37 protein-coding genes, 3 tRNA genes, 2 pseudogenes and 1 riboswitch are annotated in these 43,523 nt (G+C 31.4%); of the genes and pseudogenes, 5 read left to right on the forward strand and 37 right to left on the reverse strand.

What is annotated here, in order from left to right:
• Positions 1-323 precede the first annotated feature (323 nt).
• The 20 genes and pseudogenes from BN350_RS16820 to BN350_RS16915 form a co-directional block, all read right to left on the reverse strand.
• On the reverse strand, positions 324-1,082 hold the full coding sequence (locus tag BN350_RS16820) for a ChbG/HpnK family deacetylase (RefSeq protein WP_028044637.1): 759 nt from the start codon (positions 1,080-1,082) through the stop codon (positions 324-326).
• A gap of 22 nt (positions 1,083-1,104) precedes the next feature.
• Positions 1,105-1,584, reverse strand: a complete 480-nt coding sequence (locus BN350_RS16825; protein WP_028044638.1) for a hypothetical protein — start codon at positions 1,582-1,584, stop codon at positions 1,105-1,107.
• A gap of 39 nt (positions 1,585-1,623) precedes the next feature.
• The gene (locus BN350_RS16830; protein ID WP_231385318.1) at positions 1,624-1,986 is read right to left on the reverse strand and encodes a DUF1667 domain-containing protein; all 363 of its coding nucleotides are present in this window, start codon (positions 1,984-1,986) and stop codon (positions 1,624-1,626) included.
• Positions 1,980-3,230: an NAD(P)/FAD-dependent oxidoreductase gene (locus BN350_RS16835; RefSeq protein WP_028044640.1), complete on the reverse strand. Its 1,251-nt coding sequence runs from the start codon at positions 3,228-3,230 to the stop codon at positions 1,980-1,982. Before BN350_RS16835 ends, BN350_RS16830 begins: the two co-directional genes overlap by 7 nt.
• Positions 3,230-4,660 carry an NAD(P)/FAD-dependent oxidoreductase gene (locus tag BN350_RS16840; protein ID WP_028044641.1) on the reverse strand — a complete coding sequence of 477 codons (1,431 nt, stop codon included), beginning with the start codon at positions 4,658-4,660 and terminating at the stop codon, positions 3,230-3,232. The genes BN350_RS16835 and BN350_RS16840 overlap by 1 nt, the downstream gene beginning before the upstream one ends.
• A 1-nt stretch (position 4,661) precedes the next feature.
• Positions 4,662-6,149 carry a glycerol kinase GlpK gene (glpK, locus tag BN350_RS16845; protein WP_028044642.1) on the reverse strand — a complete coding sequence of 496 codons (1,488 nt, stop codon included), beginning with the start codon at positions 6,147-6,149 and terminating at the stop codon, positions 4,662-4,664.
• Between the two features lie 106 nt (positions 6,150-6,255).
• Complete coding sequence (locus BN350_RS21100; RefSeq protein ID WP_187117156.1) at positions 6,256-6,402, reverse strand: hypothetical protein; 147 nt, start codon at positions 6,400-6,402, stop codon at positions 6,256-6,258.
• Positions 6,403-6,561: 159 nt separating this feature from the next.
• Positions 6,562-7,236, reverse strand: a pseudogene (locus BN350_RS21745) (ORF6N domain-containing protein).
• A gap of 76 nt (positions 7,237-7,312) precedes the next feature.
• Positions 7,313-8,212 carry an ATP-binding protein gene (locus BN350_RS19680; RefSeq protein ID WP_231385319.1) on the reverse strand — a complete coding sequence of 300 codons (900 nt, stop codon included), beginning with the start codon at positions 8,210-8,212 and terminating at the stop codon, positions 7,313-7,315.
• Between the two features lie 9 nt (positions 8,213-8,221).
• Positions 8,222-8,536: an AAA family ATPase gene (locus BN350_RS21535; protein ID WP_028044643.1), complete on the reverse strand. Its 315-nt coding sequence runs from the start codon at positions 8,534-8,536 to the stop codon at positions 8,222-8,224.
• Between the two features lie 167 nt (positions 8,537-8,703).
• Positions 8,704-10,086: an adenylosuccinate lyase gene (purB, locus tag BN350_RS16870; protein ID WP_028044644.1), complete on the reverse strand. Its 1,383-nt coding sequence runs from the start codon at positions 10,084-10,086 to the stop codon at positions 8,704-8,706.
• The gene (locus BN350_RS16875; protein ID WP_028044645.1) at positions 10,087-13,842 is read right to left on the reverse strand and encodes a phosphoribosylformylglycinamidine synthase; all 3,756 of its coding nucleotides are present in this window, start codon (positions 13,840-13,842) and stop codon (positions 10,087-10,089) included.
• A 12-nt stretch (positions 13,843-13,854) separates the two neighbouring features.
• Positions 13,855-15,111 carry a phosphoribosylamine--glycine ligase gene (gene purD / locus BN350_RS16880; protein WP_028044646.1) on the reverse strand — a complete coding sequence of 419 codons (1,257 nt, stop codon included), beginning with the start codon at positions 15,109-15,111 and terminating at the stop codon, positions 13,855-13,857.
• 10 nt (positions 15,112-15,121) lie between these two features.
• Positions 15,122-16,645, reverse strand: a complete 1,524-nt coding sequence (gene purH / locus BN350_RS16885; protein ID WP_044600436.1) for a bifunctional phosphoribosylaminoimidazolecarboxamide formyltransferase/IMP cyclohydrolase — start codon at positions 16,643-16,645, stop codon at positions 15,122-15,124.
• A complete protein-coding gene (gene purN, locus BN350_RS16890; protein ID WP_028044648.1) occupies positions 16,642-17,232 on the reverse strand; it encodes a phosphoribosylglycinamide formyltransferase in 591 nt (196 codons plus the stop codon). Before purN ends, purH begins: the two co-directional genes overlap by 4 nt.
• Positions 17,226-18,251, reverse strand: coding sequence for a phosphoribosylformylglycinamidine cyclo-ligase (gene purM, locus BN350_RS16895; protein ID WP_028044649.1), 1,026 nt, complete (start codon positions 18,249-18,251; stop codon positions 17,226-17,228). Before purM ends, purN begins: the two co-directional genes overlap by 7 nt.
• 13 nt (positions 18,252-18,264) lie before the next feature.
• Positions 18,265-18,969 carry a phosphoribosylaminoimidazolesuccinocarboxamide synthase gene (gene purC, locus BN350_RS16900; protein ID WP_028044650.1) on the reverse strand — a complete coding sequence of 235 codons (705 nt, stop codon included), beginning with the start codon at positions 18,967-18,969 and terminating at the stop codon, positions 18,265-18,267.
• 17 nt (positions 18,970-18,986) lie between these two features.
• A complete protein-coding gene (purE, locus tag BN350_RS16905) occupies positions 18,987-19,475 on the reverse strand; it encodes a 5-(carboxyamino)imidazole ribonucleotide mutase (RefSeq protein WP_028044651.1) in 489 nt (162 codons plus the stop codon).
• A 49-nt stretch (positions 19,476-19,524) separates the two neighbouring features.
• Positions 19,525-21,195 (reverse strand): formate--tetrahydrofolate ligase, encoded by a 1,671-nt coding sequence (locus BN350_RS16910; RefSeq protein ID WP_028044652.1) that lies wholly within the window; start codon positions 21,193-21,195, stop codon positions 19,525-19,527.
• A gap of 128 nt (positions 21,196-21,323) precedes the next feature.
• Positions 21,324-21,402: riboswitch (ZMP/ZTP riboswitch) on the reverse strand.
• Between the two features lie 60 nt (positions 21,403-21,462).
• On the reverse strand, positions 21,463-22,164 hold the full coding sequence (locus BN350_RS16915) for a LytR/AlgR family response regulator transcription factor (protein ID WP_028044653.1): 702 nt from the start codon (positions 22,162-22,164) through the stop codon (positions 21,463-21,465).
• A gap of 154 nt (positions 22,165-22,318) precedes the next feature.
• Between BN350_RS16915 and BN350_RS16920 the strand changes: the two genes are divergently transcribed.
• The 4 genes from BN350_RS16920 (at position 22,319) to BN350_RS16935 (ending at position 24,925) form a co-directional block, all read left to right on the forward strand.
• Positions 22,319-23,161 (forward strand): hypothetical protein, encoded by an 843-nt coding sequence (locus BN350_RS16920; protein ID WP_028044654.1) that lies wholly within the window; start codon positions 22,319-22,321, stop codon positions 23,159-23,161.
• Complete coding sequence (locus BN350_RS16925) at positions 23,154-23,651, forward strand: hypothetical protein (RefSeq protein ID WP_028044655.1); 498 nt, start codon at positions 23,154-23,156, stop codon at positions 23,649-23,651. Before BN350_RS16920 ends, BN350_RS16925 begins: the two co-directional genes overlap by 8 nt.
• Before the next feature lie 11 nt (positions 23,652-23,662).
• The gene (locus BN350_RS16930; RefSeq protein WP_028044656.1) at positions 23,663-24,280 is read left to right on the forward strand and encodes an ATP-binding cassette domain-containing protein; all 618 of its coding nucleotides are present in this window, start codon (positions 23,663-23,665) and stop codon (positions 24,278-24,280) included.
• 456 nt (positions 24,281-24,736) lie between these two features.
• Entirely contained in the window at positions 24,737-24,925 is a 189-nt protein-coding gene (locus BN350_RS16935; RefSeq protein WP_028044657.1) for a hypothetical protein, read from the forward strand.
• A 521-nt stretch (positions 24,926-25,446) separates the two neighbouring features.
• Here the strand turns inward: BN350_RS16935 and BN350_RS16945 are convergent.
• Entirely contained in the window at positions 25,447-26,355 is a 909-nt protein-coding gene (locus BN350_RS16945; protein ID WP_231385320.1) for an alpha/beta hydrolase, read from the reverse strand.
• A gap of 84 nt (positions 26,356-26,439) precedes the next feature.
• Here BN350_RS16945 and BN350_RS16950 point away from each other — a divergent pair, with 84 nt between their 5' ends.
• On the forward strand, positions 26,440-26,943 hold the full coding sequence (locus BN350_RS16950; RefSeq protein WP_028044660.1) for a flavin reductase: 504 nt from the start codon (positions 26,440-26,442) through the stop codon (positions 26,941-26,943).
• A 74-nt stretch (positions 26,944-27,017) separates the two neighbouring features.
• Here BN350_RS16950 and BN350_RS16955 read toward each other — a convergent pair whose 3' ends face one another.
• The 16 genes and pseudogenes from BN350_RS16955 to BN350_RS17030 all read right to left on the reverse strand — a co-directional run bounded on the left by BN350_RS16955 (position 27,018) and on the right by BN350_RS17030 (position 43,420).
• Entirely contained in the window at positions 27,018-28,619 is a 1,602-nt protein-coding gene (locus tag BN350_RS16955) for an ABC-F family ATP-binding cassette domain-containing protein (protein WP_028044661.1), read from the reverse strand.
• 106 nt (positions 28,620-28,725) lie between these two features.
• Entirely contained in the window at positions 28,726-30,120 is a 1,395-nt protein-coding gene (locus tag BN350_RS16960) for a polysaccharide deacetylase family protein (protein ID WP_044600437.1), read from the reverse strand.
• Between the two features lie 47 nt (positions 30,121-30,167).
• Positions 30,168-31,619, reverse strand: coding sequence for a UDP-N-acetylmuramoyl-L-alanyl-D-glutamate--2,6-diaminopimelate ligase (locus BN350_RS16965; protein ID WP_028044663.1), 1,452 nt, complete (start codon positions 31,617-31,619; stop codon positions 30,168-30,170).
• A 67-nt stretch (positions 31,620-31,686) separates the two neighbouring features.
• The gene (locus BN350_RS16970; RefSeq protein WP_028044664.1) at positions 31,687-32,706 is read right to left on the reverse strand and encodes a PTS sugar transporter subunit IIC; all 1,020 of its coding nucleotides are present in this window, start codon (positions 32,704-32,706) and stop codon (positions 31,687-31,689) included.
• A gap of 16 nt (positions 32,707-32,722) precedes the next feature.
• Positions 32,723-34,093: an MATE family efflux transporter gene (locus BN350_RS16975; RefSeq protein WP_028044665.1), complete on the reverse strand. Its 1,371-nt coding sequence runs from the start codon at positions 34,091-34,093 to the stop codon at positions 32,723-32,725.
• 10 nt (positions 34,094-34,103) lie between these two features.
• Positions 34,104-34,826: a putative ABC transporter permease gene (locus tag BN350_RS16980; protein ID WP_028044666.1), complete on the reverse strand. Its 723-nt coding sequence runs from the start codon at positions 34,824-34,826 to the stop codon at positions 34,104-34,106.
• 54 nt (positions 34,827-34,880) lie between these two features.
• Positions 34,881-34,956: transfer RNA gene (locus BN350_RS16985), tRNA-Ala, on the reverse strand.
• An 18-nt stretch (positions 34,957-34,974) separates the two neighbouring features.
• Positions 34,975-35,051 (reverse strand) — tRNA-Ile (locus BN350_RS16990).
• An 18-nt stretch (positions 35,052-35,069) separates the two neighbouring features.
• Positions 35,070-35,146 (reverse strand) — tRNA-Ile (locus tag BN350_RS16995).
• An 89-nt stretch (positions 35,147-35,235) separates the two neighbouring features.
• Complete coding sequence (locus BN350_RS17000; protein WP_028044667.1) at positions 35,236-38,214, reverse strand: EAL domain-containing protein; 2,979 nt, start codon at positions 38,212-38,214, stop codon at positions 35,236-35,238.
• Positions 38,215-38,218: 4 nt separating this feature from the next.
• On the reverse strand, positions 38,219-39,640 hold the full coding sequence (locus BN350_RS17005) for an extracellular solute-binding protein (RefSeq protein ID WP_028044668.1): 1,422 nt from the start codon (positions 39,638-39,640) through the stop codon (positions 38,219-38,221).
• Between the two features lie 66 nt (positions 39,641-39,706).
• A pseudogene (locus BN350_RS19685) lies at positions 39,707-40,249 on the reverse strand (N-acetylmuramoyl-L-alanine amidase family protein); the annotation flags it as partial.
• A 52-nt stretch (positions 40,250-40,301) separates the two neighbouring features.
• Positions 40,302-41,921 carry a recombinase family protein gene (locus BN350_RS17015; RefSeq protein WP_028044669.1) on the reverse strand — a complete coding sequence of 540 codons (1,620 nt, stop codon included), beginning with the start codon at positions 41,919-41,921 and terminating at the stop codon, positions 40,302-40,304.
• 78 nt (positions 41,922-41,999) lie between these two features.
• A complete protein-coding gene (locus BN350_RS21750) occupies positions 42,000-42,128 on the reverse strand; it encodes a hypothetical protein (protein ID WP_261797240.1) in 129 nt (42 codons plus the stop codon).
• A 63-nt stretch (positions 42,129-42,191) separates the two neighbouring features.
• Positions 42,192-42,542 carry a type II toxin-antitoxin system PemK/MazF family toxin gene (locus BN350_RS17025; protein WP_028044670.1) on the reverse strand — a complete coding sequence of 117 codons (351 nt, stop codon included), beginning with the start codon at positions 42,540-42,542 and terminating at the stop codon, positions 42,192-42,194.
• Positions 42,543-42,964: 422 nt separating this feature from the next.
• Positions 42,965-43,420 (reverse strand): sigma factor-like helix-turn-helix DNA-binding protein, encoded by a 456-nt coding sequence (locus BN350_RS17030; protein WP_028044671.1) that lies wholly within the window; start codon positions 43,418-43,420, stop codon positions 42,965-42,967.
• Positions 43,421-43,523: the final 103 nt, after the last annotated feature.

The raw sequence follows: 43,523 nt of genomic DNA on the forward strand, positions 1-43,523 counted from the left end.
GCGTTGTTTTTCCAGATCCAGGTGCTGCAACAATATGCACCTTCCCATCACTTTTATATTCTACAAAACGGTCCAATACTCTTCTTTGATAAGAACGCCACTCACCTTGAAAACGCAATATATGATCATATAGCATAATATCATCCTCCATGACTAACTTCATCATATCATAACAAGAAACATTAATAAAGAATTCAAAAACTCATCCATTAAAACTTATTCCAATCAGTTTCATTTGCTGATAAAAAAAGCAACTCAATATACATAATCAATGTAAGATTGAGTTAACTTTCGTAATGTCTTTTCACAATCATTGTTTTCAATTATATGAAATCTCTAAAAGAAATAATTTGAATATCTTGTTGCTGTAACCATTGTTTTAAGGATGGGCTTGTGACTAATGCATAATCTTTTAAGCGTTCATCAATCATTGATGATGTCATATAAAGATCATAATCAATAAACCCAGGATGTGTCACAAGAAGATTGAAACCATCTTTCATTTCATATTCCCCATTGATAAACATATTTTCAAAATGATCATCGTGATGCTGATAATATTCATACTGTTTCATTGATTGCTCATGAATGGAGTGGTCAAAGCATTTATCATATATGCATACTGGAACATGATATTCTTTATAAATTCGTAAGATTGGATGAATGAGTTCAGGTACTTCTAAGACATGAAAATCAATATATTCAGGTATGTCTCCAACCCATTCAATGTATCTTTCGATTTGATATTTAGCTTCTAAGTATGCTTCATCTTCATTAAATAATGTTTCTCCTTTAGCAAGTTGTTCTCTTCTTAAACGACTTGAAATAAAAATACCATTTTCATCAACTAATGTTGGAATTTGATCAATTGGTGCTAAAGCTTTACCATTGGTCACATTCACGTGCAACCCTAAACAAAGTCCTTTATGTTTTTTGGCAAGCAATATCGCTTCTTTAGCATAAGGCATATTAATCATAACTGCCATACTATTCACTATTCCTTTTTCATAAGCCGATATCATTCCTAATGTGACACCTTCACTATATCCTAAATCATCACCACGTATTAATAACTTTTTCATATCATACCTCAATTCTTTCTTATCATTGACTTTGGCTATCCATTTTGATGACCATATTTTTATTGAATTGAACAAGATAGAGATTACGATTTTGATCTTCAAATGTTATATAATCTCCTGTATCATAACCACTCATATCAGTTGTTGTTTTGAGAATAACATCTTGTTCCAGAAATGTTTTTGCAAATAATTTGACAAGAGATTTGGCTTCATCTTCATTAATATGTTTTTCATTCATACTCTCTACAAAACCATATTCTTTGCTGACATATTGAATAAGCTGATCTCCTTTATACGTAAAATCTAATCTTAAAGTTGGATTCTGAGCATCATTACCGAGGAGAAGCGTATCATCAATTTGAGTACAAACACCCTTATCTTCAAGTTCCTCATAAATAGAATAAGGCATTGTCATTTTTATTTTTTGTATGAGCTTAGCTGGTAGTATTTGTGTGTTTTCTATTTGATTGATATTTTTTTGTTGAGTACATCCCCATAACATATCATCATTAATATAAAAATAATCTTTTTCATAATTTCTTTAATCTACTTTCTTCATGCTACGACTCGCAATGATATCAATACCTAATCCAAAAATATCTTTCATAATGATATCTTTTTCATAAATAGGAGCAGTCACAGCAACTTCTTTAAGTAATTTCATAGTTTCTTCTATTTTATCTAATGGTATCGGAGCAGAAGATATAACTGGTAACTGATGATAAAGAGCATTTTTAATAACAACTGTTGTTGTAAGCATTCTCGTTGGATTGGTTAATTCCGCAATAGCATATTGTTTTCCTCTTGGACAAGTATTACCAGTCACTTCTATGTCATCACCATCTTGTCGTATAGTTAAATGACACCCTATAGGACAAGTGATACATATCATTTCTTTCAACATTCTCTCACTTCCCATTCTATATCCTGATGAATTTGTTTTAAATCAGCAACTCTTAAAATAACCTTTTCCATTTCAGCTGGTGCAACACTACGTTTTTTAACAATCTTTTGAAAATCACCACTTTTTATGATAATTTGACAATCTTTATGAGGAGCTTGCACTCTCAATGAACATTCAATATCAGCTTGCGCGTTTTCATGAATAACTTGGGGAAGAACATAAGAAATACCATTGTTTGCGATTTGATTGATAAGATGACCATCTCCCGTTTGACCTTGAATATATTTCACTGCCCAATAACCTGCCTTATTGGCCTCAGAAGTGACAAAATCAACAAGATCATGAACGTGTAAAACATTACCACAAGCAAAAATACCAGGTATTGAGGTCATATAACATTCATCAACAATGGCTCCCTTCGTTTGAGAATGAAGTTTAATACCAGCATCTTCACTTAATTTATTTTCAGGAATCAAACCAACTGATAGCAATAAAGTATCAACCTCAAATTCCATTTCTGTATCTGGTATGACTTGACGATTTTCATCCACTTGAGAAATAACAATCTTTTCAAGATTATCTTTTCCAATTATTTTTGTAATTGTATGACTCAAATAAAGAGGAATATCAAAATCTTCAAGACATTGTTTAATATTACGTGCGAGTCCATTTGAATATGGCATTAATTCAGCAACTCCTAAGACTTTCGCTCCCTCAAGCGTCATTCTTCTAGCCATTATTAAGCCAATATCACCACTGCCTAAAATAAAGACTCTCTTTCCAACCAAATAACCATCAAGATTTAAAAATTTCTGTGCTTGTCCTGCATTATAAATCCCATTGGGACGTGTTCCTTTAATATCAATAGCCCCTCTTGTTCTTTCCCGACAGCCCATAGCTAAAATAATAGCCTTTGCGTGAATCTCAAGATAGCCTTTTTTTGGTGAAACAACAGTAAGCGTTTTATCATTTCTCATTTCAATGACTGTACTTTCTAACCAAATATCAATATCAGGATTATTTTCAACACGATCAATAAAACGTTGAGCATATCCTGGACCACTCAATTCTTCTTTAAAAGTATGAAGCCCAAATCCATTATGAATACATTGCTGTAAAATACCTCCACATTCAACACCCTGCTCAATAATTAATATATCATGACAGCCGTTTTGACTGGCTTGATAAGCAGCTGCAAGGCCTGCACTTCCTCCACCTATAATAACGATATCATGTGTTTCCATCAAAGTGCCTCCTTTGCCTTGGCAGGTAATATTTCTGTATGCTTCCCTTTGTATTCAATGCTTTGTTTATCTTTATGAAGTTCCCTTGCTAGAATTGCTAAAACTTCTGGTGAACAGAATCCTCCTTGACATCCACCCATGCCTGGACGACAACGTTTTTTCACACCATCAATTGTTGTCGCTCCGGCGTAACGATGAATCACATCTATGATTTCTCCTTCACTAATTTGTTCACAACGACAAATGATTTTTCCAAAACGGGAATCTTTTTGAATCAGTTGATTTCGTTCTTTATGAGAAAGATGTGCGCAGACAATATCTGGTCGACGTTTCTGATAAGACTCCTTTTTAATAAGTTGGAATTTCTGAGCAACAAACGTATCCTTTATATATTTGGCAATCGCTGGAGAAGCCGTTAATCCTGGTGATTCAATGCAAGAAACATGTATAAAGTTTGAATGATTTTCATCTTCTTCAATCACAAAATCTCCTGTATTACCAGTTGGACGTAAGCCTGAAAATGTTCTAATGATTTTTTGAAACGGAATATCTTTGACAGTCTTGATAACATTCTTTTTCACTTCATTTAATGCATCTGTTGTTGATACATCTTCTTTATCAGATATCGGTTCACTATTTGGTCCTAACAAAACATTTCCATGAATAGTCGGAACAACCAAAACCCCTTTTCCTCGAGATGAAGGAACAGGATAAATAATATGATTCACTATTGGTTCTGTCAGTTTCCCTAAAATATAATATTCTCCACGCCGAGGTGTTATCTGATAAGCAACATCTTCTAAATAACCTGCAATGGTATCGGCATATACACCTGCTGCATTGATGACCATTTTCGCATCAAAGGATTCATAAATTGTAAAAATACGATATCCATCTTTAATATGCTTAATTCCTTTAACTTCATGATTCAAATAAAGTGCTACACCATTTTCCATTGCTTCTTCCATTGCTGCAATCGTGACTTTCCATGGTGTAATAATTCCTGTTGTTGGAAGTGATAATGCTTCTGTAACTCCATCACCAATATGTGGTTCCTCAGCTAAAATATCTTCACGATTTAATCTTGCATAAGGAATTCGTCGCTCTTTTGCCTGCTGTTCAAGACGATCTAATGTGAGTGATTCTTCTTGACTAGTCGAGACAACAAAAGCACCAATTTGTTGATAATCAACTTGTAACTCTTTACATAAATCTGGGAACATACGATTTCCTTCTAAATTAAAACGAGCCTTTAATGTATTAGGTTTTGGATCATGTCCAGAATGGACAATAGCACTATTCGCACCCGTTGATTCCAAAGCAACATCATTATTTTTTTCTAAAACAGCAACATCTAATTGATATTTTGATAACTCATAAGCCATTAAACTTCCTGTTATACCGCATCCAATAATAACAATATCTTTCACATTAGTCCTCCTCAAAAGCCTGACAGCTCTTTACTGCTTTTTGCCAGCGACGATACATATCATGAGATTGTTCTTCGTCTATAACGGGTTCATACGTAGCGAGTACTTCTGCTTGAAAATCATTCATCGTCCAATATCCAACTGCTAAACCAGCCAAACGGGCTGCTCCTAAAGCTGTTGTTTCATTCACCTTTAAACGAGTCACAGGAATTTGTAAGATATCACTTTGACATTGTAGTAGAAATTTATTCTCAGTTGCTCCACCATCAACATATAACTCTTCTATATTTAAGTTAGTATCCTGCTGCATGGCTAGAACCAAATCTTTACTTTGATAACACATGGCTTCTAAAGCTGCTCTTGCTATATGTTCCTTTGTCGTTCCACGTGTAATCCCAACAATTGATCCTCTCGCTTGATTATCCCAGTATGGTGCACCTAAACCTGTAAATGCAGGCACAATCACAACACCATTTGTATCTTGAACAGAAAAAGCCATAGTTTCTGTTTCATTCGCATTATGAATAATCTGTAAACCATCTCGTAACCATTGTATTAAACTCCCTGAAACAAAGATACTCCCTTCAATTGCATATGATGTTTTTCCATTTAATTTCCATGCTATTGTTGTTAATAAGCCATGCTCTGATAAAACTGCCTGTTCCCCAGTATTCATTAATAGAAAGCCACCTGTTCCATAAGTGTTTTTCATCTTCCCTTCTTCAAAACAATTTTGACCAAATAGTGCCGCTTGCTGATCACCAATCATAGCAGCAATTGGGACTTCCTGATTATAGAAATGATATGGTGCACTATGACAATAAATTTCACTTGAAGAAACAACTTCTGGCAACATACTTTCTGGAATGCCAAATAATTCTAATAATTCCTGGTCCCAGCATTGTTCATAAATATTATAAAGTAACGTCCTTGAAGCATTTGTCACATCTGTAATATGTCTTTTCCCACCACTAAGTTTATAAACCAGCCATGAGTCAATCGTTCCAAACATTAATTCTCCGTTTAATGCCTTCTCTTTAATTCCTGCTACATTTTCAAACAACCAAACAAGTTTTGTTGCTGAAAAATACGGATCTAATAGCAAACCTGTTTTCCGACGAATCATCTCTTCATAACCAGCATCTTTGAAGCGTTGACAAATTTCATCACTTTGGCGAGATTGCCATACAATAGCGTGATAAACAGGAATCCCAGTATTTCTGTCCCAAACAACAGTTGTTTCTCTTTGATTAGTAATTCCAATTCCTGCGACTTGTTCTGGCTTGATTCCAGACATCTGAACTGTTTCTGTCATGACTGCTAATGTAGACAACCAAATTTCATTCGCATCATGTTCTACCCAGCCTGGGTGCGGAAAATATTGTTTGAATTCCTTTTGAGCTGACATCACAACCTTGGAATCATGATTATATAAAATTGTTCTTGTGCTTGTTGTTCCCTGATCAATTGCAAGGATATATTTTTTCATATACTTCACCTACCTTAATTTAATTAAATCATAAATAACAACCTTAAACAATCAAAAGACATACTCTATCTCAAGAAAAAAGTTAAATAACAATCGTTATTTAACCTTATTCTACAATCAATTCTTCAATAATAGGATGAAAACAATCTCTATCACTTATTTGATTGATACCACATAATTGTCTACCAGCATCTTTACCAGAAGCATCACAATGATATATTTTTTCATTTTCTGTTTTATAATCTATAATCATATATCTATCATGTGACACTCCATTATGTTTTAATTTTAATGATGGGTATTCATTTTGAAAATCCCTAGTTTCTTTTTTCCTAAATTTTCACTAAATAAAACCACCTCAATATCCTTTCTTTTACACTTCAAGTAACTTAATGTATCAATATTCATATAATTAATTATCAATCATATATATACTTTGATTTGCATGTCTATAAATACAGCAATACACTTCATCCGCTTCAAGTTTTTGTCCATTTAAGATTATAATTTCTTTAATTTTGTTTTCATCAACAAAAGAATTCATGACCTTTTCAAAATCTTCTTTTGTAGCCATTTGATTCTTTAATTCTAAAATATCGTTATCATGTTTATAGAGTTTCTTATAGATTGTTAATACCTCACCATCAGTTAAACATAATTGATTATTAATAAGATAATGCCTCATTTCTTTAAATGCTCTTATAATATTAATATTCTGTTGAATAGCAATTTCTCCTCTTAGTACAGATGAAAGCATGTATATTCCTTGTTCAGTAAATGCATATGGAAGGTATCTTCTTCCACCAATTTCGCTTGAGGTGTCATTTTGGTGCCTCAAAACATTCGTATATTCCTCATTAGTAATCTAAAACATAAAATCTTCAGGAAATCTTTCTATGTGTCTTTTAACTTGTCTATTAAATTGTTTAACTTCATATCCATATAACATTGCTAAATCAGAGTCTAACATCACTTGTTGTCTTTGTATTTCATATATTAAATCCTTAACTTCTGCTTGTATTAAATTCTTTATAAGAGTTTTGTCCATATTTTCATCCTTTCCATATAACGCTTTGTCAATTTTCATGAATCAACTCAACCGTCTTTAAAACATATAATGTACTGAGCAATTTATTTTATTAATAAAATAAGAGATTTACTTCTCAATTGCACAAAACAATAGAAAAAGAAATCTCCTTAAATCTATAGAAAGAACTTTTAAATACATTTAAAAAAAACAACTTGACATCTGGACTTAATGGATAATTCTCTAAGGTATTACAAACAATAATCTGATTCATAATTGGATACATAGAATTTTCTAATTGATGAAATGATTTCACATCTGAAAGATGAAAAGAAACTCCTTGCTTAATGTCAATAAGTGATAATTGTCCATCATATAATAGGACAAGATCTATTTCATTTTGATTTACATCTCGATAATAATATGCATGAAATGCTAGCTTATTGTTAATGAATGATTTTCTAATTTCATTCATGATAAAGTTCTCATTGAAAGCACCAGAAAAGTTTGAGATAAGAAGTATCTCACTTTGATTCAATCTTGCTAAATAAGCAGCCAATCCAGTATCAGAAAAATATATTTTAGGTGATTTAATCACTCCCTTAACAATAGAAAGATCATTGTATGGTTGGAGAAAATAAATAATGCCTGTTGCCACTAAAATATATAACCAGTGATTTATTGTTTTATAAGTCACACCTATCTTTCGTCCTAATTCACTTGCATTAATCTGTTGTGATGTAGGAGCTGCAAGATATTGTAAAAAACTATGAAATTTCAATTTGTCTTTTATATTAATAAGTTCACTTATATCTCTATCTATATAAGTATTCATATAGTTTTCATAATAATCACTAGTTACCTTATTCTTTTCTTTGTATAACTCTGGATACATGCCTTTCACAATATATTGAAATAATTCCTTAGCTTCTATTCCTTCTCTATTATTAAATTTCTTGATTCGTTGAGAATTTAGAATAAAAGGTTGACTTTCATATCCCAAAATCTCAGCAAGACTCAGTGGTAACATCTCCATAACACTCACTCAACCTACCAGTGATTGAGTGACATTATTCATGAGATGAAAAGCATGTGACCCAGTGAGAATAAACATTCCATTTGCTGATCCCTCTTTAAGTCTTTTCATATTTACAATTTCTTCTATGACTTCAAACAATATGGGTGCATATTGTACCACATCAATAATAAGTGGTTTATGAAATTGTTGAAGAAAATACTTAGGATCACGGATTGCGATTTGTCTTTGTTCTATATTATCTAATGAGACATAATCAAAACCTCTTTCCTTAACATACCCATAAGCCAATGTTGATTTTCCAACTTGTCTTGCTTTATACATAGAAAAAATATTTATTATTTAATTTATTGCTTATATTTGACTATTTAAATATGTAATAATAATGCAAAATACTACACAATATAAGTTAAAATAATAAATCACTGAATAATATTAAAGACAAAATGATAAGAAAAACATCCCCATTTAGTTTTGGAGATGTTCTTTCATTATTTCAATTTTAAATCAGCTAGAATATCAGCTAAACCAATATAAGATGCTGGTGTCATATTCACAAGTGTTGCACGATCCTCATCAGATAAAATATCTAATCCTTCTGCAAACTTAATAATATCTTCTTTGGAAATACTCTTTCCTCTTGTTAAGGCTTTTAAAGTATCATAAGCATCTGGTACACCATATTTTCTTAACATTGTTTGAATAGGTTCTGCTAAAACTTCCCACTTTTCATTTAAGTCAGCAGCAAGTTTATCTTTGTTCACAACACATTTTGCTAAACCATTCATCGTTTCATTAATAGCCTGTAAAGAATATCCAACTGCTAATCCTAAGTTTCTTTGTGATGAAGAGTCAGATAAGTCTCTTTGCATACGAGATTTAGGAAGCTTATTAGATAAAGCGACACAGATATTATTTGACATATCAATATTTGCTTCACTATTCTCAAAACGAATTGGATTGACTTTATGAGGCATTGTACTACTTCCAACTTCACCCTTCACAGGAATTTGTTTGAAGTATTCCATAGAAATGTATAACCACATATCTACATCAAAATCAACCAATACATTATTGAAATGACGAATACCATCAAGAATATGACATGTATAATCATGACTTTCAATTTGAGTTGTGAGTGGATTAAAAGTTAATCCTAGATAGTCTTCAACAAATTTTTTAGCCATAACTTGCCAGTCAACATTAGGAAAAGCAGTTAAAATAGCACTATAGTTTCCAGTTGCTCCATTGAATTTTGCTTTAATTTGAATATTTTCAATATTTTCAATACTAGATAAGAAACGATAAGCATAAACTTTAAATTCCTTACCAATTGTTGTTGGAGTTGCTGGTTGTCCATGTGTATGAGCTAACATGGCATCATCTTTATGTTCAACAGCCCATTGATTAATGATATTAGCAAATTCTTTGGCTTTTGGTAACCATACATCTTTTAAGCCATATTTTAACATACAAGCATAAGATGTATTATTGATATCCTCTGAAGTACATCCAATATGAACAAAACTGATTAAATAATCATAACCCATATCTTTTAATGTATTTCCAATGAAATATTCTACAGCTTTGACATCATGTCTTGTTGTTGCTTCAATCTCTTTAATTTTAGCAAATGAATCAGCATTGAAATCATTAGAAATAGATTCAATTTTATTCATATCTGCTTTATTAAACTTTGCTAAAATATCATTTTTAACATTCTCAATTAAGAACTTTAACCATTGAATTTCAACAAACACTCTATATTTCACTAAAGCATATTCTGAAAAATATTCACCTAATGCATCTTTAATTCCAGAATAGCGTCCATCTAATGGACAAAGTGTCATACTTTCAAACTCTTGTCTTTCCATCTATTTACCACCTTTAAAATAATTTACACCAGCTTCAAATAACTTCTGATCCATTTCACCATAGATATTTTTATTTCTATTTTCACCTTGACGTTCACTATGTGCCATTTTCCCAAGTACGCGTCCATCAGCAGATAAAATACCTTCAATAGCCATCATTGATCCATTTGGATTGTATGGTGATTGCATTGTTGGCTGTCCTTGTGAATCAACATATTGCGTAAAGACTTGTCCATTTTCAAATAATTTTTCAATCACTTCTACAGGTGCAACAAAACGTCCTTCACCATGACTAATAGGTACTGTATGAATATCTCCTACATTGACATTTGCTAACCAAGGTGACTTCACAGAAGCAATTCTTGTATCCACCATTTGTGATAAGTGACGTCCAATTGTATTAAATGTTAATGTCGGATCATCTTTATCCATCTCTTTAATATGTCCATAAGGAAGTAATCCTAACTTCACTAATGCCTGGAATCCATTACAAATACCAATCATTAAACCTTCACGATTATCTAATAAATCTGTAATAGCATCTTTTAATTTTGGATTTCTTAAAACTGTCGCAATAAACTTACCTGAACCTTCTGGTTCATCACCAGCACTGAATCCACCTGGCAACATCATAATTTGTGCATTTTTAATAGCTGCTTCTAATTCATCAACAGACTTCTTAATATCTTCTTCTGTTTTATTTCTAATTAAAACAAGTTGAACTTTTGCACCAGCTTTTTCAAAAGCACGCTTTGAGTCATATTCACAGTTTGTTCCTGGAAAAACAGGAATCACAACATTGACTTCATCATATGTTTTTGATGCATGTAATGGTGTTCTTTCATCACAATCTTTGACAATCATTTCAGTTGTTTGAGCTTTTTCAGTTGTTGGATAAACATCATCAAGAACAGATGCATAAACTGCATAAGCATCATCTAATGCGAATGATTCTCCACAATATGATACTTTATTGGTATCATTTGTATGACCAATAATTCTTGTATTTTCAAAATTCACAACATTATCATTATCAACTTCCAAAATAATATTTCCATAATCTTTAGTCATCAATGATTCTAATGCAATATCAGCAAGTTCTACTCCAATCACATTCCCAAATGCCATCTTATAAATTGCTTCAATCACACCACCATCTTTAACTGTATATGCACTATAAACTTGACCATCTTTCATCAATTTCATCACAGCATCATATTGCGCTTTTAAAGCATCAAAATCATAAACATGGAAAGCATCTTTTGGTAACATCACTTCTACTAAAGTATGTCCTGGTGCTTTTAATTCAGGAGTCATCACATTTTTGACATCTCCACCTGTAATCGCAAATGATACCAATGTTGGTGGGACATCTAAGTCTTCAAATGTTCCTGACATAGAATCTTTTCCACCTATAGAGGCCAACTTCATTTCAGATTGTACACGATATGCTCCTAATAATGCAGCCAATGGTTTGCCCCATTTGCTTGGAACATCTAATAATTTTTCAAAATATTCTTGGAATGAGAAACGAATTGTATGATAATCCCCACCCATTGCAACGATCTTTGCGATTGATTCAACAATCGCATACATAGCACCATGATATGGTGACCATTTAGAGATCACTGGATTATATCCATAACTCATTAATGAACAAGTGGTTGTTTCTTTTCCTAAAACAGGAATTAACGCTGCCATTCCTTCTGTTTCTGTTCTTAATGTTTTGCCACCAAATGGTGATAAAACTGTTCCATTTCCAATTGAAGAATCGAATCTTTCAATCAAACCTTTTTGTCCACAAACAGATAAACGACTTAATACTTCTTTTGAAGTTTCAACAAATGAATTTTGTTTCACTGCATCAAAAGGTGTTTTCTCAAAATCAGGTAATTCAACTTTAACACTTTGATAACGAGCAGCCCCATTCTTATCTAAGAAGGCTCTGTCAATATCAACAATTGTTTGTCCCATATAATACATTGTTAAACGATTATTATCAGTGACAGTTGCCACACGAACAACTTCTAAGTTTTCATCATAACAAGCTTGCTTAATCATATCTTCATCTTTTTGATCAATGACAATAGCCATACGTTCCTGTGATTCTGAAATCGCAAGTTCTGTTCCTGTTAAACCTTCATATTTCTTTAAGACTGCATCTAAATTGATATTTAAACCAGGTGCCAATTCACCAACAGCAACGCAAACACCACCTGCTCCAAAGTCATTACAACGTACAATTTTTTCTGAAACTGCTTTGTTTCTAAATAATCTTTGAATCTTTCTTTCTTCAACAGGATTTCCTTTTTGAACTTCAGCACCAGCTGTTGTTGTGGTTTTTAATTCATGTTTCTTAGAAGAACCTGTTGCTCCTCCAATACCATCACGACCAGTTCTTCCACCAATTAATAAGACAATATGATCTTTTAATGGTTCTAAACGTTTAACTTGATCTTTTGGTGCAGCTGCGACAACAGCTCCAAGTTCCATACGTTTTGCAACAAAGCCATCATCATAAACTTCATGCACAAACCCAGTTGTTAAACCAATTTGGTTCCCATAACTTGAGAATCCATGAGCTGCTTCTGTACAGATTTTTCTTTGAGGGAGTTTCCCTGGCATTGTTTCATCTAATGAAAGTCTTGGATCACCTGCTCCAGTAATACGCATTGACTGATAAACATAAGCACGTCCTGATAATGGATCACGGATAGCTCCACCTAAACATGTTGCTGCTCCACCAAATGGTTCGATTTCAGTTGGATGGTTATGTGTTTCATTTTTAAACATCAATAACCAATCTTCATCACCATCAGATGTATGAACTGTTAATTCTACTGAACAGGCATTGATTTCTTCAGAGACTTCTAAATCATCTAAATAACCTGTTTTTCTTAATTCTTTCATTGAAATGGTCGCTAAGTCCATTAATGTTAATGGACGTTTTGTATCTACACCATAAACCACATGTCTCGATGTTTTATAATCTTCAACATCTTTTTCTAAGATTTCTTTGAATGCTCCTGATTCAATATCTAAGTCTGTAATAATTGTCGCAAAGGTTGTATGACGACAATGATCAGACCAATATGTATCTAAAACCTTTAATTCAGTTTCTGTAGGATCTCTTTTTTCTTCATTCTTGTAATAATCTTGAGTGACTTTTAAATCATCAAAGTTCATAGCCATTCCATTATCTTTAATATATTGATTTAATTCATCATCTGTATAATTGATAAATCCTGTGATAACAGGAACTGCATCAATATGCACATCAGCATCACTTAAATCTTCAACTTTATCTAAAGACGCTAGTCTTTGATCAACTGGATTGATCATATATTTTTGAATACGTGCAACATCTTCATCAGATAATTCACCCACTAAGACAATTAATTTTGCACACTTGACTTTGACATTCTTTTCACCAGTTAATAATTGGAAGCATTGTTCACAAGCATCTGCTCTTTGATCATATTGACCAGGCAAAAACTCAATCGCAAAGACTTTTGCACCAACACTTGCTGGATAGTCTTCTTTGTAAACATCATCAACCATTGGTTCACTTAAAATTGTTGGAATTCCTTGATTTAAGACATCTTCGTTGACACCTTGAACATCATAGCGATTGACAATGCTTAAAGATGTTATATTCTCAATTTTTAATTGTGTCTTTAAGTCATTTAATAATTCATCTGCCTCAACAGCATAATCTTTTCTTTTTTCTACATATATTCGATAGACTTTACTCATCTTTTCACCTCATTAATTTAGACCAATGTCTTTACGATAATATTTACCTTCAAAATCAATCACTTCAGCAGCTTTATAAACTTTCTCTCTTGTTTCATCAAGATTTTTACCAAAAGCACAAATATTTAAAACACGACCACCACTTGTGACAATCTCACCTTGATCATTTTTAGCTGTTCCCGCATGGAAAACAATTATATCATCATCAACTTTATCTAATCCTGTAATGACTTTTCCTTTTTCATAGCTGCCAGGATATCCACCACTAGCAAGAACTAAACAAGCCACATGTTCAGCTTTCCACTTCACATCCACTTGATCTAATGAATGCGTACTCACTGCATACATAATATCAAATAAATCAGTATCTAAACGCAATAAGATTGATTGTGTTTCAGGATCTCCAAAACGAACATTAAATTCTAAAACTTTAGCTTGATTGTTTTCAATCATTAAGCCAATGAAAACAACTCCACGATAATCCATATGATCAGCTTTTAAGCCAGCCATAAATGGGTTTAAGATATCTTTTTGGAAAACTTCATCCATACCTTCTGGTAAGAATGGATTGGGTGAAACAGTTCCCATACCACCAGTATTCGGTCCTTGATTGCCATCATAAACTTGCTTATGGTCTTTGGCACTGACCATTGGAACAATTGTTTTTCCATCAGTAAAGCAAAGTAATGAACATTCAAATCCTGTTAAGAATTCTTCTAGCACGACTTTACTTCCTGCACCATCTAATGCCCCATCAATCATCATATCTTTCAAAGTTTCAACAGCCATTTCTTCATCTTCACAAATGACAACACCTTTCCCAGCTGCTAAACCATCTGCCTTGACAACAACTGGATATGTAAATGATGATAATGCTGCAATAGCTTCATCATAAGAATTGACTTCTCGATAAGTGGCCGTAGGAATATGATGTCTTGCCATGAAATCTTTAGAAAAAGCTTTACTTCCTTCTAATGTAGCTGCATGTTTGGTTGGTCCAAACACTTTATGACCATGACTTTCTAATAAATCTGCCAATCCCATGCATAATGGCACTTCTGGTCCTATCACTGTAAAATCAATCTGATTTTTTTCAATAAAAGATAAAATACCATCTAAGTCCTCTACACTCCCTGGATGACAAGTCCCTATTTCAGCAATCCCAGGATTACCCGGAATAGCATGTATTTCATCAACTTTAGGACTTCTCTTTAATGCATAAGCAATCGCATGTTCACGACCACCACTACCAATAATTAAAACCTTCATGGTTTCCTCCTTAATGTCTAAAATGTCTATATCCTGTAAAGACCATTGGAACATTGTGTTCATTACATAAATCAATAGAATCCTGGTCTCTCACACTACCACCTGGTTGAACGATTGCAGTCATACCTGCATCAATCGCAACTTGAGCACAGTCATTAAATGGGAAGAATGCATCACTTGCTAAAACAGCCCCATGAAAATCCTTATCTGGATTATTAGCAATCGCATTTTCTAATGCCCAGATACGTGAAGTTTGTCCTCCACCAATAGCTAAAGTCACACCATCTTTCACAATACAAATCGCATTTGATTTGACATATTTCACAACTTTCATACCAAATTCCATATCTGAAATTTGTGTTTCAGTAGGTGTAGCAGTTGTGACAACTTTCATTTCATCTATCATCTTTGTATTTAATTCTTGAACCAATACTTTTCCTTCAAGATATTTAATATCATATTTCGCATCTCTAGCATTTAAGTTCTTTAATTTTAAAATACGTAAGTTTTTCTTTTTCTTTAAGACTTCTAAAGCATCATCATCATAATCTGGTGCTGCCACGATTTCTAAGAAAATCTTATGCATTTCTTCAGCTGTTGCTTTGTCAATTTTATAGTTTACTGCCACAATGCCACCAAAGATTGATTGTGGATCAGCTTCATAAGCTTTCATATAAGATTCATAACCAGTACTTGCAACAGCGACACCGCAAGGTGTTGAGTGTTTAATCGCAGCAGTGACAATTTGATCACCAAATTCTCTAACAACTGCAACCGCACCATATAAATCATTGACATTATTAAATGAAATTTCTTTGCCATGTAATTGTTCATAATCTAATAATGATTTTTGAACAAATGGATCTTCATATTTATTCGCTGCCTGCTGAGAGTTTTCTCCATAACGTAAATGTTCTACTTTCTTTAAAGAAATATTTAAAGTATCTGGGAAGTCATCACCTACAACACCTGCAAAGTAACGAGAAATCATTGCATCATAAGCACCAGTTGTACTAAATGCTTTATATGCTAAATTTAATCTGAAATCATAATCATCTGTTTTATTTTCAATTGCCTCTAAAACGTTATTATAATCAGCAGGATCAGTAACAATTAAAACATCCTTAAAATTCTTAGCAGCACTTCTAATCATTGAAGGTCCACCAATATCAATATTTTCAATCATATCAGCCATTGGTTTACCATCTTTTAATGCTTTTTCAAATTCATATAAATTCACACATACTAAATCAATTGGAGCAATTCCATGTTCTTCAACTGTTTTGACATGTTCAGGTAAATCCCTTCTAAATAACAAACCACCATGAACTTTTGGATGTAATGTTTTCACACGACCATCTAACATTTCTGGAAATCCAGTGACATCATCAATAGTGATAGCTTTAATTCCGGCTTCTTTAAGCTTGTTATAAGTTCCACCTGTAGAAACAATTTCAAAACCTAGTTTCTCTAATCCTTTACAAAAATCAACAACACCATCTTTATTTGTGACACTGACTAATGCTCTTTTCATAATATTTCAACCCTTTCATTTTCAACTTTTAAACGACCATCACAGAATAATTTCACTGCTTCTGGCAATATGCGATGTTCAATGGTTAAAACCATTTGCTGTATGTCCTCTGGAGACTTAGCTGATGAAACATCCAGCGCTTCCTGAAGAATAATTGGTCCTCCATCAACAACTGGTGAAACAAAGTGAACAGTTGCACCACTTACTTTGACTCCTCTTGCAAAAGCATGTTCATGCACATGAATTCCATAGAACCCCGGTCCACAAAATGAAGGAATCAATGATGGATGGATATTGATAATTTTATTGTGATACAGAGTGGTTAACTCATCACTTAATATTGCAAGATATCCTGCTAAAACAATGAAATCAACGCCTTCTTCTTTTAAACGTTGAATTAATAATTGATCATCTTTGATACATTCTGCCTGAATGCCTGCTTTTTTAGCTCTTTCTAACCCATAAGCATTTTTTCTATTAGAAACAACTAAAACAATTTCACCGTTGATGCTACCAGATTTGGTAGCATCAATCAGTGACTGCAGGTTTGTTCCTCCACCAGAAACAAAGACTGCCATTTTTAGCATAATTCGACTCCTTTATCACCAGCTTCAATTTTTCCAACAATATAACATTGATCTCCAGCTTCAGTAATAGCTCTCATTGCTTTATCAACATCATCAGGATTTAAAGCAATAACCATACCTAAGCCCATGTTAAATGTGTTATACATCATTTCTTGAGCAATATTTCCATTTTTCGCAATTAAATCAAAGATGGCTGGTAGTTGATAGCTGTCTTTTTGAATGATTGCTTTCACACCTTCAGGTAACATTCTTGGTACATTTTCATAGAATCCCCCACCTGTGATATGACTACATCCCTTAATACGAATACCTGCTTTTTGAATATTTTTAAGTGCTTTGACATAGATTCTTGTTGGTTCAATTAAGGCTTCACCCAATGTTTTTCCTAATTCATCATAATATGTATCTAAAGATTCTTTTGTCATTTCAAAAACAGAACGAACAAGTGAGAATCCATTACTATGAACACCGCTTGATGCCAATCCTACTAAGACATCACCTGACTGAATTGTTGAACCATCAATAATATCTTTCTTATCAACAACTCCAACTGCAAAACCAGCTAAATCATAATCATCTTCAGGCATTAAACCAGGATGTTCAGCAGTTTCTCCTCCAACAAGGGCACATTCTGATTGTTTACATCCTTCAGCAACTCCACTGACAATTGTTGCGATTTTTTCAGGATAGTTTTTTCCACATGCAATATAGTCTAGAAAAAATAATGGTTCTCCACCAGAACATACAATATCATTGACACACATAGCCACTGCATCAATACCAATCGTATCATGTTTATCCATTAAAAATGCTAATTTGACTTTTGTTCCACAACCATCAGTTCCTGATAAAAGTACAGGTTCTTCCATATTTTTAATAGCACTTAAATCAAATGCACCAGCAAATCCACCAAGTCCACCAAGCACTTCTGGACGCATTGTTTCTTTAACATGTTTTTTCATCAATTCAACAGATTTATATCCTGCTTCAATATCGACTCCAGCCTTTTTATAATCCATCATTAATCTCCTTTTATTTATTTTGCATTCTTGCTAAAACTGCTTTATAAGTTTCAATTAAATCTCCAATATCTTGTCTAAAAACATCTTTATCATATTTTTGGTTTGTATCAACATCCCATAAACGACATGAATCTGGTGAAATTTCATCAGCTAATAAGATTTCTCCATCAGGTGTTTTCCCAAATTCAATTTTGAAATCAACTAATTTTAAATTGAATTTTAAGAAAAATTCTTTCAATAATTCATTAATCTTTAATGTCGTTTCTTTAATATATGCATATTCTTCTCTGGTACATAATTTTAATGCAACAGCATGATCTTCATTAATTAATGGATCACCATAATCATCATTTTTATAACTTAATTCAAAGATTGGTTCATCTAAAACAATACCTTCAGGTGCTCCTAATCTTTTACAGAATGATCCTGTTGTAATATTTCTAATAATGACTTCTAATGGGAAGATTTCTACTTTTTTAACTCTAATATCACGATCATTGATTTTTTCAATCATATGTGTTTTGATACCAGCTTCTTCTAACATATCAAAGATAATACAAGAAATTGTGTTATTTAAAACACCTTTTCCTTCAAATTGGTCATGTTTGACACCATTTCCTGCTGTTGCATCATCTTTGTAATGAATTAAATATTCGTCTTCTTTGTCTGTCTTGTAAACTTGTTTTGCTTTTCCTTCATATAATAATTCTGCCATTTTTCTTTGCCCCTTTTTTATTTATATTTTTCTATCATTTCATCGTTAGCACGCATTGCTTGTGCTTCCATGTCTTTTCGATAAGTCAATAATTTTTGTTTGATTGAATCATGTTTGATAGCCATGATTTGTAATGCTAAGTATGCTGCATTCTTACTTCCATTTATCGCAACTGTTGCGACAGGAATACCAGAAGGCATCTGAACGATTGATAATAATGCATCCATACCATCTAATGTTGCTCCACTCATAGGTACTCCAATAACGGGTAAAACAGTTTGCGATGCAACAACACCAGGTAACGCTGCTGCCATTCCAGCAGCTGTAATAATCACTTCTGTTCCATCTGTTTCTGTCTCTTGAATAAAGGCACTGAGTCCCTCATGTGCACGATGTGCTGACAAACATCTGACACTCACTTCTACACCATACTCTTTTAAAATCCCAATAGCTGGTTCAACTTTTGATAAATCACTTGTTGAACCCATAATAATTGCAACTTTCATCTTTTCCTCGTCCTTTCTTTTTAAACGCCAAAAGAGACATTTGTCTCTTCTAGAATAACCCTACTATTTTTCCTTTTTCATCAATATCCATATTGACTGCAGCTGGAACTTTAGGAAGTCCAGGCATACGCATGATATCACCACTAATAGCTACTAAGAAACCAGCTCCAGTATTTGGAATTAAATCATTGATTTCAACGACAAATCCACTTGGTCTTCCTAATAATGTTGGATCATCTGATAAAGAATATTGTGTTTTCGCAACACAGATTGGTAAATTTCCTAATCCCTGTGCCTCATATTTCTTCATCTTATTGAAAACTTTCTTAGTGAAAGTGACATCATCAGCACCATATATTTCTTTTGCAATTGTCTTGATTTTTTCAGCAATAGATAAATCAAGATCATAGATAGGTGAAAAATGAGCCTCTTTTGTTTCTAAAACTTCTAACAATTTTTCAGCTAGTTCAATTCCACCATCTGCACCCTTGGCCCATACTTTACTAATTGCCACATCTACACCTTTGGCTTGACAGATTTCATTTAATAATTGTAATTCTGCTTCAGTATCAGTTGGGAATGCATTAATCGCAACCACACTAGGGAGGTTGTATTTGGCTATATTTTCAATATGCTTTTCAAGATTTTCAATTCCTTTTCTTAAAGCATCTAAATTTTCTTCACTTAAATCTTTTTTTGCGACACCACCATGCATTTTTAAAGCACGAACAGTCGCAACAATCACTACAGCATCTGGATTCAATCCAGCCTGACGACATTTAATATCTAAGAATTTTTCTGCTCCTAAATCCGCACCAAAACCTGCTTCAGTAATCGCATAATCACCTAATTTCATAGCTAAGTTTGTTGCCATAACAGAGTTACATCCATGTGCAATATTCGCAAATGGTCCACCATGTACAAATACTGGTGTATGATCCAATGTTTGTACTAAATTAGGTTTAATCGCATCCTTTAATAATAATGTGACTGCTCCAGTTGCTTTAATATCATCAACAGTGACAGGTTCACCAGCATGATTATAAGCCACAATCATACGTCCTGCACGCTGCTTTAAATCTTCTAATGAAGTTGCTAAACATAAAATAGCCATGACTTCACTTGCAACACTAATATCAAAACCATCTTCTCTTGGTACACCATTGACTTTTCCACCTAATCCGACAACAATATGTCTTAAAGCACGGTCATTTAGATCTACAACACGTTTCCAAACAATTTGTCTTGTATCTATATCTAATGGATTCCCTTGTTGTATTGAGTTATCAAGCATGGCTGCAATTAAGTTATTGGCAGTTGTAATCGCATGAATATCTCCTGTGAAGTGTAAATTAATATCTTCCATTGGTACAACTTGGGCATAACCTCCACCCGCAGCTCCACCTTTGACACCAAAACAAGGACCTAAACTCGGTTCACGCATAGCGACAACTGATTTTTTCCCTAACTTATTTAAAGCTTGAGATAATCCAATCATTGTTGTTGTTTTTCCTTCTCCTGCAGGCGTTGGATTAATAGCTGTAACAAGAATTAATTTTCCATCTTTGTTATTCTTTAATTTAGTAATTGCTTCTAAAGAAATCTTGGCTTTATATTTTCCATAAAGTTCCAAATCATCTTCATCTAAACCTACTTTTTGTGCAATTTCCTTTATTGGTTTCATTTTAGCACTTTGTGCAATTTCTACATCTGTTAACATCATGACACCTTCCTTTTTAGTTTTTTTATTTAAGGACTTTGACACTTCTTTTATACCATAAATTGATGTTTTTCTCCAGTGATATTAATATCATTTGAAGAAAAACAAAAAAAGAGCGTACTCATCCAGACAATTGCCCAGACGGTCGACTCTTTTCTATTATACTCCATGTGGTTAATTCCACTTCCGCCAGTTGTATAACTACATGAATAATAGCATTTCTTATAGTATTTTTCAACCACTATTCAACAATTTTTTCACCTAATTTTAATAATGATTCATAAAAGACTGAATCGCATCATCAATGATTTCACGATTCATTGCTGAAGTTGGAATAACATCATCATTATCCATAATTAATTCTCCACTTCTAATTAATTCAATATGTTCCATATTAACAAAGTATTGAGGATGCATTTGAAAAAAATGATACTCCAATAACCTTTGTTTTAAAGGAAGATAATTTTCAAAATAGCCTCGATAACGATTATCACTTGTTATGACATTCACAATATCTCCTGTTGACTCAATATATACAATTTCTCCAGGAATAAAATCATGTGTCGTTCCATCTTCTAAATAAAACAAAACATGATAATGCTGTTTTTTATATAAATCAAGTGCCCTATAGAATTCACTCTCCAATAGTTTCTCCTGAGATTTTAATAACATTTGAAACGCAAATGCTCTAAAAGCTTCATGCATATATTCATAATCATCACATACGTAAATAATCTTACAATCCGGACAATTTTTATGAACTGTTCTCCCCAAATCAAATCCACTTTTATTATCTATTACCGGTTCTAAATAAGCAATATCAAAATCATCTGATTGTACTCTAATAGAAATTCCAGATGTACGTGTATAACTTTCAAGATATATTTTCTCATCACATTCAAATGTTTTTATTTTCTTAACAAGATATTTTAGAAATTTTTCATCATCCATACAAATTAGTATTCTCATATTCATTCCCCCAATCATTTTTATTGTACTACATATTTTGACAAAAAAAATGTCACTTTTGCGCCATTTTGTGCACTTTTTACGCCTTTAAGTCTTTTTTTAGCATTTTTCTGTTAATCTTTAGAAGATTTGTTTATGTTAGAAGGAGGAAATTATGAAAAGAAGAAAAGAACTTTGGTCACCATTTTTGACCATAGAAAAAGGTTTATTGATTATTGGAATCTTTATTCTTATACTCATCAGTATGGCTATTGTATATAAAAATTCTATTTACTCATATGATAATTATAGTCAAGTTTATCCTAATGCTGGTTTAGAATTTTTTTATTATCTCTACTGCGTTGGTGTCAATCCATTCTTATTTATTTTATTAATGCTGCTGATTCCTAATTTGATGGCATACGACTTTTTAAATATCCATCAAAATCATGCCACTTATATGATTGAAACAAGAATATCTAAAAAACAATATTATAATAATATTTTTATTAAAAACATTATTATGACAGCAATTATTATCTTTATTATACAAATAGGAATATTATTAACTGTTCATTTCTTTTATGCCCCCATTCATTTTAATAGTATGACCTATCCACAAGATTATTATTCTATGACACAAATCTTTTGCCAAAATGAAATCATAAACCTAATTCTATTTATCGCCTCAACATCAATAGGCTATGCTATTATCTCAAGTCTTATTTTCTCATTACAGATGTTTGTAACAAATAAATATATTTATCGATGTTGTGGTGTCATCTTTGGTATTCTTTTGGTTTTAATTCCCGCCTTAATTCAAGGTTTTCTTCCTATTCCAGATTTTGCTTTTCTTTTACAAATTAATAATGTCGTTGCGATTGGAATGGAAAATGTAAGAGCTAATCCTTTTGGTTTTACAAATCTCTTCTTATATTTTATAAGTAGTTTTATTTATTTACTTATATCACTTGGATGCTTCCATATACTACATAGATGGAGAGAAAAATATGATTAAGAAACTTTATCGATTATTAGATAAACGTTTTGTATTCCTTTTGTTCATTATGTTAATCGCTTCCCCGACTCTTTGTGGACAAAACACATATACAATTTGTTTGATTTATTCGCATTATCTCACTGTTTATATGAACAATATATTCCTACTTATGACTTATCAGTTTGCTTATCGTTTCAATGTGTTTTTTGCACCAATGGTTATTCGAATCGGTGAAAAAGTTGTCTTTACTTGGACATATGTTGCTTTATTCCTTCTAGGATCCATATATACCATCATTATTTATATAAGTTATGCCTTTTTCTTTGGGGCTATACCTCATGATACTTACCAGTTAACTCTTTTATTTATGATTTTTAACTTTATTATAACAGGACTAGAGACAACTATTATATATTTACAAATTGGTCAAAAGAAGAATTTTCTTTATTTAGCTTTACCTGTGTTTATTAATTTCTTATTTCATATTATATTTATTAATTTATCATAAAGGAGAATATTATGTTAGAAATACATGACTTAACAAAATCATTTCATCAACATATTGTATTAAATCATTTAAATTTAAAAATTCAAAAAGGAGATCTTATTTATATTCATGGTATTAACGGTTCAGGAAAATCCACCTTATTTAAACTTATCTGTGATATTTTAAAACCTGATAGTGGAACAATTCAATTATCTGAAGATACTCATATAGGTGCTTTGATTGAAAATCCAGGTTTTTTGGAAAATGAAACACTAAAATTTAATTTAACTTTTTTAGCCTCTTTAAATCAGCATTATGATTCGGAAAAAATAAACAAACTTTGTGAACAGTTTCAACTAGATTATATGAGTCATATTAAATTAAAAAATTATTCTTTAGGGATGAGACAGAAAGCTGGGATTATCCAGGCTATTATGGAAGACCAGAACTTTATTCTTTTAGATGAACCAACAAGAGGATTGGATTATGAGTCAGTAAAAGTCTTTTGTAATATTATTAATCAATTACATTTAGAAGGAAAAACAATTATTATTGCAGCACATGATTATTTGAAAGAAATCCAATATAATCAGATTTACCATTTAGAAAATGGTCAATTCAAACAAGATGAAATGGTTTCAAATAACTAGTCTCTATCTTTGTATATTTCTATTTTTAAAAAATCTCTATGAACCTATATTACCTTCTATCATCTTTCATTATCCTTTTATCGATTTTCGTTATCTTTTATTTATCTGTATTCAAATCTTTTGGTGTTCCATCTTTTATCAAATCGTTTATCAATATATAATTCTTTATGATTTTATGCGTATTCGTCTTTCTTTTACTCAATGTATTCAAATTCTCATCAAACAATTTATCAAATATTCCTTTTTTTACATAATTCTACATTTTTTTCTATTTTTCGTTTTTTTTCAACAAATTCCCTTTTATAGTCTATTTATTAACTTAATAATCCAATGTATTGGTTTTATTTTGGTTTTATTATTTAAAAAAGTTTGGAATTATAGTTATTTCTTTATCATCTTTATCGTTCTTTGCAGTCATTTTATAGTATAATTAATTAAAAGAAAGAGGTATAAAATATGAATAACAATAGTGTAGATAAAGCCAATGATTTATTATATGAAACTTTATTATTATTAGGTAAATTTAATAATGATCAATTAACATTTGATCAAAAACAACAAATTGATGAAGTTATTGATAATTTAGAAGAAGTTAGACATTTATTATATGAATTTAAAAATGAGCTCCATAAAAATGTAGCATAAAGAAAACAAGTTATCTTATGAGATAGCTTGTTTTTTGATTTAAAGAATTAGGATTTGTCAAATATCTTATGAAATATATTTGCTTATTACATTATGCATTTATTCATTATAATATGATAAGGGTATAAAAGTTTTCGAGGATAATATGAATATACATTCTTATTTTTGTCCTTTCTTTATTCTGCCGAAAGGAATCCATTATGCCTAAGATTACGATTTCTTCAACACATGTCTATTATAAAGATTTATATCATGATGATGCATTGACCATCCATTATGATATTGTTCTCTATCATTCTATGCTTCATAAAGCTTATCATAACAATATCATAAATTCCAAACATCTGAAGAATATAGCAACTATTTACCTTGAAGACATGGTATAAGAAAACCATATCAATGGAACAGACTTACAGACAATGAATATTAATCTATAGACAGATCTGTAAAAGCTATAACATTATTCAGAGGACAAGGAAGTAACTGGACTATTGAGATAATAGACCAGTGGACCGATGAAATCATTCCCTTTCTTGTATATATTTATTAATAAAATCAAAAACTGTTTGATAATAAATATCTTCACCTACAGAACAACTATTAGCATGTCCAGCCCCTTCTATAATCAATTTCTCCTTAGGACAGTTTGCTGCCTCATATAACTCATTAAGCATTAAAAAAGGAACAAAGTTATCCTGACTACCATGGATAAATAACATAGGAGTATGACTCTTTTTAACCTGTTCTATTGGCTTAACATCTTCTAAATAATAGCCTGCTCTCATCTTTGTTACAAAGCTCGCCATATGCAATGCTATTTCACTTTCCAAGTCATTCATATTAATATGTGATTTAAAAACATCCCAAACACTTGTATAACCACAGTCTTCTATAATTGCTTTAACCTGATGCGGTATATTCTCACCAGCAACATTCATGACTGTTGCCGCTCCCATTGATACACCATATAAAACAATAGAAGCTTGTTTATCTTTTCCAAGAATATATTCTATCCATTGCATAATATCAAGACGATCATCCCAGCCCATACCAATATAATCCCCTTCACTTTGCCCATGTCCCCTTAAATCTGGAATCAACAAATTATATCCCTGCTTTTTAAAGTTCTTAATTGGGGAGATAATACTTGCACCATCTCCTCGATATCCATGGACCATTATAACATAAACAGAACTTCCTTGGTCAATATAACGTCCATATAGATTAAGATGTTCCTGATTTTCTAAAGAAACATTAACACTATTTTGATTTAACCATTGTCGTGATGCTTGAGCCACTTCATCATTTGTTTCTATCTTTTCTGATATATTATGTTGTGAATAAGGATTTAAAGTATAATCATAAAGATAATTTCCAACATATAATGATACACAACACATCAGCAAAACAAATACTAGGCCTGATATCATTAATATTTTCATTATTTTTTTAATATGAATCACCTCGCTTATCTAACATTCGTTATGCTATAATATCCTCAAGGAGGAAAAATTATGACTTTTCAAAAAATAAATATTCAGGATTTTAATATAAATCCCTTCACAGCCATTGGTGAAGATTGGATGCTCATTACAGCTGGTGATCAGCTAAAAGCTAATACAATGACTGCATCATGGGGTGGTATGGGGGTATTATGGAATCAAAATGTTGTGACAGTGTATGTTCGCCCACAACGCTACACAAAAGAATTTATCGATTCTCAAGACTATTTTTCACTTTCATTTTTCCAAGATTATCACAAAGAGCTTAGATATTTAGGAAATGTATCTGGTCGTGATATTGATAAAATGAACAAAGCACAATTACACATTACTTATCTTGATGGGGTTCCCACGTTTGAAGAAGCAAAGCTTGTCTTTATTATTCAAAAAATATATCAGAACACTATAACACCTTCTGGTTTTATAGATAATTCACTTAACCAAGTGAATTATCCTCAAAAGGATTACCATATCATGTATATTGGTAAGATAATAGATATATATCAAAAATTATAGAATTGATACTATCTTTTCTATTTTAACCAGAATCAAAAAATCATAACCTAAAAGTTATGATTTTTTCTATAAAATTAGCCATTCAGCTGATCTTTATATTCTAAATATTCATCATAAGTAGAAAGACGATCAATAAATCCATTTTGATTAAATTCAATAACTCTATTTGCAACAGTTTGAACAAACTGATGGTCATGAGATGTAAATAAGATATTTTCTTTAAAACGCATCAAACCTTCATTTAATGCCTGAATAGATTCTAAATCAAGATGGTTTGTTGGTTCATCCAAAATAAGGACATTACAATTTGCCATCATCATCTTCGCTAGCATACATCTCACTTTTTCTCCTCCAGATAAGACATTTGCCTTTTTCAAAGCTTCTTCACCTGAGAAAAGAACTCTTCCTAGCCATCCTCTTAAATCCTGATCATAGACATCTTCATCAGTAAATTGACGTAACCAATCAACAAGTGTAAGATCGCAATTTTCAAAATACTCATTATTATCTTTTGGAAAATAAGACTGTGATGTTGTTACACCCCATTGGAATGTTCCTTCATAGTCTGTAATTTCTCCAGTAATAATTTTAAAGAAAGATGTCACAGCTAATTCATGTTCACCTACAAAAGCAATTTTATCCTTTGGATTTACAGAAAATGATAAATGATTCAATATTTTTTCACCATTTACTTCATAAGATAAATTTTCTACATTTAAAACAATATTTCCCACTTCTCTATCGGGTGTAAAACCAATAAATGGATATCTTCTTAATGATGGTTTAATATCTACCATTTCTAAATTATCTAATAACTTCTTACGTGATGTTGCTTGTTTTGCTTTTGAAGCATTTGCACTAAAACGCGCAATAAACTCTTCTAATTCCTTCTTTTTTGCTTCAGCTTTCTTATTAAGATCCTTAGCCTGTTTAATCATCATTTGCGAATATTCATACCAAAAATCATAATTTCCTACATAAAGCTGAATTTTGCTAAAATCAATATCAGCAATATGAGTACAAACCTTGTTTAAAAAATGTCTATCATGAGAAACTACAATAACAGTATTAGGAAAATTTAATAAGAAGTTTTCTAACCAGTTAATACTTTTAATATCTAAATGGTTTGTCGGTTCATCTAATAAAAGAATATCTGGATTTCCAAATAATGCCTGTGCTAATAAAACCTTCACTTTTTGCTGATCACCTAGTTCTCTCATCAATAAATGATGATATTCACCAGTGACCCCTAATCCATTAAGTAAGATTTCAGCATCAGTTTCAGCATTCCAACCATCCATTTCCATAAATTCACCTTCAAGTTCAGCTAATTCAATACCATCTTCATCATTAAAATCAGCTTTGCTATAAAGTTCTTCTTTTCTAACCATAATTTCATATAAACGTTTATTTCCCATCAGTACAGTCTTGAGGACTTCATCATCATCATAAGCAAAATGATCCTGTTTTAAAACAGATAATCTTTGACCTGGTGTCATGATAACCTCACCTTTATTAGGTTCTATCTCGCCAGATAATATTTTTAAAAAAGTTGATTTTCCTGCCCCATTTGCACCAATGATTCCATAGCAGTTTCCTTCTGTAAACTGTATTGAAACATTTTCAAACAAAGCTCTATCACCATATCTTAATGTTACATTTTGTGTTGATATCATCTCTATTTCTCCTTTTACAATCCATCTTATTATACATGAATAAATATATTTTTCAACTTAACCTTTACTTTTTTAAGAAAGCTTCTTTCATAATATTTTGTGTTGATTAGTTTTGTACAGTATGATGAAATGTTGGTGAATATTGATTGATTGCTTCAAACTGATAACCTTTTTTGATAAGATGATCTAATATTGCAGGTAGCGACTTAACAGTATTACTCTGCCCTGAACTATCATGCATTAAAAACATAATATCTTCTTGATCTCCTATTTCTTCTACTGCTTTCTTTTTTAACCCGTCTACTGTTTTTATTCCTTCACCATCCCCATTGATAGATGTCCAGTCATAATACTGATAACCAAGGTCTATGACTTTTTTAGTAAGGCGTTTCATAATTCCTACATTGTATTTTTTTGATACAAGATTACTTGAGCCTCCTGGAAAACGTATAAACTTTGTTTCTATTCCTGTTTGTTTATAAACAACTTCTTTTATTTTATTTAAATCATTAATATAGTTTTTGAGTGAACTATAAATCAGTTCATAATCATGACTATAGGTGTGTAAGCCGATTGTATGACCTTTCTGATGTGCTTCTTTAATATAATGAAAATCTTGAGGTGATGTTCCTGTCACAAAAAATGTTGCTTTGATATGATATTCATCAAGTATTTTTAAAATTTTAGCTGTATTATTCGAGGGCCCATCATCAAATGTTAAATAACACACTTTTTGACCATCTCGTTTTGCTTCTCGATTATCATACTGACTTAAGACTTCTATTATCCTTGTATATGTTTCTTGATTACCTGAATCATCTTCAACACGATAATAGACTTCATATTCTCCAATTTTACGAATATTTAACTTTGAATCATCAATGGTCAGTTTAGGATTCTTATCATGATCATCTTTTAATATGACACCCTTTTTTAAATCAATTTGATCACCTATCAATATTGTCATTTTCTCTATTCCTTGAATAGTCGGTGCTTCACTATCTTTTTCTTCAACTAAGACATAAGCATTCTTTTCTGTTTTATTTTCATATTCATCTTCTACAACTACAATCACTCGATATGTCTTCATTTCATTAAAGATATAATCTTCTTTAAAATAAACAATTGTTTTGGAATCATCTTGTATATTTTTGACCAATGACTCTGGATTGACTTTTTCATTTCTTAGAATTTTTGTATTAATAGTTTCAAATTGAGGAGGTATTTTATCATCAATAAATATTTTTAATGTAAATGTACGTTTTCGATAAATATATTCTATTTTATATTCTCCTAGTTTTTCATTATTCACATGACTTTGAATTTCTAATTCCTCTATATCCATATGTGAAACTTCTTCAATATAATCATATGGTTTGACTTCTTCATATAAAGAAAGATGTATTTCATTATGAATAAAATGAATACGTGGCTGTTGAGAAATATAGAATAAACCTGCTATTGTAAGAACTGCTATAAAAGAAAAAAAGAACTTTTTCATATGTATCACCAAGATACTATATGCAAAAATATTCTTTTTCAGTCCAATTATTGAAAATAATTTTCAATTATTTCTTTTTCACTAAATGGTAAAGGCTCTTTATCAATAATCTGATAATCTTCATGCCCTTTTCCTAAACACAGAATGACATCTCCATCCTGTGCATGTGACAAAGCATAATGAATTGCTTCCTGACGATCCTCAATAATCACATAATCACCTTCAGCTCTCTTAATCCCTGTCACGATATCCTGACAAATCTTATGAATATCCTCACCTCGAGGATTATCAGCAGTAACAACTGAGAAAGCCTGATACTTTGCAACGATTTCCCCCACATCATAGCGGCGTTGCACATCACGATGTCCACCTGCTCCATAGACACAATAAATCTGATGAGGCTTATATTCCTCAATTGTCGCAAGAATGCTTTCAAAAGAAAGAGGATTGTGAGCATAATCAATCATCACTGTATATTTTTGTTCAACGGGCACAATCTCAACACGCCCTCTTACACGAACTTGTTTTAAGGCTTCCTGAATATAAGGAACATCAATATGAAGTAAATAACAAATCATTATAGCTACTAAAGAATTATAAACACTAAAATTACCTGGGATGTCTGTTTCAAACTGACCATCAACAAGTCCACTTGTCTGAAACTTCACCCCCAATGTTCCCACACCACGACACAAATGAATATGAGAGGCTTGTAAATCGCTGTCTTTTTCAATAGAATATGTTTTCTTTATACACTTGACACCATTAATCATCTCTTCATAATGAGAATCGTCTTTATTAAAGATACCGATTTTACACATTTGAAATAATTTTTTCTTACATGCCATATAATGCTCAAATGAATGATGTTCATGTTCTCCTATATGATCAGGCGATAAATTTGTAAAAACACCATAATCAAAATCAATCCCTGCAACACGATTTAACATTAATCCCTGAGAAGAAACTTCCATCACACAGTATTCACAACCATTTTCAACCATTTCATTCATTAATCTTTGTAATTCAAATGATTCAGGCGTTGTATTCTTTGTTTTCCTCAATTCACCATTAATCAGTGATCCAATTGTTCCAATAATACCAACCTTTTTATGTGCTTTATTTAAGATTGATTCTACCATATAAGATGTTGTTGTCTTGCCCTTTGTTCCAGTAATACCAATAACTGTCATCTTACGACTAGGATGATCAAAAAATGCACATGATAATAATGCTAAAGCAATTCTAGCATCTTCAACTTGTAGATATGTGATTCCATCCTGATAAGGAACATCCTTTTCAATAATAATGGTCGTTGCACCTTTTTGAATCACATCATTAATGAAATCATGTCCATCAACATTAGCACCTGGTATACATACAAATAAACTATCCTGTTGAACTGTTCGTGAATCATAATCTATTTGACTCACAAACTGATTTAAATTTCCTTGAATAAAATCATAATCTATTTCTTTTAATAATTGTTTTAATTTCATTTTTCTCACCTGTTCTCATTATATCTTTTTTCTTTTATAAAAGAAAGAAAAAATCATCCATAGATGATTATAATCTTGTTAATTTTAAATCTCCACTTTTTATATAATTTAATTTACGAAAAGCCTTATACATACTCCAACAAATAGCTATTGGAAGTAATACATCAACAATAATTAAAGGTAGCCAAAAATGATTTCCCATGACTTGAATACATTCTAATAAACCAACAAGTCCAGCTGTCCCCATACCAGAACCAACTGCAGTACATTGAATTTGCAAAATAGCAGATGAGATAACACCTGATACTAAGCTCGCAACAATAGGAGGCACCCAAATAATAGGTCTTTTTACAATGTTTTTAAATTGTAACATACTTGTTCCAACCCCAATAGCAATCACATCTCCAATTTCATTATCTTCCATTGACATAATAGCTAAACCTACCATCTGAGCACAGCAACCTGCTAAAGCCGCACCTGCTGCTAAACCATTCAATCCTAACATAATACCAATTGCTGCAGAAGATATTGGTGCAGTTAATGCCATACCCATAAGAACTGCTACAATCATTCCCATTAAAAAAGGTTGCATTGTTACTCCTTGATTAATCAAATCACCAATCCAAACAATGAGTTGTGAAATATATGGACCAATAAACTTTGTTATAAAACCTGCACACATTATTGATGTGAATGGTACTAATAAAATATCCAAAGGCGTCTTATCTTGAACAAGTCTTGTCGCTTCAATCGCTAAAATAACTGCTAAATACGCTGATACAGGATTACCAACAGCAACTGATACATTCTGACCAGAAATTGAAAATGTCCCTGCTCCAATTGCTCCAGCAATAACTGCTGATATCATATTTAAACCCTTAGCATCTAAAACAACACCAATACCAACACCAATTGCTGGCCCCATTAAATAAGTTGCTAATTGTCCCCAATGAGCAAGTTCTCCCCAATGAACAGCAGCTCCTATTTGTTTAAGAATTGTTCCAATAATTAAACTTGCAAAAAAACCATATGCCATTCCATTAAGTGTTTTAACAACATAATTTTCTTTCTGTGATGCACGTGCCATTATCTTTCCTCCTTTTTTATGAATAAACTGTATCCTGTGTTAATGTCATATTTTTAGCCCAACGTCCTTTTTTAAAGAAGTATGTTGCCACAAATAATTTTATCAAATCACACGATTCTACAATTGCAAATAACCCAATCAATGGAATACCTGTAAAAACAGACAAGATGGTAGAAAGCAGAACTCCTGCACACCATAAAAAACCAGAATCCATTAACATTGTTGAAAAAGTATCTCCACCAGCCCTTAATGTAAAGAAAATACAAACATTATACACATAGATTGGCAGTAATAAAGATTTAATTCTTAATAAAATCACTATTGTTTCCTTAATAATATCTTCAACGTTATAAAATGATGCTATTAATGGAGCAACACTTACAAAAATAACACTAATAGTTAAGCCTATCATAACACCAAATGCTAATAACTTATAAGCATTAGACTTAGCTTCAGCAATTTGATTTGCGCCCAATCGATTCCCAATCAAGATAGAAATGGCACTTGATAAACCTCCAAATACAATATAAGCAATTTGCATTACTGTATCAACAACACTAATCGCTGAAATTAAACTTTCATCACAACGCATATAAGATAAAAAAATCATTGCTAAACCTAATGAAAAAAATATTTCATTAGCAGTCAGTGGAATGGCTTTCCTTATCATAGAGCGAATAAGTGAAAAATCAAGATGATACAATTCTCTCAGTGAGAAAGTAAAGAAGTGTTTTTTTCTCATTAAAATGATCAGATATATAAACATTTCTAAGAATCTCGCAATAGCAGTTGCTATGGCTGCACCTTGAACTCCAAGTGCAGGAAAGCCAAAATTACCAAAAATCAATATATAATTTAATGTTGTATTCGTCGCAACTGTTAACATCCCTACACCTAACTGTATCTTATTTATTCCTACAGCACGTAAGGCCATCATAATACTAAAACTAAAAGCATAAGGAATATACGTTAAAACAGCAAATTGGATATAACGTAAACTCTCGTCAATGACCTCTGGATTAGCAGAAAAAATTTCCATGAGCTGTTTTGGCATAATAATCAAAGCACTCATAAATAGGCAAGCAACTAATAGACCACAGGTTAAATTAATATTTAATATTTTTTGACATTTTGTATAATTTTTAGCCCCATAATACTGTGCAATAAATATTCCAGCAGCTCCACATATGCCAAACATTGTAGAATTGAATATCAAATAAACTCTATTTGCAACTGTTACTGATGTCAATGCAAGGCTACCAACACTTCCAATCATTATATTATCAATTAAGTTAACAAAGCTTGTTACAAATTGTTGAGCCATAATTGGTAAGGCGATTGATAATGTTGTAAAGTAGAATGCCTTATTCCCAAAAAACTTTTTCATACTTCCTCCCTTATTTCTTTTTCTTCATCAAATGAGGAAAAGCTTTAATAATACGCTTTTCAACAAACTTTGTTTGTTTAATAAATTCCTGATAGATAGGACTATCTTTGACATTCATATCTTCAATGATATCATATATATTTTGACGACCTGCTTCAAGACCTTCAAATGCTTTAGAAGCATATTCTTCAATTATCTTCACAAATATATCCAAACGTTCCTCCAGATGTATTAAAGCAATCACTGTAAAAATCAAATCAATGAACAAGATTGTTGTTAAAAATGTTGCAGTTACAATAAGGAAAATAGAGTTATACTGTAATAACCAACTCATGATAGTAGGTTGTACAAACTTAACAGCAATGACACTAAAAAGGCCAAAAACACCAAAACCCTCTAAACAAACTCTACCATTGACATTAAAAGCCTTATCAGAATAATCCCACCAGCGATGATGATACATAGCTTCCATTGCCCATGATGTAAAATATTCAATCACACAAGCAACAAATGCACCCTCGATAAAAATAGATAAATAACTTTCATGATAAGAAAACAATAAAGATACAACAATCGCTCCAACTCCATAAATAGGAACTATTGGACCATTCAAAAATCCACTATTTTTCATTTTATTTTTAGTTATAATAGGACAAATAAAAGATTCCCAAATCCATCCACAAAAGCCATAAATAAAAAATGAAACAATGAGTGCACCGACATATTTCTCCATTATTTTTCCTCCTAATATAATAAAAACGTTACATAAGTAACGTATCTTTACAATTGGTGGAGCTTAGCGGGATCGAACCGCTGACCTCCTGCGTGCAAAGCAGGCGCTCTCCCATCTGAGCTAAAGCCCCAATTCTATAAAATTAATATGGTGGGCCTGAATGGATTTGAACCATCGACCTCACCCTTATCAGGGGTGCGCTCTAACCAACTGAGCTACAGGCCCATATTAAACAGAAATTAATGGTGGGCCTGAATGGATTTGAACCATCGACCTCACCCTTATCAGGGGTGCGCTCTAACCAACTGAGCTACAGGCCCATTAATGACTGCCCTAATATATTAGCATAGCACCTATTTTTCGTCAATACTTTTTTGTACTTTTTTATAAAATTGTGAAGATAAGCTTTTTACTTATCTTCACAATGACTTTTATGATAATCTAAGATACTTTGTATACCTACACAATCAATTTCTGCTGGAAGTGGCATTGCTTTAGCAAACAAGTACCCTTGAACAAAATCAACCTTCAATCCCATAACAACATGAAGTTCTGATACTGTTTCAATTCCTTCAGCAATAACGCTCTTTCCTCTTTCATGACAATAAGAGACAATATTTTCAACAATCTTCTGTTTATCAATATCTTTATCAATATCACGAATGATATCCATATCTATTTTTACATATACTGGATTAGCCATGAGTAAATTACGTTCACTGTTATAACCACTACCATAATCATCCAAAGCTATTTCAGCATTCCAACGTTTTAATATATCCTTCTTAGCTTCAAAATATTCCTCATTCACATCTTCATATTCTGTAACTTCTAAAACAATATTTTGAAGAATATCATGATATTCTCTTTCCAAATCATCAATACACTGTTGTGATATTATCTGATGAGAAAGAGAGTTAATAAAGAGTTTGTGATTCTTATGAACCTGACCTTGCTGATAATACTCATAATATGTTTTTAATGCTTCCTGCCATGTCATGAGTTCAATTCGATTTAGCTGAGCCTCTAATTTCGCTAACATGATAATTTCTTGTGGATCCTTAAGAGAAGGATGAGATGAACGCAGTAAAGCTTCATAGCCATAAATCTTACCACTATTCACACTAATAATTGGCTGAAAATAATAAATCATCATATGTTCATCCATAAATTGATGAAAATCAATACGTTTTTTCATGATATAGGAATTATTTTCATAATCCAAAATATTAAAGACACCTATTTCACCTTTAACAGTATGTTTTACAGAATACATTGCATAATCAGAATATCTTTGTAACTCTTCAAAATCTCTACTATCTTCTGGGTACCATGCGACACCCCCAGAAACACGTACTTTTACTTTTTGCTGATTAGGAAGTTCTATAAATGATTCTCCAATAGCTTCTTTTAACGTATTTAAATGCCTATTAATCTCTTCTTTATCTCCATATCCATAATAGAAAAGATAAAATTCATCACCAGATGTTCTTGATACAATCGTCTGCTCAGGAGAATGAAGTTTAAATATTTGAGCTATTCCTCTAATATAAGCATCACCACAGTCATGTCCATATTTATCATTAATGGATTTTAGATTATCTAAATCCATCATAACTAAAGCGGCAGTTTTTAACTGCTCTTGTTGAATACTAAATAACTTTTTCATTTTTCTTTGAAAAGCTCTTCGATTCATAAGACCAGTCAATACATCATGATCTCTTTCATGCTCAATGGCTTTTCTCTCTTTTATAACGTCACTAATTTCTTCAATGAGACCAACACATTTATCTTTATCACTATGATATCTTAATCTTAAATAAATATGTTCATTAGATGTCTCAATATGATAAATATATTCATTATGATTCTGTGTTGGTTGACAACAATCATTAAATATTTCAAATATTTTCTTAAACTCTTCTATTGACATCTGCCTTGTATCGATATCATCTAACATAAAAATCTCAAAAAAATCATCAGTAATAAATAATTGATTCGTTGAATAATCAATTTCAAAACCAGCTAATTGTGTATTTGCTAAGCGTATAATATTGGTAAAACGTGATGCAGATGCTAAAACATCATTACTCATTTTCTCAATCGCATCAATCAATTGATCTATCTCTATAATATTTGTTTTTTCTAGGTTTAAACGTGATATAGCATTTGTTTTATGAGATATCCGTTTAGATAAATCGATAATTGGTTTCGTTATATAACGTGTTAAAATAAATGATAAAAGTGTTCCTAATATAATAATAAATGCAAATATAAAAGTTAAAATTTCAGTTAATTGATATGTCATACTATAAAGTTCCGTCTTATCAACAAGACCTAATAATACCCAATGATCATTAGCATTTGGTGTATTGGTATTATATAAGTTTAAAGAAGAAACTGAGCAATAAATCTTATTATCTATATAATTTTCATTGACTTGAATTTTTCCAAAATGATTAAATGTACGTGAAAAATAAGGTCCATTTAAAAACATTGATTGGTATGAATTTTCACTATCTTTTAAAGCGAGTACATAGCCACTATTACCACTACTCATAAGTTCATCATAATCAAGTAGTTTTTGTAGATAATCAAACGAAATATCTATTCCTATAACTCCATAAATTTTTTGATCATAAATCAAAGGCAACATATAGGATATACAATATGTATCACTACCATTGAGTTTATAAGGCTTTGTCCAGCAACCGACATCTTTTAGTGAAAAATCTGAATTCTTAACAACTAGCTGAAAGTTCTCAAATGTTTTTTGATAAAATTCATAGTCTTCTGGATGAAATTCAAATGAAGGCTGCCAACAACTATCTGTTGATATATTCAACTTATTAACAAGTTCTGTTGGTGATCTTGCTAATAAAAGATCAGTATTTGTAGCACTATAAACACTTTCCGGATCATTATCAGTAAAATAAAGTCCTGGATAATATTCTCCTTCTTCACTATCAAATTTTCCATTACACAAAAACATATATGCTCCTGTTGTCCCATGATTCCTAAGGATAGTAATTAATTCATCAGAGACATTTTCTAACAGTGTAAGGCTATCTGAAGATGAGTGAGATAAATTATCAATTGAAATCCGATCAGATTCAACAAGTTCTTCTGTTATTTTTTGAATACGGTTCATATCTCCTTCTAGATTAGACCATTTTGTAATCATTGATGTTTCTAAGTCATGTGTTCTATTCTTCACTTGCTGATCAAATAAGCTGCGACTATTAGAATCCATTTTACCTAATATATCAGAATAAACTCCAACTCCAATCAACATGACAGTAATAAAACCTATTAACACACACATTGGAATAAATATACGTTTAAATAAAGAATTCTTTTGAAATCTTTGCATATTCCTCTGTTTCATATCATTAACCTACAATATCCTTTAATACCTGATAAGTTTCCTGATACCATTCATCAAAATAATCCTGACTATCATAAAGAGACCATAATGAATCTATATTTTTTCCTTCATTAATTGCTTGAACAACAGTTTTACGATCATTTGTTGCTTTATTTTTTAAACATTCTTCTAATTCTGTTCTTAATTTTGCTCCATTATCGAAAGCTTTTGTTGTATAAAGATTTTTAGTATTAACAGTATTCACTGATGTTTCAATAACTTCTTTCATTAAATCAGATTGAATAGTCGTAGATGATTCTATAGTTGAAAAATCATTAGCTTTCTTCATGACTGGTAAATAACCAGAATCTATTGAAAATGCAATATTTTGTTTCTGCTCTGTAAACCATTTTAAAAACTCAACAGACCCTTCTATATGTGCATCATCACTCTTTGTAACAATCATTCCTGCTCCTTGTTGAACCGCATATTTTTGACCATCTTTAAAAAGAGGTGCTTCTAAAACTTTAACATCTATAGGATAAGCCTTTTCATCATCAACTATGACTTGATTTGGAAAAAATGTTGCACCTGATGAAGAACCTATAAAACTGAGAATATTACCTAATTTAACATCATCACTTCTAAAACGACCTTCTGATAAAAAATAGCCATGAACATAAGGTGTATAATAATTATCCCATAATTTCTTCACTGTTTCTTTATCAAAATCCAAAGTTGCTTTACCATCACTAGATACAGTTACAATATCATGTCCTAATTGTTTTAATCCAATAACAATATAATTTGCCATAGCATCTCTACCAAAAAATGCTTTTCCATCATTTGCTTTTGGCGTCAATTGATCAGTATATTCATAATATTTTTTAGATACTGCAGTTATACCTTCGATTGTTGACAAATCTTCTAACTGGACACCTGTTGCTTTTGCAAACTTATTAAAATCGGTCATATTAATCATCATAATTTCTACAGATTTAGCGGTTGGAAAAATCTTAAGTTCCTCATTAAACATGCCTTCTTCAATATATCCATTAATATATTGAGAAAGTTCCTTATCACTAAAATAAGGCTTTAAATCTTGAACAAGACCCAAAGAGTCAACAAGATAAGCAGTATCTGCATAAGCTGCAAAAATATTTGGAACTTCTTTTGCTCCTACTTTTTTATTAGCAGCATCTAACACACTATTACCTAATTCATTCACATTGCCAAAACCAGTAACCTCAACAATAATTCCTTTTTCTTTTCCAACACTTCGATTAAAATTCTCTACTAATGTATTAAATGATTCTAATTGTTTTCCTGTGTAATAATTCCATAATTTAATAGTCACAGGATTATCTGCATCTAAATGGCTTTTTGAAGAACATCCCATACATATTAATAAAGCAGAACAGCATAGCACCTTTAATAATTTCTTCATATCAAAAACTCCCCTTCAGTATTTCTATTATCATACCATTATTATTCTCTCTTTACAATAGAAATGCTATACCCCAGAGGTCAAGGAATTATAATATTGTTCTATTCCATCACTAATGGCAACAGCTAATTTTTGATGATATTTAGCACTTTTTAACTGTCCTCTTTCATTTGCATTTGATAAAAAGCCACATTCTATTAAGACTCCCAAAGATTGCGTTGCTCTTAAAACATAAAAACCACAAGATGAGATATTTTTACGTGTTCCTGTAATAGGTTTCATACTATCATGAATATTCTTAGCTAATCTTTCACCTTCCTGACTATTTTTATAGTAAAAGACTTGCGATCCCCATGCTCCTGATGAAGAAGAATTCAAATGAATACTCAAAAACAAATCTGGATTATATTCATCAATCTTTAAAACTCTTAAATACATATCATCCTGTTTAGAATAATTATAATCACGTTTTGTCATATCCTGATCATCAGTACGTGTCAAATAAATTGTTGCACCTCTTGCTTCTAACTCTTCCTTTAATGCAAAACAAATCTTTAAATTCAATTCATCTTCATTCACTTTTCCCACATTTGCTCCATTGTCTAAACCACCATGTGTAGGGTGTTAATTGCGTAAATTTTGATATCTTTTTAAAACAATGTTATTCATCTGAAATAGCATTGTAAACTGAGGTAAATAGATGTTCTAACTCATCAGAAAAGTTATAAATAATCTTAATTTTCTTATCTTCATAGATAGAAATCTGATAAATCATTTCAACAACAATATCTCTATCTAATGATTCAATATCTTTTAGTTCTAATAATCTTTTTATCCAAGGTGATTCAAAAACATGACTTGTTATTCCTTCATCCTTTTCTTTTTCTAATACTTCTAATTGCTTTAAATAAAGTTCCTCTTTTTTTGTATAATCTTCACGATATGAAAGAAATTCTTCTTTAGAAATTAAACCTTCTTTATAATCTTCATATACTGATTTTTTTAATTTTTTTATGCGTTCTACATCTTGTTCTATTTTATGAATTTCAGTCTTTGCTACTTGTTTAGATTTTTCAATATTCAGATTTTGCGATTGTACAAGTGATTTGAGATCATCAACACTGCCAACAATCTTTTTTAAATCATCTAATACAATATTCTCTAATATCTTTAATGGTATCCTATGGGGTGTACAGTACTGTTTTCCATTGCGTCGATATGTTCCACAATAAAAATCATACACTCTCGTTTCATCTCTATTTTTATAAATCATTTTCGTCATTGATCTACCACAATCTCCACATTTTAGAAAGCCAGCAAATATATTCTTATTAGTTTCTAAATCCAACTTTCGTGTACGTCTTTTCAAGAGCATCTGTACTTTGTTCCATGTTTCCATATCAATAATTGGATCATGTGTATTTTCAACAATAATCCACTGATCTTTAGGAACTTTCTTCTGTTTCCCACGCATTCGCTGATATCTTGTTCCTTGTACCATATTTCCTATATAAATCTCTTTATTTAAAATCGAATTAATTGTTGTATAAGACCAATATGTGGTACTTTCTAATCTTCTAGGATTATTATAGTTTAATCCATTAATCTTTTTATATTCTGACGGACAAAGAATACCTTCACCATTTAAAACCATAGCAATTCGTTGTTTCCCATAACCTTGAATATACATAGCAAATATGCGTCTAACAACATTGGCGGCATATTCATCTATAATTAATTTATTTTTATCTGTAGGAGACTTCTTATATCCATAACTTGTAAAAGAACCAATAAACTCTCCAGCCTTTTGTTTTGTTTTTACTGCTGTTTGTACTTTTTTTGAAATATCCCTAGCATACTGTTCGTTAAAGATATTTTTTATAGGTAATAACATATCATAGACTTGTTTAAGACTATCTATTCCATCTGTGATAGAAATAAATCTAACTCCCAAATCTGGAAACACTCTTTCTAAATAGCGCCCTGTTTCAATATAATCTCGACCAAATCTTGATAAATCTTTTACAATAACACAATTGACCTTGCCAGATTCTATATCTTCAATCATTCTTTGAAAACTAGGTCTCCTAAAGTTAGTACCACTAAAACCATCGTCTATATAAGTATCATATAAAATCAAATCCTCTTTTTTAGCAACATACTCTGCTAACAATCTTCTTTGATTTCCAACACTATCACTTTCTTCTTTATCACCATCTTCCTTTGATAATCTAATATAAACTGCTGTTTGAAATAAGTTTAAAATATTTAATGTATTCATATTTACACCATTTCAATTGCTATATCTACGGCAATTATACTTGATTTTTTTAATATCATCCAATGTACAATCATACAATTAATCACCTTTCTTTGATGTTTCGATATTTATATGAGACTTGATGATACGAATCAATAATTCCTCAATAGATAGTTTTGATAAAAATTCTCTTTCTACTATATATTGTGTATTTTCTTTCTTTTGCATTTTCATCAACCTCCTCATATAATACCTATTCATCTAAAAATCAATTATGTATGATCACATTTATTAAACATATAAACCTATACTTATTAACAATGCTTTATTGAGATATTGCATTTCTTCATGATTAATACACCCTACTTTCCTTATCAATTTAGATTTATCAATAACTCTTATTTGTTCCATCATGACTATGGATTTGCATGTAATACCACTTTGTTTAGATAGTATGATATGTGTTGGTAAAGATGACTTAGATAATTTTGTAGTAATCGGAGTTACGATTGTTGTTGGACTAAAATGATTACCTACATTGTTTTGAATAATTATAACTGGTCTAATCCCACCTTGTTCGCTACCTATAGCCATACCAAGATTAGCTAAATAAATATCACCTCTTAATATCTTTTCATGCATACATACTCCTCCTTATCTATGTAAATAGAAAATATCCTTTTTGTTTGATTTATTTAACAAATAATTAAATAAGGATATTTTCTATATCTTTATAAATGACATCCTATAGTATTTATAGACTGTTCTGCCAAAACAGTTCCACGAGACAATATAAATTATATACTGCTATCTCTTAGGGCTTTCACCTAAATGATATCTATACTTGCGACGTTGCTAACGCTCGAATTAAGACTTACCATGTGTATCATTATATTTGATATTATCATCGCCATAGTAACAGCAAATTACTTTTTAATTAGATATTTCTCGCTCTTATGAAATGAACTTCATCGTCTTGGCGTATCTATTAACAGGCCACAATATCATTAACGTTATAAATACTACTATTCAATTGTCAAAGAACCTTTGGGATTTTTTCTCCCTCACTTATTAGCCGACGAAAACATGCCTTTGGTAACAATTTTTTTTATTTTTTTTCTTACACGATAAACTCTTTGCTTTACAGATGATAAACTTAGATTCATTGACATACTGATTTCCTTATATGAATACCCTAGAATCTTCATATAAATAATCTTTAATGTTATATCATCTAATGACTTCATTACCTTTAGTAATTGTTCATTATCTAAATAATCAATAATATCATCAATATTATTAATTGGTAATTTATCCATTGTTTGAGCAGTATACTTCATAAAATCACAATTCGTATAATGCTTTTCTAAAAACTTACGTTCCTGATTAAATGATTTCCAATCATATTCATGTAATTCATCTATAACCTTTTCATCTACACCTAACTGATGTAATAGATTTTCTTCCTTTGTTTTCCATAAAAGCCATAATTTTTCTTCTCTTGCCTTATTATAGATCATCTTTGTCTACCTCCTTCTTTTTGTTAAATAGAAGAAAGGTGGTGATCTACAATGTAATACGATTATAAAATAGGCATCCCTATCATTCAGTAAGACTATGAAA

Source organism: Candidatus Stoquefichus massiliensis AP9, from assembly GCF_000455285.1.
Lineage (GTDB): Bacteria > Bacillota_I > Bacilli_A > Erysipelotrichales > Coprobacillaceae > Stoquefichus > Stoquefichus massiliensis.

Excerpts from the sequence above, each read along its gene's own strand:
- purM (WP_028044649.1), bottom strand. The coding sequence starts at position 18,251 with ATGGATTATAAAAAGGCTGGAGTCGATATTGAAGCAGGATATAAATCT.
- BN350_RS16960 (WP_044600437.1), bottom strand. The coding sequence starts at position 30,120 with ATGAAAAAGTTCTTTTTTTCTTTTATAGCAGTTCTTACAATAGCAGGT.
- BN350_RS16920 (WP_028044654.1), top strand. The coding sequence starts at position 22,319 with ATGAAAAGAAGAAAAGAACTTTGGTCACCATTTTTGACCATAGAAAAA.
- BN350_RS16915 (WP_028044653.1), bottom strand. The coding sequence starts at position 22,164 with ATGAGAATACTAATTTGTATGGATGATGAAAAATTTCTAAAATATCTT.
- purB (WP_028044644.1), bottom strand. The coding sequence starts at position 10,086 with ATGGAAAGACAAGAGTTTGAAAGTATGACACTTTGTCCATTAGATGGA.
- BN350_RS16930 (WP_028044656.1), top strand. The coding sequence starts at position 23,663 with ATGTTAGAAATACATGACTTAACAAAATCATTTCATCAACATATTGTA.
- BN350_RS16955 (WP_028044661.1), bottom strand. The coding sequence starts at position 28,619 with ATGATATCAACACAAAATGTAACATTAAGATATGGTGATAGAGCTTTG.
- BN350_RS16925 (WP_028044655.1), top strand. The coding sequence starts at position 23,154 with ATGATTAAGAAACTTTATCGATTATTAGATAAACGTTTTGTATTCCTT.
- BN350_RS16970 (WP_028044664.1), bottom strand. The coding sequence starts at position 32,706 with ATGGCACGTGCATCACAGAAAGAAAATTATGTTGTTAAAACACTTAAT.
- BN350_RS16935 (WP_028044657.1), top strand. The coding sequence starts at position 24,737 with ATGAATAACAATAGTGTAGATAAAGCCAATGATTTATTATATGAAACT.
- BN350_RS16820 (WP_028044637.1), bottom strand. The coding sequence starts at position 1,082 with ATGAAAAAGTTATTAATACGTGGTGATGATTTAGGATATAGTGAAGGT.
- BN350_RS17015 (WP_028044669.1), bottom strand. The coding sequence starts at position 41,921 with ATGAATACATTAAATATTTTAAACTTATTTCAAACAGCAGTTTATATT.
- BN350_RS17025 (WP_028044670.1), bottom strand. The coding sequence starts at position 42,542 with ATGCATGAAAAGATATTAAGAGGTGATATTTATTTAGCTAATCTTGGT.
- purD (WP_028044646.1), bottom strand. The coding sequence starts at position 15,111 with ATGAAGGTTTTAATTATTGGTAGTGGTGGTCGTGAACATGCGATTGCT.
- BN350_RS21100 (WP_187117156.1), bottom strand. The coding sequence starts at position 6,402 with ATGATTATAGATTATAAAACAGAAAATGAAAAAATATATCATTGTGAT.
- BN350_RS17005 (WP_028044668.1), bottom strand. The coding sequence starts at position 39,640 with ATGAAGAAATTATTAAAGGTGCTATGCTGTTCTGCTTTATTAATATGT.
- purH (WP_044600436.1), bottom strand. The coding sequence starts at position 16,645 with ATGAAAAGAGCATTAGTCAGTGTCACAAATAAAGATGGTGTTGTTGAT.
- BN350_RS16980 (WP_028044666.1), bottom strand. The coding sequence starts at position 34,826 with ATGGAGAAATATGTCGGTGCACTCATTGTTTCATTTTTTATTTATGGC.
- BN350_RS17030 (WP_028044671.1), bottom strand. The coding sequence starts at position 43,420 with ATGATCTATAATAAGGCAAGAGAAGAAAAATTATGGCTTTTATGGAAA.
- glpK (WP_028044642.1), bottom strand. The coding sequence starts at position 6,149 with ATGAAAAAATATATCCTTGCAATTGATCAGGGAACAACAAGCACAAGA.
- BN350_RS16945 (WP_231385320.1), bottom strand. The coding sequence starts at position 26,355 with ATGATATCAGGCCTAGTATTTGTTTTGCTGATGTGTTGTGTATCATTA.
- BN350_RS16830 (WP_231385318.1), bottom strand. The coding sequence starts at position 1,986 with ATGTTGAAAGAAATGATATGTATCACTTGTCCTATAGGGTGTCATTTA.
- BN350_RS16910 (WP_028044652.1), bottom strand. The coding sequence starts at position 21,195 with ATGTTAACAGATGTAGAAATTGCACAAAGTGCTAAAATGAAACCAATA.
- BN350_RS16875 (WP_028044645.1), bottom strand. The coding sequence starts at position 13,842 with ATGAGTAAAGTCTATCGAATATATGTAGAAAAAAGAAAAGATTATGCT.
- BN350_RS17000 (WP_028044667.1), bottom strand. The coding sequence starts at position 38,214 with ATGAAACAGAGGAATATGCAAAGATTTCAAAAGAATTCTTTATTTAAA.
- BN350_RS21535 (WP_028044643.1), bottom strand. The coding sequence starts at position 8,536 with ATGTATAAAGCAAGACAAGTTGGAAAATCAACATTGGCTTATGGGTAT.
- BN350_RS16965 (WP_028044663.1), bottom strand. The coding sequence starts at position 31,619 with ATGAAATTAAAACAATTATTAAAAGAAATAGATTATGATTTTATTCAA.
- BN350_RS16825 (WP_028044638.1), bottom strand. The coding sequence starts at position 1,584 with ATGTTATGGGGATGTACTCAACAAAAAAATATCAATCAAATAGAAAAC.
- BN350_RS16835 (WP_028044640.1), bottom strand. The coding sequence starts at position 3,230 with ATGGAAACACATGATATCGTTATTATAGGTGGAGGAAGTGCAGGCCTT.
- purC (WP_028044650.1), bottom strand. The coding sequence starts at position 18,969 with ATGGCAGAATTATTATATGAAGGAAAAGCAAAACAAGTTTACAAGACA.
- BN350_RS21750 (WP_261797240.1), bottom strand. The coding sequence starts at position 42,128 with ATGCAAAAGAAAGAAAATACACAATATATAGTAGAAAGAGAATTTTTA.
- BN350_RS16975 (WP_028044665.1), bottom strand. The coding sequence starts at position 34,093 with ATGAAAAAGTTTTTTGGGAATAAGGCATTCTACTTTACAACATTATCA.
- BN350_RS19680 (WP_231385319.1), bottom strand. The coding sequence starts at position 8,212 with ATGGAGATGTTACCACTGAGTCTTGCTGAGATTTTGGGATATGAAAGT.
- purN (WP_028044648.1), bottom strand. The coding sequence starts at position 17,232 with ATGCTAAAAATGGCAGTCTTTGTTTCTGGTGGAGGAACAAACCTGCAG.
- purE (WP_028044651.1), bottom strand. The coding sequence starts at position 19,475 with ATGAAAGTTGCAATTATTATGGGTTCAACAAGTGATTTATCAAAAGTT.
- BN350_RS16950 (WP_028044660.1), top strand. The coding sequence starts at position 26,440 with ATGACTTTTCAAAAAATAAATATTCAGGATTTTAATATAAATCCCTTC.